Origin of the sequence: Cribrihabitans neustonicus, from assembly GCF_048820895.1 — a bacterium.
Lineage (GTDB): Bacteria > Pseudomonadota > Alphaproteobacteria > Rhodobacterales > Rhodobacteraceae > Cribrihabitans_A > Cribrihabitans_A neustonicus.
Map to the genome: position 1 here is coordinate 446,761 of NZ_JBMERQ010000001.1, position 55,405 is coordinate 502,165.

Here is a 55,405-nt window from a genome sequence, read left to right on the forward strand (position 1 = left end):
TGCGGCCGAGTGCGTGCATGATCACGTCGAAGGTCGCGGGCGGCGCGGCGCCGGTGCCGAGCACGCCGCAGCCGACGATGGCGCGGTAGCTGCCGGGCTTCACCGGGGCCTTGTCGTTGAGATCGAGCAGATCGAGCTTGCGGTAGATGCCCTTGTCCCGGGCGCGGTCCAGCATTTTTGGCGAGGGGTCGAGCCCGTCGATCACCCGATAGCCCGCGGCGCGCAGGGCCAGCCCCGCCAGCCCGGTGCCGCAGCCGTAGTCGAGCACAGGTGCCTCCGGATCGGGCAGATACTTCCAAAGGGCGGCGGCGATGCGGGCAGGGGTGGCATAGCCGCTTTCCCCGATCTCGTCCTCATATGAGGAAGCCCAGCTCTCGTAGAGCTCGCGGATGGTGCCGGGGTCCTTTGCCCCGAAGATGCGGTCGAGAAATTTGTCTCCCATACCCGCATGTTAACCGGGGTGCCGGGGGGGCGTCCATCAAAACTTGGAGAGCCAGCCGGTCCAGGCCTCCTTGGCACGGTCGGTGTAGGCCTTGTAGCGGTCCTTGCGGCCGCGGCGGCCGCCCTTCAGGCCCTCGACCGGGCGGAACAGGCCGAAGTTCACGTTCATCGGCTGGAAGGTCCTGGCCTCGGCGCCGCCGGTAATGTGGTGAATGAGCGCGCCCATGGCGCTGTCCTGCGGTACCTCTGGCAGCTCCTGGCCGAGAATCTCCGCCGCAGCGAGGCGGCCTGCGAGCAGGCCCATGGCGGCGCTTTCCACGTAGCCTTCGACGCCGGTGATCTGGCCGGCAAAGCGGATGTGGGGTTTCGACTTCAGCCGCATCTGCGCATCCAGCAGAGTGGGCGAGTTGATGAACGTATTGCGGTGGATGCCGCCGAGGCGGGCGAAGCTCGCATTTTCCAGCCCCGGGATCATCCGGAACACCTCGGTCTGAGCGCCGTATTTCATCTTGGTCTGGAAGCCCACGATGTTGAACAGCGTCCCCAGCGCGTTGTCGCGGCGCAGCTGGACGACGGCGTGGGCTTTCTCATCCGGCTTGTGCGGGTTGGTGAGGCCCACCGGCTTCATCGGCCCGTGGCGCAGGGTCTCGCGGCCGCGTTCGGCCATTACCTCGATTGGCAGGCAGCCGTCGAAATAGCCGGCGGTTTCGCCCTCGTGGAACTCGGTCTTGTCGGCGGCGAGCAGCGCGTCGATGAAGGCCTCATACTGGTCCTTCGTCATCGGGCAGTTGAGGTAGGCGGTGCGCTCTTCCTCGGTCTCGCCCTTGTCGTAGCGCGACTGCATCCAGGCCTGCGACATGTCGATCGACTCGGCATAGACGATTGGCGCGATCGCGTCGAAGAAGGCGAGCGACTCGGCGCCGGTTTCGGCCTGGATCGCGCGGCCCAGTTCCGGCGAGGTCAGCGGGCCGGTGGCAAAGATCCAGTGGCCGTCATTCGGCAGGCTGGTGATCTCCTCGTAGGAGACCTCGACATTGGGGTGCGCCTTGAGCTTTGCGGTCACGGTTTCGGCAAAAGGCTCGCGGTCGACGGCGAGCGCGCCGCCTGCGGGCAGGCGGTGCTCATCGGCGGTGGCCATAATCAGGCCGCCTGCCTGGCGCATTTCCCAGTGCAGCAGGCCCACCGCGTTCTGCTCGTCATCGTCCGAGCGGAAGGAGTTGGAGCAGACCATTTCGCCCAGGTTGCCGGTCTGGTGGGCGAAGGTTTCCACCTTGGGGCGCATCTCGTGGATGACCACCTTGACGCCCATGTTGGCCGCCTGCCAGGCGGCTTCGGATCCGGCCATGCCGCCGCCGACGATATGCAATGTCTGTGTCATGCGCTGCACATAGGGCAGGGGCGGGCGCGGTGCAATATGCGGCGGGAGGGAGGGGCGTGCGGGAAGGTTGCGGAAACCGCGCGACGCAAGACAGTGGTCTGCCGTATCACGCCATTCTTCGGGCCGGGGGATTTGGGGCCGCCGCTTGCGGAATGCCGCACCGGTGAGAGAGAACCGGCGTTGGAGGGACCTTCGCAAGCAGCGGCCCAAATTGCGCAGGCCGCGGTGAGAGGCGGGCCTTGCCCAATCTTTGCCATCTTTGCGCCTTTATCGAAAGGCGCCGTATGGAAACAATAAATGGCGAAAGGTAAACAAAGGCTAAAATTTTCCAGAAATTCTAACGAGTGTCCGGAGGGCGATTGGGATGTCCCAGCGCGGGACAAGGGCGAAGCCCGCCGCGCATCGCCGGCGCGCCCCCACGCGGCGGCGATGCGTCTATCCGTTCCGGCTTTAGCCGTCCTGCCACTTGGGTGTGCGCTTCTCCAGGAAGGCGGCCATGCCCTCTATGGTGTCGCGGTAGAGCAGGTTCTCCACGATCACATCGCTGGTGTAGGCATAGGCCTCATCCAGCGGCAGCTGCAGCTGCTCGTAGAAGGCCTGCTTGCCCACCTTCACCGCGGCGCCCAGCTTGGCGGCGATGGTTTCGGCCATGCGTGTGGTCTCTGCCTCCAAGTCTTCGGCAGGCACGGCGCGGTTCACCAGGCCCAGCTCGGCGGCGCGGGCGGCGCTGATGAACTCGCCGGTGGTGAGCAGCTCAAACGCCTGCTTGCGCGGGATATTGCGCGAGAGCGCTACCATCGGCGTGGAGCAGAACAGGCCGATGTTGACGCCATTGACGCCGAATTTCGTGCCCTCGGCCGCGACGGCGAGGTCGCAGGAGGCGACAAGCTGGCAGCCAGCGGCGGTGGCGATGCCGTGGACCTGGGCGATTACCGGCTGCGGCAGCTTCTGCAGGCCTGTCATTACGGCTGTGCAGCGGGCGAACAGGTCCTGGAAATAGGCCTTGCCTCCGTCCTCATTCGCGCGGCCTGCGGTCATCTGCTTGATGTCGTGGCCCGCGCAGAAGCCCTTGCCCGCGCCGGAAAGCACCACGGCCTTGATCGTGCTGTCTTCACTCAGCGCGTGGATCTGTTCCTGCAGCGCGGCCAGCATTTCGTCCGAGAGCGCGTTCAGCCGCTCGGGCGCATTCATAGTCAGCCGGGCAATGGCGCCGGTGTCGTGACGTTGCAGAATTGTCATCTTGCTCTCCTCCCGAAGCTTGGGGCAACTCTATGCGCAGGCCGCAGAAAGGAAAAGCATGGCACTTGCATTCGACCGGGAGGGGCTGGGCGCCTACCTCAAGGAGATATTTCCGCAGGTGGCGGAGGATTTTGCCATCGACGCGCTGGACGAAAGCGGCCTCAGGATGCGGCTGCTGACTGCGGAGCGGCATTTGCGCCCGGGCGGCACGGTGTCGGGGCCGTCGATGTTTGCACTGGCGGATTGCGCGGTCTACGCGCTGATTCTGTCGCGGCTGGGGCCGGAGGCGCTGGCGGTGACTACGAACTGTTCGCTCGATTTCATGCGCAAGCCGGTGGCGGGGACCGATGTGATTGCCGAAGCCCGTCTCTTGAAGCTGGGCCGGGTGCTCGCCGTCGCCGATGTGCTGATGTATTCCGAAGGGCATGAGGCGCCGGTGGCGCGGGCCTCGATGACCTATTCAATCCCGCCCAAGCGGTAGGGCAGGCGCGCGGGTATCAGAGCGCCCGGGCAAGCGGCTGGCCCAGCTTCACCAGGGTTTCGCGGCCCTTGGCGCTGTTTGCCACGAGGTCGTCTGCAAAGCGGATGCGGCCCGGCTCGAAGACCACCACCACGGTGGAGCCGCCGAACTTGAAGAAGCCCTTCTCCTCCATCTTCGCGACCGCGCCTTCGGTCCTGGTGTTGACGATGCTGCCAACCCCGAAGGCGCCGACCTCGACAAAGGCGTAAGTGCCGCAGGTCCCGGTCTCCACCAGGGTCCAGCTGCGCTTGTTCTCGCCAAAGACGTCCGGCCCGGCTCCCAGCGCGATCGGGTTCACCGAGTGCAGCGCGCCGCCGATGTCCTGAATGGCCGTGATCCGGCCCGCGGCGGGGAAGTGGTAGCGGTGGTAATCCGCCGGGCACAGCCGCACGATGGCCAGCGCGCCGCCAAGAAAGCGCTCCGCGATCCCCGGCAGCATGCTGCGTACCGACATCGGATGGCCCTTCACCGGCACGAAGGTGTCCCCGTCCAGCTGGGGGAACACCAGCACCCGGCCGTCGGCGGGGGAGACGATGTCTTTCGGATCATCGCTGTAGGGGCGCACCTCGGGCTTCAGGTGGCGGATGAAGAACTCGTTGAAGCTCTTGTAGCTGTCCTGCGGCGCGGCGGCTTCGTCCATGTCGATGCCCAGCTCCGCGACCACCTTTGCAATCTTGCCCTTGGACAGCGGGGAGTCGAACCAGGCCCCCATCAGGCGGCTGACCAGCGCGGAGCGGAACAGCAGCTTTTCCACCGGCCGGGCACTGGCGGACTGGTAGGCCCAGCGGATCCATTTCTCGCCGAGCACGGCTTCCTCGAAGGTTTCGCCGGTCTCGCGGTCAACAACAAGAATGGGGTCGCGCTGCATGTGGTCTGGCTCCGGATTGATCGTGCAGCGCCTAGCAAAACCCGCAGGCCGGGCCAAGAGCGAACAGGCCCGCGGCACCGCGGCGGGCTGCCCGGGGCGGGCGGGCACGAAAAAAGGGGGCCGAAGCCCCCTTGTGCCTCCCGCTTACGGGAACAGCTTTTTGACGTAGTTCGGCAAGGCGAAAGCGGCCTTGTGAACTTCGGGGTTGTAGTACTCCGTCTCGATCCCGGCGGCGGTAAAACGCGCCTGCAGGTCTTCAAGGCTCACGTTGCGGGCCTTGTCCGAGTGGCTGCCCCAGCCGAAGGCCATCGGCCCGCCCGCGTAGGTCGGGATGGTGGCCAGGTAGCAGGAGGCATCGGCAAACAGCGCCTGGAACGCCCGCAGGGTGCCGGTGAGCTCGTCGCCTTGCATGAATGGAACGCCGTTCTGGGTGACGATGATGCCGTCCTCGGTCAGCGAACGCGCGGCGTGGCCATAGAAGGTATCGGTGAACAGCACTTCACCCGGCCCGATCGGGTCGGTCGAATCAACGATGATCACGTCGAACTTCTCGGTGTTCTCTTTCATGAAGAGCGCACCGTCGTTGATCACCAGGTTGAGGCGCGGATCGTCGAAGGCGCCTGCGCTCAGCATCGGCAGGTACTCTTTCGAGAAATCCACCACGCCGCCGTCGATTTCCACCATGGTGACATGCTCGACCGATTTGTGGCGCAGCGCCTCGCGGGCCATGCCGCCGTCGCCGCCGCCGATGATCAGCACGCGCTTTGCGTTGCCATGCGCCAGGATCGGCACATGGGTCAGCATCTCGTGGTAGATGAAGTTGTCGCCTTCGGTGGTCTGCACCACGTCGTCCAGCGTCAGGATGCGGCCGAACTGGCCGTTCTGGAACACTTTCAGGCGCTGGTGCTCGGTGTTGCTGTCATAGAGCATCTCGTCCACGCGCAAACGCTGGGCATAATGCGCATGCAGGCTCTCGGTCACCCACTCATGCTTGACGGCATCAGTCATGCCGCCACCTCTTTGGCGATCAGCTCCTCCCCGCGCAGCAGTTCGCGCACTTCCACCAAGTCGGTGGAGAAGGCTTCTTTCAGCACGCCGACGGCCTTCCACGGCTCGGCATCGCCGCACATGAAGACGTCAAAGGCGCCATAACCGATTTCCGGCCAGGTGTGCACGGAGATGTGGCTTTCGGCCAGCACCGCAACGCCGGAGACGCCTTGCGGCGAGAACTTGTGGGTATGGATGTGCAGCAGCGTCGCGCCGCAGACGTCCACGCAGTCGCGGAAGGCCTTCTGGATGCGCGCTTCGCAGTCCAGGCCGGTGCCCTTCATCACCTCGATGATCAGGTGGGTGCCGGCAAAGACCTTGCCATCCTTGCGGATGAAGTGATCCTCGCGGTCCGACTCCACAATGGCGTCGATGTTCGCAGTCGTTACACCGCGGTCGGTATCTTCCTCATGGGCGCCTGTCTCCAGACCGATCCCCAGTTGGAAGAGGCTGGCGTCTGTCATGGCGCTCCCCTTCGTTCCAGTAGATGACAATCCAGACGGCCCTTAGCGCCCCCCCGGATAAGGGTCCGGGGTTGGGATCGGTGCCGAAAGTGATGGGGCATTTAGGGACGCCCGAAGATTCGATCAACCTTTAATTTCCGCATGGCTGCTACCCGGCTGAAAGGCGGGCAGAAAAACGGGCGCCGGTCCAGCCGTTCCTGCCCCCGGGACAGGCCGCGCGGCCCGGCCTCTCTGCCTGTCCGTCATCGCTTCAACGCTGGCCGTCTGACCTGGGGAATGCGTGCCAGGCCGGGCGGCCGCTATCTGACCGCAAAATACTCCCGCGGGAGGCTCCGGCCGATGCCGGGAAAGGCCCTCTATCTTCTGAAGGGAGGGCCTTAGCCTTGATCTTGTACAAAAAAAGGCCGGGGACGAGCCCCGGCCGTGAAGTGGTTCCTTTGCCCGGGGATCAAGGGCGCCAGAACGGAAGAGTGGCTTCATAATGGGCGTCCATGCGGCTCAGCCCGATGTCCTTCAGTTGCGCGTCGGTCAGCCGGTGCAGCTGTTTGCGCGTGCGGCGGCGCAGGCTCCACTTGGTCACCGATACCGCAAAGACGATGGCGAACTGCGCCAGCGCCGGCAGGGCCGGGCGGCTGCTGAGATAGGCCATATGGGGGTTTGCCGTCTGCGTCATCTGTGCCATGGGAGATATCCTGTTATTGTATCAATACAATCCTATTGCGTCATTGCCATTTTTTGATACAAAGATCGGAACACTTTGTCCAAGGGTGGATTGTAATGGGTACAATTTGGCCGCAGAGCCTGAACGGGGCCAAGGGCCCCAAGTACAAGAAGGTGGCCGACACCATCCGCAGCGCCGTGGAGGCGGGCAGACTGAGTGCCGGTGTAAAATTGCCGCCTGTGCGGGAACTGGCCTATCAATTGAACATCACTCCCGGAACCGTTGCGCGGGCCTATTCCATCCTCACCGACGAAGGCGTGCTGGAAGCCGAGGTCGGGCGCGGGACCTTCGTAGCAGAGAAGAAGACCCCGGTGCCCGATGACGTTTGGTCGCGGCAGCTGCATCTCCTGGAGGTGAAGGATCCCAATTCGGTGAGTCTGTTCAGCCCGCGGATTGCCGACATGGGGCAGGTGGCGGCGGTGCGCGAGGCTTTGCAGAAGGTGGCGGAGGGCGATGCGGCCGGCTTTCTGAACTACCCGACCCGCGATGCCTACCGCCCGGTGCGGCAGGCGGCGGCGGACTGGCTGTCGGCGTCGGCGGTGGGACCGGTGGGGGAGAACGACGTGGTGCTGACCCACGGCGGGCAGAACGGCCTGATCGTCGTTCTGCAGACTCTGCTCAAAGAGCCGCAGCCGGTGGTGATGGTTGAGGATCTTTCCTATGCCGGCTTCCGCCGCGCGGCCGATCTGGTGCGGGCGCAGGTGGCAGAGGTGGCCATGGACCAGCATGGCGTCCGTCCGGATTCGATGGAGCTGGCGATCCGCAAGACCGGAGCTTCCGTGCTTTGCACCAGCGCCGAGGTGCACAATCCCACCGGCCTGTTCACACCGCTCGAACGGCGCAAGGAGATCGTCGCAGTTGCCCGGCGCCACGGGGTTCAGATTATCGAGGACGACTGTTACCGGCTGGGCGAGGCGCGGGCGCCGGGCTACCGGGCGCTGGCGCCAGAGCTTGCGTGGCATCTCTCCTCGCTGTCGAAGATCCTCACGCCCGCGCTGCGCATCGGCTTTGCGCTGGCGCCGGAGGGGCGCGGCGCGGATCTGCGGCGGTCGGCGGAGCATGGTTATTTCGGGCTGGCCCATCCGCTTGCCGAGCTGGCCCGCATCCTGCTCAGCGATCCGCGCCTGCCGGGGCTGATTGCGGCGGTGCGCGCGGAGATGGCGCGCTATGTGCGGGTCGCGGTCAATGCGCTTGGCGGTTTTGATCTGACCTGGAACCCGGAGGTGCCCTTTGTCTGGCTTAAGCTGCCGCAGGGGTGGCGCGCTGCCGCCTTCACCCGCGCCGCCGAGGCGCAGGGGGTGCAGATCCGCTCCGCTGATGAGTTCGCCCTGCGCGACGGCCGCGCGCCCAACGCGGTGCGCATCGCGGTGAACGGCCACGTGCCGCTCAAGCGCTTCGAGGAGGCGATGCTGCGGCTGCGCGCGCTTCTGGACAACCCGCCGGAGCAGATCAGCGTGTGATTAGCTTGGGGTATTATTATACCTAAATTGCAAGTATCTGAAAACGCTTTATTAAATCATCTTGGGGGCTGTTGACGCGGCATTGTGATGGCCTTAAACCCCCTCCATCGCATTCAGGCGGGTCCGCAGCGGATTCTGCCTTCACGACAAACAGGATTGACCTGCCATGAAAACCTTCTCTGCTACTCCGGCAGACATCGAGAAGAAGTGGATCCTGATCGACGCCGAGGGCGTTGTTCTGGGCCGCCTTGCCTCGATCGTCGCCATGCGTCTGCGTGGCAAGCATAAAGCGTCCTTCACTCCGCATATGGACATGGGCGACAACGTCATCATCATCAACGCCGACAAGGTGCAGATGACCGGCAAGAAGCGCGACGAGCACTTCTACTGGCACACCGGCCACCCGGGCGGCATCAAGTCGCGCACCAAGCAGGAGATCCTGGAAGGTGCACACCCGGAGCGCGTCGTGTTCCAGGCTGTGAAGCGCATGCTGCCGGGCAACCGCCTGTCGCGCCAGCAGATGACCAACCTGCGCATCTACGCTGGTGCCGAGCACCCGCATGAAGCCCAGAGCCCCGAAGTTCTGGATGTGAAGTCCATGAACAAGAAAAACACCCGGAGCTGATACCGATGGCTGATCAGATCAACACTCTCGAAGAGCTGGGCGCCGTTGCAGGCGTGGAAGCTGTCGCCGAAGAAACCATCGCGCGTGAGCCGGTTCGTGACGAACTGGGCCGTGCCTATGCCACCGGCAAGCGTAAGGACGCTGTTGCCCGTGTCTGGATCAAGCCGGGCTCCGGCAAGGTCGAGGTGAACGGCAAGGAAATCAGCAAGTACTTCGCCCGTCCGGTGCTGCAGATGATTCTGCGCCAGCCGTTCCAGGTGGCCGGCGTCGAAGACCAGTTCGACGTCTACGCCACCGTCAAAGGCGGCGGCCTCTCCGGCCAGGCCGGCGCGGTCAAGCACGGCATCTCCAAGGCGCTGCAGCTTTACGATCCCGCCCTCCGCGGCGCGCTGAAAGCGGCAGGCTTCCTGACCCGCGACAGCCGCGTGGTGGAACGGAAGAAATACGGCCGCGCCAAGGCCCGCCGTTCCTTCCAGTTCTCCAAGCGCTAAGCTTCGGAGCAGGAATTTCAGGGAAAGGCCGCCCAAGGGGCGGCCTTTTTCTTAGCCTGCGGCGTCCGCAGCGGGGACCGGCACTGGCTTTTGCGCTGTTTTGCCGTATCATGGGGCAGTGCTTCCTGCCGGGGGACGGCCCCCATGGCCCAGACTATTTATGAAAAATACGGCGGTTTCAGCGCCATCAGCCGCGTGGTGATGACCTTCTACGAGCTGGCGCTCGAGTCCGACCAGATCGGCGGCTATTTCGAAGACGTCGACATGCCGCGGCTGATCGATCATCAGACCAAGTTCATCTCCTCCCTGCTGGGCGGCCCCGCAGCCTTCAGCGATGCGCGGCTGGAAACGGTGCACCGGGCGCTGGGGATCAGCCACGCCGATTTCGATGAGATGGGGGCGCTTCTGCGCGAGGCGCTGGAGCAGCATGGCATCTCCGAACCCGATATCCGCCAAACGCTGGCCGCAATCGAATCCAAGCGCGGCATCATCGTTGCCCGGGACGCGGCATGAGCCTCGCGGCGATCAACGAGCAACTCCTGCGGGCCATCGGTGTCGGGGTGGCGGTGGTGCGCGCCGGTGACCTCCGGTTTGTCTTTCACAACCAGCCCTTTGCGGAATGGTTCGGCACGCCTTCTGAAGACGCGGTGCTGACCGCGGTGATCGAGGGGCTTGATTCGGCCCAGCTGGGTCCTCTGTGCAGCGAGGGGCTGCGCTATTCGGCGGAGCTGAAGATCAAACGCAAGCGGCGCACGCTGATCTTTGCGGTGAATATCTCGCTGGCGCGGCAGCTCGAGGAGCCGCTGCTGGTGGTGGAATGCCAGAACATCACCCGCATCCGCGAGCTTGAAAGCATGATCGACAGCTATTCCGCCATGGTGGAACGCAACACCCGGGAGCTGGAGCGGGAGAAGGAAAGAGTGGAGCGGCTGCTGCTCAACCTGATGCCGCGGCAAGTCTACGAAGAGTTCAAGACCTTCGGCGTGGTGACCCCGCAGCTGTATACCGATGTTTCGGTGGTGATGCTGGATTTTGTCGATTTCACCGATTTCGCCTCGCGCACTGACCCCACCGTGACGCTGGGCGAGCTGAACGACATCTTCACTGCCTTCGACCGCATCGTCGAGCAATACGGCTGCGAGCGGATCAAGACCATCGGCGACGCCTACCTGGCGGTGGCAGGAATGCCGGAGCCGGTGCCGGAGCATGCCACTGCGGTCGCCCATTGCGCGATCCGCTTCCTGCGCTACCTCGAGCGGCGCAACGAAAGCCACCAGTACAAGTGGCACGCACGGATCGGGCTGGGCAGCGGCACGGCGGTCGGTTCGGTGGTGGGCATCCAGAAGTATGTCTATGACGTCTTCGGCCCGGCGGTGAATCTGGCCTCTCGCCTGCAGGTCTTTGCCAAGCCGATGAAGATCGTCGCGCCGGAGGCGATGAAAGCGGCGCTGTCGGAGGAGTTCCGCGTTGCCGATCTTGGGCCCGAAGAAATCAAGGGCATCGGCGAGGTGCGGCTGGTCAGTGTCGAGGCCGAACTCGGCACCCCGCAAAGCGCCGCCCGGTTCTAAGCGCCGCCGCCGCCGCGCGCGCGGCGCCAAGGCATTTGCAAACGCCTTGGCGCCTGCCTCAGCTGTCGGGACCGATCAGCCCCAATCCGCGCAGGTAGATGCCGATGCCGCTTTCCAAGAGATCCTCGGGCGGGAAGGGCGAGGTGGCGCCCGGAGTGTTGCGGGCGTAAAGCTCCACCACCCCGTGGCTCATCGCCAGAATATGGGCCGAGAACATCGAGGCGGGCGGGCGTTTCTCCTCCGGGATGTGGCGGCTGAGATCCGCCGCCGCGCGCTCCAGGATGCGGCGGGCGCGGGCGGCGGCGTCGGCCAGTTCCGGCGTGCGGTTGACGGAAACGCCGCTTTCGAACATCGCGATGTAGTGGCCGGGATGCTTGCGGGCAAAGGCGAGATAGGCGCGGCCCGTGGCCTCGAACGCCGCGAGCGCCGAAGGCTGGTACTTGTCGTAGGCGTGCTGCATCAGGTCGGCGAACATCAGGTAGCCCTGGCGCGCGGCCTCGGCGATCAGGTCTTCGCGGCCCTCGAAATGGCGGTAGACAGCGGCGGGTGTGACGCCGGCTTGCTTGGCCGCCTGCGACAGGGTGAAGCCGGTCGGGCCCTTTGCCTCGATCAGCCGCAGCGCCGCCTCCACCAGCGCCTGGCGCAGGTTGCCGTGGTGGTAGCCGCGTTTAGGCATCCCAGATGTCCGGCCCGCCGCAGATGCTGCCGTCGAGCGGCCCGATGGCCTGCGCGTCCTTGCCCGCGTAGTCCACCGCGTGCAGCACCCGGCGGATCGCCGCCAGCCGGGCGCGGCGCTTGTCGTCGGAGCGGATCACCGTCCAGGGCGCTTCCGCGCAATGGCTGCGCGCGAAGGTCTCGGCGATGGCATCGGTGTAGGCGTCCCATTTCTCCAGCCCCTGCACGTCGATCGCGCTGAGCTTCCAGTGTTTCAGCGGATCGCGCTCGCGCGAGAGGAAGCGGCGGAGCTGCTCGGCGCGGCCGACGTTGAGCCAGAGCTTGAAGAGCTGGATGCCGTCCTCTGCCAGAGCCTGCTCGAATCCGGTGACCTGATGGAAGAAACGCTCGCGCTCGGCGTCGGTGCAGAAGCCGAAGACCTTCTCAACCACCGCGCGGTTGTACCAGCTGCGGTCGAAGAAGACGATCTCCCCGGCCGAGGGCAGATGCGCGATGTAGCGCTGGAAGTACCATTGCGTGCGCTCCGTCTCGCTAGGCTTGGCCAGCGCCACGGTGCGGGCGCCGCGCGGGTTGAGGTTTTCGCGGAAGCGTTTGATGGTGCCGCCCTTGCCGGCCGCATCGCGGCCCTCGAACAGGATGGCGATGCGCTGGCCGCCGGCCTTGACGCCTGCCTGCATCTTCACCAGCTCGATCTGCAGCGCCTCCATCGCGCGGTCGTAATCCTTGCGGTCCATCCGCTCCGAATAGGGGTAGCCGGGGCTGGGGATCTCGCCCTTTTCCGTATCGCGCAGAGCGGCGCGGACCGCCTCGGGGGCGCCGCTGGCGGCAAAGGCGCTGATCGCTCCGTCAAATGGCAGCTGCATGTAAAACTCCCCTTGGCTCAATTCCTTATACGGGCGCTGGTGCGGAAGCGCAGTATGGAATGTGAATCCTTTTAACGCAAACCGGCCCGGCACAGGATGGCTCAGTGCAAACTGGCCTCGCGCAGGCCTGCGCGGGCGGCGGCGCGGTGAACGGCGGCGGCGACCTCTTTGGTGGCGGCCTGGTGCGGCATGTGGCCAATGCCATCAAGCAGCGTGAGCCGGGCCGAGGGCACGTCGCGGAGCAGCCTCTCGGCGTGCAGTGACGCGGCTACGGTAGTGTCGGCGCTGCCGTGCACGATTTCCACTGGCAGGGTGAGCTTGGGGTAATGCGGTGCCAGCGCCTTGATCTCGGAGAGCAGATTGGCGCGCTGCAATGCATTGGCGCGCAACGTCTTGCGCCGCAGGGTAAGGCCGGGGCCGAAATGCTCGGCGTAGCCCTTGGGCACCGGCTGCGGGGCAAACACATAGGTCAGCGTCTCGCGGACCTTGGCCTCGGGCACAAAGGCGGTGAGCGCGGGCACGACCAGGGCGCGCCCGAGAGCGGAGGAAGTGACGCGGTAGAAGGTATCGAGCGGCGTGTCCCAAGGGTGCGAGGGGCCTGCGACATTGACCAGCGCGGAGAGGCTCTCCGGATAATGGACTGCCCAGGCCAGCGCCACCGCGCCGCCGTAGCTGTGGCCCAGCACCACCGGCCGCACGGCGCCGAAGCGGGCGGCTGCCTCGCGGAGCAGCGCCGCCTGCTGGCGGATGCTGGCGCCCGTGCGGTTGATGCGGTCGCTGTAGCCCAGCCCGGGGCGGTCCACCACCAGAATGCGGTAGTCCTCGGCCAGCGCCGGCGCCAGGCGGAAGGTCATGTCGCGGGTGTTGCCGCTGGCGCCGTGGATCAGCACCAGGTCGGGCGCGCTGCCGCGGGGCTGTCCGGTCTCCAGCACGTGCACGCGGTGGCCGTCCACCTCCACCAGCTGGCCGCCCGGCGGGTGGCTGGCCTCGGCCCGGGCCTCGCGCTGCTGCGCGCGGATTGTGGTGAAGGCAACAGCTGCCGAAAGCGCCAGCGCCCCGAGGAGCATCGCCCTACGCACCGATCCGGTCCAGCTCGTACGGCGTGGTCTGGTAGATCTCGTTGATCCAGTTGCCGTAGAGCAGGTGCGCATGGCTGCGCCAGCGGTTCAGCGGCTTCCGCGCCGGGTCGTTCTCGGGGTAGTAGTTCACCGGCACGTTGATTGCGGTGCCGCTGGCGATGTCGCGGTCGTACTCCTGCTTCAGGGTGTCACTGTCGTACTCGAAGTGGTTGAAGATGTAGAGCGCGCGGTGCTGCGGATCCTCAATCAGGCAGGGGCCGACCTCGGGGCTGCCAAGGAGGGTGCGCAGAGCGGGCCGTTCGTCGATCTCTTCCTGCTTCATTTCTGTCCAGCGGCTGACCGGGATCACGAAGTCATCAGAGAAGCCGCGCAGGTAGGGCGAGGCCGGCGCGAGGTTCTGGTGCCGGAAGCAGCCAAAGGCCTTATGCTCCAAAATGTATTTCCGGACGCCATGGAAATGGTTAATCATCGCCATGCCGCCCCAGCAGACGCCAAAGGTGGAATGCACGTTGGTCTGGGTCCATTCGAAGACCTCGCGCAGCTCGTCCCAATAGGTGACCTCATCGAACTCCAGGTGCTCGACCGGGGCGCCGGTGATGAGGAGGCCGTCGAACTTCTCGTGCTTCACCTCCTGGAAGGGGCGGTAGAACTCCTCCATGTGCTCAGCCGCGGTGTTCTTGGTCTGGTGCTCGGTCATCCGGATCAGGCTCAGCTCGATCTGCAGGGGCGTCGCGCCTATCAGCCGGGCAAACTGGTTCTCAGTCTGAATTTTCTTGGGCATCAGATTGAGAAGCCCGATGCGCAGCGGCCGGATGTCCTGCCGTGCCGCCTGATCCGGCGACATGACCATCACGCCTTCGTTCGTCAGAACGTTGTAGGCGGGAAGGTCTGCGGGGATCTTGATGGGCATGGCTGTATCCTGATCTGCGGAAGTGCGTGCGGTTTAACGGAAATGGAGAGATAAGCGGGTTAGCTCCGGGCCTCAAGAGCGGAAGCGATCAACTCATTGAAAGTGGCCTCGTCCCTTACGCTGGCGATCTGGTCGGCGGTGACAGTGACGCCCCAGTTGTCGGCCATCGCCTGATAGCGCGGCTGCCGGTGCGCCAGCGCCTGGGCGTAGGTCCAGCGGATAAAGGCATCGGGATCGACTTCGCCCTCGTCCAGCCGGTTCTGGGCCAGGTATTCCTGCCAGACCCGGTCGAGGAACGCGGGCTGGTAGGACATCGGCTTGGGGGCGCGGTCGAAACGGCGGATCAGCTCTTCGGTATGGGCCTCGTCGCCTTTGATCCAGACCATCAGCGTGTGTTTCGAAAGCTCTGTCAGGATCGGGTCGGCGGAGTCCTCCGGTTCGGCCCATTCGCAGATCGACCCGCCGGTGTCGCAGATAAAATGCGGGTAGCCATAAAGCTGCCGTGCGCGGCTGATGAAATACTCGGTGTCCATCAGGGCGCGGATTTCGGCAACGCGGAACTGCTCCTGGCGGCGTTTGTATTCATTGATCGGCAAGCCGCCCTTGGCGACATCGCCCGGCTTGCCCAGATAAGCGGCAACGGGGGTGAGGTTTTCAAACGTGATGTTGGAGCCGATATAGATCGAATCCGTCAGCAGCAGATCGCGCAGGAAGGGCACCTTCATCGCCTCCGCCTTGGCGTTGTCGGCAATGTATTCGCCCATGTACCGGGTGCCGATGCGGTAGTCGACGGAATAGTGGAACCATTGCCCGGCGCCGCGCAGGAGATTGCTGACGTGGGTTTTGCCAAGGCCCGACATGCCGAAAAAGAGCACGCGTTTGGCGGGCGCATCGCGCCAGTCCTGGGCGGAAGAGTAAAGCATGGGCGTATTCTGGTCCTTAGAGATGTTCCGCCTTGCTAGCGGCGCCGGCCGCGCCGGTCAATTCCGCGCGCGCCTGCGCCGCAGCCGTGGCGTGCCGTTCAGGACCAGAAGCCCCGCCGCGAGAAGGGCAAAGCCGGCAAAGGCCTGGGGCCTCAGAGTCTCGCCCAGGACCAGCGCGCCGAGCAGGATCGCCACCGGCGGGATCACCAGCGTGACCAGCATCAGGTTGCCGCTGCCCGCGAGCGCCAGCACCCGGTAATAGAGCAGGTAGGCGCCGGCGGTGGCGATAAGCGAGAAATAGGCCACGGCGCCCCAGGTGCCGGGCGCCAGGGATGGGTCGGGCACCCCGTCGAGGATCAGCGCCGCGGGCAGCAGCACCAGTGTGGAGCCGGTGAGCATCCCCGCCGCCGCAACCTGCGGCGCAAGCCCGCGCAGGGTAGACCGCGCCCAGGCGCTGGCGAAGGCATAGGAGAGCGCACCGCCCAAAACCGCGAGCTGCGCGCTGCTGCGCAGGTCGAAATGGGCAAACTGCTCCAGCCCGATCGCGGTGGCAACACCGAGGAAGCCCAGGGCCACGCCGCCTGCGCGCCTGAGGCTCAGCCGCTCGTCGGCAAAGGCCAGCGCCGCCACGATCACTCCGAAGATCGCGGTGGCGGCGTTGAGGATCGAGGTCAGCCCGGTCTCGATATAGAGCTGCCCCCAGGCCATCAGCGCAAAAGGGATGACGTTGTTCAGAAGCCCCATCACCAGGAAGGCGCCCCAGACCCGCGGCTCCCGCGGCAGCGGCAGGCGCATCATCAGCACCACCAGCCACAAAAGCAGCGCCGCCCAGCCGCAGCGGTGCAGCACCAGCGTCACCACCGGGATCTCGTCCAGCCCGAGCCGGATCGCGAGGAAGGAGCCGCCCCAGATCAGCCCGAGCAGCATCAGTTCGGCCCAGGCGCGGGGGGAGAGGGTCATCTGTGTCATGCCTCAGGGCTAGCGCGAGAGGCGCGCGCAGGCGACCCGTTTCCTGCGGCAAACGAAAAACCCCGCCCGGAAAGGGGCGGGGTTTGAAATTTCCGGCCAGCGGAAGGCTCAGAAGTGGAAGCCGACCTTCAGGCCAAAGCTAACCGCGTCGTTGTCCTGGAAGTTGGCAACCGGATTGCCGCCGGGCGAGGCGACCGCATCGCCGAGATCGGTGTAGCGGACACCGGCGGAGACGGTCACATTGTCCTGCTTGTACTGCACGCCCACACGGATCGCCTCGTAGCCGTGGGTCGGCGCCAGCGGCGAAACCAGATCATCCCCGTCAACGTCGGCATAGATCAGCGCCACCGAGCCGGACCAGTTGTCGTTGAAGGCACGGCCGACACCCAAGGTGTAGGTGACAGAATCGTCCAGGTCGATCAGGTCGACGGAGCGGCCGGCAAGGGTGCTGAGGCCCGGCACGACCAGATCGGTCACGCTGTGCTCGGCCCAGCGGATGTTGGCAAAGGCCAGCGTGTCGGCCGCGATGCCGGTCTGGAAGTCGAGGTTGACCGACTGCGGCGTCTTGGTCTTGGTCGAGGTGTTGGCGGTGGCACCGGTGGCAAAAGTCTCGTTCAGATCGAAATCGTGCTCGATTTCCGAGCTGTAGGTCAGCGCCGCGCGCAGGGCGATCTCGGGGACCTCGTAGGCCGCACCAGCGACCCAGCCGAAAGCGCCCTCCTTGTTTACCATCACGTTGTAGGTGCCGCCGATAGAGGTGTAGGCCGCGCCGGCGAGATTGATTTCCCCGTCGATCTCCTGGTAGCGCAGGCCGCCGTGCACGCTGAAGCGGTCGTTGAACTTGTAGCGCAGCAGTGCGGTCAGAGCGTTTGAATCCGCCTGTGCCCTGGTGCCGCCAAGCAGGGCGGAGCCGCCCACCGGGTAGTTCACGTCCACGCCCCAGGGCTGATCGAAGATCAGCGCGAAGGAAAGCTGCTCATTAATGTCCCGCTTGTAGCCGGCCCCGAACATATTGAAGCGCTCGCCGACGTCTCCGCTGGCCGAGCCGAGCGGGTTCAGCGTTGTGCGGTCGTTGCCCGACAAGTCCACGGAAGTGGTGGCAGCCGAGAACTCCGCGTAGTTGCCTTTTTCGAAGATGATGCCGATAGGCTGGCCGGTGCGGTCCAGGCCGCTGGCCATTGCAGAACCCGATGCCAGCGCCAGGGCCGCTGACGTTGCAAGATAGCGTTTCATTGTTCCTCCCTCAGTTGCGGCCTGGGCGGGCCGCTTTGGGCGAACGTAGTCGGGCAGATTTCCGCAGATCAATATTTACCGAACGGCAACTTGCCGCATACGCACTGCGCCGCTGCGTCATGCAGGCGTTTTCGCAACGGTTCTGGCGGTCAGGTTGAGGTAGTTGCCCAGACAGATCAGCGCCGCGCCGCTCAGCACCCAGATTTCCAGCGCCTCACCGTAGATAAGCATTCCCAAGACCGCGATTAGCGGCAGCCGGGCGAAGTCGACCGGGGCAACCACGCTGGCCGGCGCCATCGACAGGGCCGTGGTGAGGCAGAAATGCGCCGACAGGCCCGCCAGCCCGATCAGCACCAGCCAGGGCAGGGTGGCGGCGGCGGGCAGAGCCATGCTGCCATCCCAGCCTGCCGCGAGAAGGCCCATGCCGAGCTGCATGAGCGTGAGCCAGAACAGGATCGAGCCGGTGCTCTCAAACCGGGTCAGCCGTTTGGTTAGGATTGCAGTCAGCGCGAAGAACACGGCGCAGCCCGCCGCCGCCGCGATGCCGGCATTCAGGGTTTCCGGGCTGGGGCGGGCGACAATCAGGATACCGGCAAAGCCGAGGGCAACCGTCGCCGCCTTGTGCCGGGTCAGCGCCTCACCCAGCAGGAGCGGCGACAGCAGGATCACCCAGAGGGGCGATGTGAATTCCAGCGCAAAAACCTGAGCCAGCGGGATCAGCGTCACCGCAAAGAACCACAGATTCTGGCCGGTGAAATGGCAGATGTTGCGCAGGAGGTGCGCGCCCAGCCGTGCGCGGCTGACCTGGTGCCAGCGGCCGGTGAGGCTGAGTACCGCGCAGACCACGATCAGCCCTGCCAGGCTGCGGTAGGTCATGATCTCGAAAGTGTCGAGGCTGAGCCCGGCTTCCCGTCCGGCAATCGCCATCGCCGAGAAGGAGAAGACCGCTCCCATCATCCATAGAGCGGCCCGGGCCGGGCCGGAAAGCTGCGCGGTCATGTCTGCCTCCTGTCTGCCTCCCCGCAGAGGAGGCGTATTTAGCACCCGCGGGTCAAGCCGGAACTGCCTGCGCCGGGGCAGGCGCGGCACCGGCGGAGCCCCCCAGGCGGCAGCCGGCCTTTAGGTGCCGCTCTGCCTGGGGCTGATCCATCTTGCGTTGCCGCGGGATCTGCAAGTCATTGCCTGATCAAAAGAAAAACCCCGGCCGCGAGGGCCGGGGTTTAGCAGATAAGGGCTCATTCCCACTCGATCGTGCCCGGAGGCTTGGAGGTGATGTCGTAGGTGCAGCGGTTAATGCCCTTCACCTCGTTGATAATGCGGGTGGCGGTTTCGCCCAGGAATTCGTGGCTGAACGGGTAGTAGTCCGCGGTCATGCCGTCCACTGAGGTGACCGCCCGCAGGGCGCAGGCGTAGTCGTAGGTGCGGCCGTCGCCCATCACGCCGACGGTGCGCACCGGCAGGATCGCGACGAAGGCCTGCCAGATCTCGTCATAAAGCCCGTGCTTGCGGATCTGGTCGATGTAGATCGCATCTGCCTCGCGCAGGATCGCCAGCTTGTCGCGGGTGATCTCGCCCGGGCAGCGGATCGCCAGACCGGGCCCCGGGAAGGGGTGGCGGCCGATAAAGCTTGCCGGCAGGCCGAGCTCGTGGCCGAGCGCGCGGACCTCGTCCTTGAACAGCTCGCGCAGCGGTTCCACCAGCTTTAGGCCCATCTTCTCCGGGAGGCCGCCCACGTTGTGGTGCGACTTGATGGTGACCGAAGGGCCGCCCGAGAAGGAGACCGACTCGATCACGTCCGGGTACAGCGTGCCCTGGGCCAGGAACTCGGCGCCGTCGATGGTGTCGGCGTGTTTCTGGAACACGTCGATGAACAGCTTGCCGATGATCTTGCGCTTGGTTTCCGGGTCCGAAACACCTTCCAGCTCGCCGAGGAACAGGTCGCTCTCGTCGGCGTGGATGAGCTGGATGTTGTAGTTGTCGCGGAACATCTTCACGACTTCTTCCGCCTCGTTCTTGCGCAGAAGCCCGTGGTCGACAAAGACGCAGGTGAGCTGGTCGCCGATCGCCTCGTGGATCAGCACCGCCGCGACCGAGGAATCGACGCCGCCGGAGAGGCCGCAGAGCACCTTCTTGTCGCCGACCTGCTCGCGGATCAGGCGGATCGCCTCTTCCTTGTAGGCGCCCATGGTCCAGTCGCCGGTGAAGCCCGCCAGCTTCACGAAGTTCTCATAGAGCGTCTTGCCGTTCGGGGTGTGGTGCACCTCGGGGTGGAACTGCACGGCGAAGAAGTTGCGCTCCAGGTCCGCGGTGATCGCGAAGGGGGCGTTGGGGGAGGTGCCGTAAACCTTGAAACCCGGTGCGATTTCAGAGACATGGTCGCCGTGGCTCATCCAGACCTGCTCGCGCTCCTCCAGGAACCACCCGGTGAGCAGCGGGATGCGCTCCTCGGTCGGGGTCACATAAGCGCGGCCAAACTCGGCGGTGCCGTGGCCCGAGACCACCCGGCCGCCAAGCTGATGCATCATCACCTGCTGGCCGTAACAGATGCCGAGGATTGGCACGCCGTAGTCGAAGATCTCCTGCGGCACCCGCGGGGAGCCCTCGCGGGTCACGCTGTCCGGCCCGCCCGAGAAGATCACTGCTTTCGGCGCCAGTTCGCGCACGAAGTCCATGGTGACATTCTGGTAGGGGTGGATTTCGCAATAGACGTTCAGCTCGCGCAGGCGGCGCGCAATCAGCTGCGTGACCTGGCTGCCAAAGTCGATAATGAGGAGGCGGTCATGGGATGTCTCTGTCATGTGCCGCCAATACGTCGAAGCCGTTGCTGTGACAAGTGCCTATGGCCGGGCGGCCCGCAAAATTGCGGGCCGGGCCGGCTTGATAGGTATCACGGCACAGGCTTGCCCTGGGCCAAGGTGTAAAGTTCAAACCACTCCTCGCGGCTCAGGCTGATGCTCAGCGCGTCGCTGAACCTGCGGATGCGGTCCAGGCTGTTGGTTCCCATGACCGGGAGGATGCGCGCCGGGTGTGCCAGCAGGAAGGCAACCGCAATGGCGGCGCGATCGGCATCATTGGTAGCGGCCAGCTCATCCATTCTCGCTGCGAGGAGGGAGTTGCCGTGCATCAACGCACCGCCGCCGAGCGGAGACCATGCCATTGCCGGCAGTCTGCGCTGCTGCAACGCGGCCAATGTGCCGTCGGTAAAGGCAGAAAGCTCCGCCAGGCTCAATTCGATCTGGTTTGTCACCAGCGGCTGCGACATTGCCGATTGCAGCAGATCCATGTCCCAGGGCCGGAAGTTCGATACGCCCGCGGCACGGATCTTGCCTTCCGCCACCAGGTCGTCCAGGGCGCGGCCGGTTTCTTCGTGATCCATGAAGGGGTCGGGGCGGTGGATGAGGAGCAGGTCCAGGTAGTCTGTGCCGAAGTCGCGCAGGCTCTGTTCGGCGGCTCCAAAAATATGCGCGGCGCTGGTGTTGTAGTGCTTCACTGGGGTGCTGTACCGCTCAGACGGAGCGACGATGCCGCATTTGCTGACGATCTCGATTTTCTGGCGCAGGCCGGGAGCTGCTTTCAGTGCTTCGCCCATGATCGCTTCCGCAAGGTAGCCGCCGTAGATATCGGCCTGGTCCAGCGTGGTGATGCCCTGGTCGAGGCAGGCGCTGATCTTGCTGGTGATATGAGCGGCCGAGCTGTCTTCCCCGTCGGCAATCCGCCACAGGCCATAGGCAATGCGGCTGAACGACAGGCCGTCCGTCAGTGAAATCCGGTCCATGGAGCATTCCCTTTTCCGCCAGGGTACTGGTGTGTGTTAGCGCCAACGATCAATGCCAGTCTTTCCGGGGGAAAGGCAAGCCGTGTCAGCGGAAATCCCGGCCGGCAAGTCCCGGCCAGCAGATCCCGGCCCCGGCAGCCCGGCAAGCCGGGCGGTGCGGGAAAATGCCGCTGATATGTCGCTTTTCAACTTGAATGGCCGCTATCTTTCGGCGCGAGGCTGCGGGAGGGCGGTAAGTACTTCGGCAATGAATGCCCTTGGTGAGGACAAACCATGACAGAAGCAGCACCGCGCCGTCGCGCACGGGGTGGCGGCGGCGCCGCCCGCCGGGCCGAGCGTACCAGCGTCAAGATCGAGACCGCGAAGTACATCGAGCGCAACATCCCCAACTTCGAAGTGCTGAACGAAGAGGCGCTGGAAATCATCGAGCACAACGCCGAGACCATCCTCGAGGAGGTCGGCGTCAATTTCGTGAACAATCCCGGCGCGCTGAAGCTGTGGAAGGATGCCGGTGCCGACATATCGGGCGAGCGCGTGCGCATTCCCCGCGGCCTGGCGCGCAAGCTGTGCGGGACCGCGCCTGCGGAATTCACCCAGCACGCCCGCAACCCCGAGAAATCGGTGGTGATCGGTGGCAGGAACCTGGTGCTGGCGCCGGTCTATGGCCCGCCGTTTGTGCGCGACGCCAAGGGCGGCCGCCGCTACGCGACGATGGAGGACTTCAACAAGTTCGTGAAGCTCGCCTACATGTCGAAGTGGCTGCACCACTCCGGCGGGACGGTGTGCGAGCCCACCGACATTCCGGTGAACAAGCGCCACCTCGACATGCTGATGGCGCATATGACACTGAGCGACAAACCTTTCATGGGGTCGGTCACAGAGCCGGTGCGGGCGCAGGATTCGGTGGAAATGTGCGGCATCCTCTTTGGTGAGGAGTTCGTGCAGAACAACACCGTGATGACCTCGCTCACCAATATCAACTCGCCGATGACCTTCGACGACGTGATGATGGGCGCGCTGGAAGTCTATGCGAAGAACAACCAGGCCTGCATCATCTCCCCCTTCATCGTCGGCGGTGCGATGGCACCGGTGTCGGTGGCGGGCACGCTGACTCAGGTGCTGGCCGAGGTGCTGACCGGCGTCGCTTACAGCCAGCTGGTGCGCCCGGGCGCGCCCGCGATCTTCGGCGCCTTCGTGTCCTCGATCGACATGAACTCCGGCGCGCCGACCTTCGGCACCCCCGAGGCATCGCTGGTCACCTATGGCGCAGGCCAGCTGGCCCGTCGCCTGAACCTGCCGTTCCGCTCGGCCGGTTCCTTCTGCGGCTCCAAGCTGCCGGATGCGCAGGCAGCCTATGAAACCGCCAACTCGCTCAACATGGGCCTCTTGTCCGGCGTGAACTTCATGCTGCACGCCTGCGGCTGGCTGGAAGGCGGGCTGGTTGCCGACTTCGAGAAGTTCGTGATGGATGCCGACCAGCTGGGCGCGCTGCATGGGCTGGCGAAAGGCATTGCCGTGGACGAGAATGGCCAGGCGATGGATGCGATCCGCGAAGTCGGCCCCGGCGGCCATTATCTTGGCTGTGCTCACACCCAGGCCAACTTCAAGTCAGCGTTCTGGAAGTCCAACCTGCTCGATTACAAGCCGTTCGAGACCTGGGAAGAGGAAGGCGCGCGCGACACCTATGCGCTGGCGACGAACCGGGTGGATCACCTGCTGGCGACCTATCAGCAGCCGGAGCTGGATCTCGGAATCAAGCAGGCTCTGGAAGAGTATGTGGTCAACAAAAAGGCTTCGATGCCGGACGCCTTCATGTAACACATCCTGACCTGCCCGGCCGATGCAGACGTCACGCGGCCGGGGGTGCAGATACAGGCGGGCAGGGGGGGAATCCTTCTGCCCGCTCCGCACGGCGGCCCGCTGCGGCCGCCGTTTGCCAGCCGGAGGCGCTGGTAAGGCGTTCCAGATACTCCGCTTCCCCCGCCAGCGCGATCAGCAGCTCGACGTGGCGAATCAGCGAATAGCCGGCCTCGCCGCGCTGGCGGCTCTCCTCCATCCCCTGTTCCAGTTCCATCAGCTGCAGCGCCGCCTCAGCCGGGCGCGGCAGCGGGCCGTAGCCCAGGACGCGCGGCAGATCGCGTTTTCGGCAATAGGACTGTGCACCCAGCCGGGCGCTGCGGCTCAGCAGCCGGGGGCGGCGCAGAGCGGTGAGGCGGCTATAGAGATCCTGCATCGGCTTTCCCTTTCCTGGCTCAGGACGCATCTCATTTAACACAACTTTTAAGGGTGTTGCGGCGGCTAGGATACCGGCGTGCGGTACCTTGTTTGATGATTGGTTTTTTTCGGGAGACAATGGGCGGTAATCTGAAGTTTTGTTCAAAATCAGATGGCTATACGCTGAATTGGCTGTGGGGAACCCTGTGGGCAAATGGTGGATAGCTGCCTGGGAGACTGCCGGGGAACTTGAAACATGCAGATATTGCCACACGCACCCTTGCCTTCCTGGGTGCCCGAGGAAGTGGGCCGCTACCTGGAGCATACCGAAAGCGGCCGGTCGATACGGCAGCTCGCCCGCAAGGCGGGATGCCATGCCTCCACCGTGCTGCGTCAGGTGCGCCGGGTGGAGGCCCGGCGGGACGATCCTCTCATTGACGGCGCACTGGCGCAGCTGGCGGCGCGCTGCTTTGCCCGTTCGGGGGCGCTGCCCGCGCTGGCGGAGGCGCAGAGCGCGGACATGGACTGGTCCGGCGAGGGGTTCGAAAGGAAGGCCGAGGAGGTGCTTGCGCTGCTGAGCCGAAGCGGGGCCGTGCTGGCGGTGGCAGGGGAGATGGAGAAGGCGGTGGTGGTGCGGGACGGAGCGGACAGAGGAGCGGCTCAGAAATCCGCGGTCGGCAAGGCCCTCGCCGGGGCGCTGGCGCTGCTGGACTGGATTGCCTGCACGCGGCCGGGCAGGATCAGCCGGTACCAGATCACGCCCGCCGGCCGCAGTGCCCTGAACCGTATTGTCGCAAGCCGCGAAAACCGCGCCCGCGCGGCGCTGGAGAACGGCTTTGCCGAGGGGCAGGCGCCCTTAATGGGCCAGTCGGCGCTGCCCGGGCGCCTGCGCAAGTCACGCTACGGGCTGGGGGAGACGCCGCTCGACATGCTGGCGCGGCTCACCGACCGGGAGGGCGACCCGTTCCTCACGCCCAGGCTGGTCAGTGCGGGCAGGCGCCTGCGGGAAGACTACGAGCTGGCGCAGATCGGCAGCCACATCTCCCGCGGCGAGCAGCACTTTACCCCCGGCAACTGCGCCCTGCGCAGCTCCGATCAGCCGGTGTGCCAGACCGCCGAGGCGGCGCGTCTGCGGATGACCGAGGCGCTCAACATGCTGGGCCCGGGGCTAAGCGATATCGCGCTGCGCTGCTGCTGCTACCTGGAGGGGCTGGAGACAGCGGAGCGCCAGCTCGGCTGGTCGGCGCGCTCGGGCAAGATCGTTCTGCGCATCGCCCTGCAGCAGCTTGCAAGCCACTATGACGCGTTGCCGGAGCGGGAGGCGGCGATGATCGGCTGAGACCTGGGCCGCGAAGCCGCCAGGCGGTAAGTTGCGCGTCGGCGGCGCGCGCGGTGGCGATCCCTAGGGCAGTGCTTGGCAGTTTATACCCGCCAAGTCCGCACAAATTATCGACGATACCTCAAGCATCTGCCAAATCGCCGCCGCGTGGGGGCGCAACGGCGATGCGCGGCGGCCTTCGGCCTTGTCCCGCGCCGGGGACACAAAGCAAAACGGGCCCGCCGTTGGCGGACCCGCTCTCTGTTCCAAGAGGAAGGCCGGTCAGGCGGCGACTTCGGCCTTGGCTTCTTTCAGGTGCTTCAGCACGGTCTCGGGCGAGGAGACGCCATAGGGGTCTTCCGGGTGGTTATCCGACAGGCCCGGCTCTTCGAACCAGGCTTCGACAACACCATCGTTGACGATAGCCGCGTAGCGCCAGGAACGCGCGCCGAAGCCGAGGTTGTCCTTTGCGACCAGCATGCCCATCTTGCGGGTGAACTCGCCGGAGCCATCGGGGATTACGCCGACGTTCTTCAGGCCATGCGCTTCGGCCCATTTGTTCATCACGAAGCTATCGTTCACCGACATGCAGTAGATCGCGTCGATGCCTTCGGCCTTGAAGTCTTCAAAGCCCTTCTCGAAGCCCGGCAGCTGGTAGGTCGAGCAGGTCGGGGTAAAGGCGCCGGGCAGCGAGAACAGCACGACGCGCTTGCCCGCGAAATAGTCCGCGGTGGTCTTGTCTTCCCAGCGGAAGGGGTTCGGGCCTTCGATCGACTCGTCACGGACACGGGTCTTGAAGGTCACGTCGGGCAGTTTCACGCCTGCTTTCATCTCAACATGCTCCTTGAGTTTAATATTCTGGTTCGCGCGCACGGTTATAACGATTCTAATCCTGCATCAACCGGGCTGCGTGCCGCGGGTGCCGCGGATGCAAAGCGCCGTTGCCGCGCTGCAGCGATGAAGCCGGGATATAGGCGGTTCTGCCGGGAATTCCAGACCCCGGGCCCGCCCCCCCTGCGCGCAAGAAGCCATGACTGCGGCACAGGGCTGCCTTGCCGATCTGGCCGTGCCATCCGCGGCAGGCTATGTTACAAGCCGGAAAACTTCAGTTGCCGGAAGGGACGTTCCAAGTGCGAGACCTGAAAATCCCCGAGCAGCGCCACCCCGAGAAGGCGCACCGCCCGGATAATGCTCAGCCGAAGAAGCCAAGCTGGATCCGGGTGAAGGCGCCGGGCGGCAAGGGCTATGCCGAAACGCACAAGATCATGCGGGAAAACAACCTGGTCACGGTCTGCGAAGAGGCGGGCTGCCCGAACGTGGGCGAATGCTGGAGCCAGGGCCACGCCACCATGATGATCATGGGCGAGATCTGCACCCGCGGCTGCACCTTCTGCAACATCGCAACCGGCCGCCCCGACGCGCTGGATGTGTTCGAGCCGGGCCGCGTCGCGCATGCCGTTGAAAAGCTGGGGCTGAACCATGTGGTAATTACCTCTGTGGACCGCGACGATCTGGAAGACGGGGGCGCCGATCACTTCGCCCAGACCATCCGCGCCGTGCGCCACCGCAGCCCCAAGACTACGATCGAAATCCTGACCCCGGATTTCATCAAATGCGGCGACCGCGCGCTGGAGGTGGTGGCCGAGGCGAAGCCGGATGTGTTCAACCACAATCTGGAGACCGTGCCCGGCCTCTACCCGGAAGTCCGTCCCGGCGCGCGCTACTTCCATTCGCTGCGCCTCTTGCAGCGGGTCAAGGAGCTGGACCCGTCGATCTTTACCAAGTCCGGCATCATGGTGGGCCTGGGCGAGGACTCTCAGGCGGTGCGCCAGGTGATGGACGACATGCGCGCGGCGGATGTCGATTTCCTCACCATCGGCCAGTACCTGCAGCCGACGCCAAAGCACCACGCGGTGGACCGCTTCGTGACGCCGGAGGAGTTCAAGTCCTACGAGAAGGCGGCTTATGGCAAGGGCTTCCTGATGGTTTCCGCGACGCCGCTGACGCGCTCGTCCTACCACGCGGGCGACGATTTCGCGCGCCTGCGCGAGGCCCGCAACAAGAAGCTTGGCCTGGCATGACGCCAGAGCGGCTGGCGCAGCTCACTTCGCTGCGCCACAGCTTGCACCAGATCCCTGAAGTATCCGGCGCGGAAGAGAAGACCGCGGCGCTGATCACTAAGTATTTGCGCGGGTTCAAACCCGACGCGCTGCTCACTGCGCTGGGCGGGCATGGCGTCGCTGCGGTCTTCGGCGGCACTGCGGAGGGGCCAACGGTGCTGTTCCGCTGCGAGCTTGATGGCCTGCCGATCGAAGAGCTCTCCGCTCAGCCCTACCGCTCGACCCATGCGGGCCGCGGCCATCTCTGCGGCCATGACGGCCACATGGTGATGGTGGCCGCATTGGCGGCGCAACTGGCAGATCAGCGGCCAAGGCGCGGACGGGTCGTGCTACTGTTCCAGCCGGCCGAGGAGACCGGCAAGGGTGCCGCCGCCGTCATTGCAGATCCGCAGTTCGAGCGGATCAAACCTGACTATGCTTTTGCATTGCACAACTACCCCGGGTTGGCGCTGGGCCGGGTTGCGCTGTGCGCCGGGCCTGCTAACTGCGCCTCGCGCGGGATGCGCATCCGGCTGACCGGCAAGACCTCACACGCTGCCGCGCCGCAGGATGGCATCTCACCTGCCGCTGCGATGACGCAGCTGATGCCGGAACTTGCCGCGCTGGGGCCGGGCGGCGCGCTGGGCGCGGACTTTGCGCTTACGACGCTGACTCATGCGCGGCTCGGGGAGGCCACATTTGGCATCGCGCCGGGTGAGGCGGAGATCTGGATCACCCTGCGCACGGTGAACGACAGGCGCATGGCAGAGCTGGCTGGCGCGGCAGAGGCACTGGCGCGGCGGGTGGCGGCCGAAGAAGGACTCGCCTGCGCCATTGCCTATGACGACATTTTTGACGCCTGCACCAACCACCCCGAGGCAACGGCGATACTCGATGCAGCGGCTGCCGCCGCAGGCCGCCCGGCGGAGGTTTGGAAGGCGCCGCAGCGCTGGTCAGAGGATTTTGGCCAATTCGCCCAGGTGGCCAAATCCGCGATGTTCTGGCTCGGCGCCGGGGAGGATCAGCCGCAGCTGCACAACCCGGACTACGACTTCCCCGATGCGCTGATCCCGGTGGGCGCGGGCGTCTTCTCGGCCGTCGTCGACGCGCTGCTCAATGGTGAGACGGGCGGCAACCGCTAGGGTGCCGCCCGCCTGAATTACTGCTGGTTTCCAGGGCGGGGCCCCTTATTCCTCGTCGGTAAAGCGCACCTTGCCGATGTGCGGCAGGTTGCGGTTGCGCTGCGCGTAGTCGATTCCGTAACCCACAACAAATTCGTCCGGGATTTCGAAGCCGATCCAATCGGCGCGGAAATCCACCTCGCGCCGGGACGGCTTGTCGAGGAGCGCAATCGACTTCAGCCGCGCGGGCTTGCGGCTTTTCAGCAGGTGGACGACATGGTTCAGCGTGTGCCCGGTGTCGACGATATCTTCGACCACCAGCACGTCGCGGCCTTCAATGGCGCCGCGCAAGTCCTTGAGAATACGGACTTCCCGGCTGCTCTCCATAGAATCTCCATACGAAGATGCCTCCAGGAAGTCGACTTCGATGGGCAGGTCCAGCTCGCGCACCAGATCGGCGATAAAGACGAAGCTGCCGCGCAATAGCCCGACAACCACCAGCTTGTCGGTGCCTTCGAACTCCCGCTGAATCTCGCCGCAAAGCTCCTCGATCCGCGCTGCGATGGTCTTGGCAGAGATCATCACATCAATGACATATGGACGCTGTGACATGGGTGCCCCCTTGAAATTTCCGCGCGTTCATATGACATCACGCGCCACAATAGTAGCAGGAAATTCAGAGAAGCGATGCCCATCCATTCGGAAACCCGCCAGCTGCCTTACAGCGCCCAGCAGATGTACGATTTGGTTGCGGATGTCGCGGAGTACCCAAAGTTCCTGCCCTGGTGCGCGGCCGCACGCATCCGCAGCCGCACCCCGTTTGGCACCGCCGAGATAATGGAGGCGGATCTGGTGATCTCTTTCAAGGTGTTCCGCGAACGCTTCGGCAGCCGGGTCACGCTCTACCCCGAAGAATACAAAATCGACACCGAGTATCTGGACGGGCCGTTCCGCTATATGAAGTCCAACTGGGCTTTCGCCCCGCGCGGGGACGGCAGCTGCGATGTCTCCTTCTTCGTCGACTTCGAGTTTAAAAACGCGGTGCTGCAGGGGATTATCGGTGTGGTCTTTAACGAGGCGATGCAGCGCATCGTGCGCGCCTTCGAGCGCCGCGCGGCGGAGCTTTATGGGCCTGCCGCCCGCTGAACAGGCCGGCTGTTTCTGTCCTGCGAAGCGCGCGCTCGCGTTAACTTTCTGGTAACCAGTGTTACCAAATCCCTGTCCTGTGCCGGGTGCTGCCATGTTTTGGCCCTTTTTCAGGGGCTATTAAAATGCAGCTAAAATGCGAACAGGTGTTAAAGATGGATATTGGAATTCTCGTCCCCGGAACCTCCGGTCCCAGCAGCGCGCAAAGCAGCCAAAACTCTGGCGCCCAGAACGATGAGGCCCAGGAAAGCGGCACAGGCGGAGCAGTCCAGCCCGCCGCAGAGAGCAAAGCCTCAAACGGCGGTACCTCCGCTGACAGCGGCAGCAGCGACAGCCAGGCGGGTCAGCAGGCCGCGATAGAAATGGCAGACGCGGCCAGCGCCGCCAAGGCCCGCGCCCAGGCTGCTCTGGACGATGCCCGCGCCGCGGCGCTGATTGACAGCGTGAAAGAGGCCGCAGAGGCCAGCAGCACCGCCGCCGTCCTGATCGCGCCCGAGCAGGATTCTGCGGCCAATACCAATGCGGCTGCCTCGGGCTATGAGGCAGGCGCAGCAGCGGCCGCGCTCGCGGAGCCGGCCAAACAGGAGCTTACTGCCGCGGCCTGAGACCCGGCGTAACAAAAAGCGGCCCCGCAAGAGGGGGCCGCCTGCGCCCGGCCATCGCGCCGGGCTGTCCGTTTGCAGCTGGGTCAGCTGTTCATGTCGTAGGCGCGCTCACCATGCACCGAGACGTCGAGCCCGTTGGTCTCGCTCTCTAAGTCCACCCGCAGGGAGGTGAGCGCGGCGGTGAGTTTCACCAGCGCGATGGTGACCACCACGGTGAAGATGCCGACTACGGCCAGCCCGCCCAGTTGCGCAGCCCAGGTGCCGGCGCCGAAGACCGCAATCATGATGGTTCCGAAGATGCCGCCCACGCCATGCACCGCGAAAACATCCAGCGTGTCGTCGATCTGCATCCGGTTGCGCACGAGGTTCACCGCCTCCTGGCACAGGATGCCTGCCACCGCGCCGATGACCAGCGCTTCCACGGGGCCGGTAAAGCCGGAGGCCGGGGTGATCGAGGCAAGGCCCGCGATGGTGCCGGTCACCAGGCCGACGAGCGACGCGCGGCCGTGCTTGATCTTCTCCCACAAGACCCAGCTGAGCGAGGCGGTGGCGGCGGAGATATGGGTGACGGTAAGCGCCATCGCAGCACCGCCGTCCGCGGCCAGCTGCGAGCCGCCGTTGAAGCCGAACCAGCCGACCCAGAGCATCGCCGCACCGATCATCACATAGCCCGGGTTGTGCGGCGGGATGGTGCGGTTTTTGCGGGGGCCGAGGAAGAAGGCGATGATCAGCGCCGCGATCCCCGCGGTCTCATGCACCACGATGCCGCCCGCAAAGTCGCGCACGCCGGTTTCTCCGAAGATGCCGCCGTCGGCCAGGAAGCCGCCGCCCCAGATCCAATGCACCACCGGCGCGTAGCACAGCAGCATCCAGAGGCCGGAGAACAGCAGCACGAAGCCGAAGCCGACACGCTCCACATAGGCGCCGACGATCAGCGCGGGCGTGATAATGGCAAAGGTCATTTGGAAGGCGAAGAAAAGAACCTCGGGCAGGGTGCCGGAGAGGCTCTCGGCGGTGATGCCCTCAAGGAACATCTTGTCCAGCCCGCCCCATAGGCCGGAGGTGCCGCTGCCGAAGGCGATGGAATAGCCAAGCGCCAGCCACAGAACGCTCATCAGACAGGCAATTGCATAGCAGTGCATGAATACGCTGAGCACATTGCGGGCGCGCACCAGCCCGCCGTAGAACAGGGCAAGCCCCGGCAATGTCATGAAGAGGACCAGGGCCGTGGCCACAATGATCCATGCTGTATCGGCTGCATTCATCCGGTTGCTCCTTCCCGTGCAAATCCCTTGAGCAGAGGTGAAAGCCCAAGCCGGGCGCGGGAAAAAGCGGCAGGTTGCGCCGGGGCGCACAAAATGAGGGCTTTTGCAGAAGTGCCGGTTTTTTGGGCCGGTATCAGGCCCCGGTGCTCAATTCGCGTTCGATTTGCGAAACCGCCTGCAAGATCAGCATCAGCGCGTGGTCGCGGGCAGCCGCGCGCACCTCGGCCCGTCCCGGCGCGCCGAACTCCACGGTTTCGGTCATCACATTGCGGCCTTTGCGGGCGAGGCCGAAGCAGACCCGGCCCACGGGCTTGAATTCCGACCCGCCCGGCCCGGCGATGCCGGTGACCGAGACCGCAAGGGTGGTGCCCGCGGCCTTGAGCGCACCTGCGGCCATCTCCGCCGCGGTTTCCTCGCTCACCGCGCCGGTGGCTTGCAGGGTCTCGGCCGTGACACCCAGCATCTGCATCTTGGCAGCATTGGAGTAGGTGATAAATCCGCGGTCGACCACGGCGGAGGAGCCCGCGATATCGGTAAGCGCGGCCGCGATCATGCCGCCGGTGCAGCTTTCGGCCGTGGCGATGGTGATGCCTGCAGCGGCGGCGCGCGCGATCAGCTCTTCCGCGACGCCGCTCACAGCCCCAGCACCCCGTGCGAGAGGCCCGCGAGCAGCACCACGCCGATGGCGGCGAGGATGCCTGCGATGATGTCGTCCATCATCACGCCAGTTGCGCCCTTCTGCCGGTCGGCCCAGCCGACGGGGCCGACTTTCCACATATCGAAGATGCGGAACAGCACGAAAGCGGCGATCCAGCCGGGCCAGAGTTCGGTGATCTCGATGCCCTTGGACCAGGCCGGGTAGGAGATCGCCCAGAGCGCCACGAACTGGCCCGCGACCTCGTCGATGACAAATTCCGAAGGGTCAAGGTCCTCCTTGCCGCGGGTCATCACCTCGGCGGCCCAGACTCCGGCGGCAAAACAGATGAGCGTCGCCGCAGCCAGGAGCAGGAAGCCGCCCAGCTGGTGCAGCCCGTAGGCCATCGGCAGCGCCGCGAGCGAGCCCCAGGTGCCCGGCGCCGGGCGCAGGTAGCCGACCCCGAAGACGGTGCCGATGAGCGTTGCGGCCCTCATGCCTTCACCAGCGCGGCGGTGGCAAGCGCGGCGATGCCTTCGCCGCGGCCGGTGAAGCCCAGCCGCTCTGATGTGGTTGCCTTGATCGACACGCGTGTTGCATCTATGCCAAGGATTCCGGCCATCACGGCGGTCATTTTTGCAGAATGCGGGGTAATCTTGGGGTATTCGCAGACCAGCGTGCAATCGACGTTGGAAATAGTGAAGCCGCGCTCGCGCACGAGGTTCGCGGCGTGGCGCAGGAAGATTTCGCTCGCAGCACCTTTCCACTGCGGATCGGAGGGCGGAAAGTGGCGGCCGATGTCGCCCTCGGCCAGCGCGCCATAAAGCGCATCGGTGACGGCGTGCATGCCGACGTCGGCGTCGGAATGGCCCTGCAACCCTTTTTCGTGGGCGATCTCCACCCCGCAGAGCGTGACGCTGCCGCCCGGTCCGAACCGGTGCACATCATAGCCATTGCCAAGCCTGATATCCATTTCTGCTCCCAGAATGCGTTCGGCCCGGGCGAAGTCCCCGGGCTGGGTAATCTTTATGTTGTCGGGCTCGCCCGGAACGATGGCGACGTCAAGCCCTGCGGCGCGGGCGGTCTCCACATCGTCCGCTGCGCCGCCGGGATGGGAGCGGTGCGCGGCGAGGATCGCGTCAAAGCGGAAGCCCTGCGGCGTCTGCGCCGCAAAGAGCCCGTTGCGGTCCTGCGTCCCGGTGACCTTTCTGTCGGCCCCGGTCCAGAGCGCGTCGGTAACGGCGAGCGCCGGCGCCGCTGCAAGATGTTCGTCCAAGGCGCTGATAACGCTGCGGATCAGACGCGGGCTCACGCAGGGGCGGGCGGCGTCATGGATCAGGACTTTGTCGATGCCTGCGCCTTCGAGTACTGCTAGCCCGTTCAGCACCGAGGCCGCGCGCTCAGGCCCGCCTTCTGCCGGGATCAGTCCGGGTCTTGCGGAGAACTCCTCCCAAGCCTGCGCGTCCTCCGCCGAGAGAACAAGAACAATGCGCTCCACACCCGCCTTTTCAAAGGCGTCCAGCGTCCAGTCGATCACCCGGCGGCCCTTCAGCGGGCGCCATTGCTTGGGCAGCCCGCCGCCGGCACGGGTGCCGCGGCCCGCGGCAACGATCAGGGCAGCTGTGGTCATGAAAACCTCTTGGAAATGCTGGCCATTGTTTAGGAGGTGGCGCAGGAAGAGGCAATCACCGGTGTCCGGCTGCTTAAAAATTAGGCAAATGCGGTTTGCCCCTGCCTTGCATTGCGCCGCTTCGTTGTAGCATAGCGGTGCCCTCGGATAGAAACCCTGCAGATGCACAAGGATTAGGCAATTGTCCTTCACGCTTGGAACCACCTCCATGACCCCGCCCATTGCGCTGGCGCCGATGGCCGGAATCACAGACCGCCCGTTCCGTGACCTGGTGCGCTCTTTCGGGGCGGGGCTGATGGTGAGCGAGATGGTGGCGAGCCAGGAGATGGTGCAGGCCAAGCCCGGCGTGCGCGAGCGGGCCGAGCTCAGCGCCGATGTGGAGAACACCGCGGTGCAGCTTGCGGGGCGCGAGGAGTACTGGATTGCCGAGGCCGCAAAGCAGGTCGCAGGGCAGGGCGCGCGGATCATCGACATCAACATGGGCTGCCCGGCCAAGAAGGTGACCAACGGCTATTCCGGCTCTGCGCTGTTGAAGACGCCGGACCACGCCCTGCGCCTGATAGAGGCGGTGGTGGGCGCGGTGGATGTGCCGGTGACGCTGAAAACCCGGCTGGGCTGGGATGATAACTGCCTCAATGCGCCGGACGTGGCGCGCCGCGCGGCGGAGGCCGGGGTGCAGATGGTGACCATTCATGGCCGCACCCGCTGCCAGTTCTACAAGGGCTCGGCCGACTGGGCCGCGATCCGGGCCGTGAAAGAGGCGGTCGATGTGCCGGTGCTCGCCAATGGAGATATCGTCGATACCGCCACCGCGCGGCAGGCGCTGGAACTGTCTGGCGCCGATGGCGTGATGATCGGCCGCGGCACCGGGGGCAAGCCTTGGCTCTTGGCGGAGGTGGCGCATCACCTCTGGGGCACCCCGATGCCGGAGATCCCGGAGGGCGATGCGCTGGTGGAAATGGTTTCAGGGCATTACGAGGCGATGTTGAGATTCTATGGCGCGGAACTCGGCTTGCGCGTCGCCCGCAAGCACCTGGGCTGGTACATGGATGAGGCGGGCACAGGGGCAGCATTGCGCCGGAGGGTTCTGACCGCGAAGCAGCCCGCCGAGGTGCTGGCGCTTCTGCCCGAGGCGCTGGCGCCCCAGCACGGGGAGGCCGCTGCATGAGCGACAGCGCCGCCCTCTGGGCCTCCCTGCCGGTGCCTGCCTTCCTGATCGACGCGCATGACCGCATTGCCGATGTGAACGGGCCCGGAGAGGGCTTCCTCAATGCTTCCCGCAAGGCGCTCATCGGCCAGCCGGTCTGGGACACGCTGGCGATCGACGCGCCGGTGGAGGAAGCCTTTGCCCGCGCCCGGGTGCAGGGCACGCCGCTGTTCGTGAACGATATCGACGTGGGCTCCGGCAGCCGCGCGCCCCTTCAATGCGCGGTGCAGGTAGCGCCGTTGCAGGGGCAGGACGGCGTGATGCTGATGATGGTGAGCCCGCGCGAGCTGGCTGGCCGGATGACGCAGACACATAGCGCCAAGTCCGCGGCTGCGTCAGCGATCGGCATGGCGGAGATGCTGGCGCATGAGATCAAGAATCCGCTGGCAGGCATCACCGGGGCGGCGCAGCTTCTGAGCATGAACCTGTCGCAAGACGACCTGGAGCTTACCGACCTCATCGTGAGCGAGAGCCGCCGGATCGTGAAGCTTCTGGAGCAGGTGGAGCAGTTCGGCAACCTCTCGGAGCCGGACTTCCAGCCGGTGAACCTGCACGACCTGCTGGACCGCGCGCGCCGCTCCGCGCTTCTGGGATTTGGCGCGCACATGCGCATCACCGAGGAATACGACCCATCGCTGCCGCTTGCCTGGGGCGATCAGGACCAGCTGCTGCAGGTGGTCCTGAACCTCCTGAAGAACGCTTCGGAAGCGGCTGGCAGGGACGGCGGGCATATTCACATCCGCACCTACTACGAGCACTCCTTCCGCCTGCGCCGCAGTGACGGTACCGGCAAGCTGCTGCCCTTGCAGATCGAGATCCGCGACGACGGGCCGGGGCTGCCGGAGGCGATTAGGGATGACATCTTCGACCCGTTTGTATCGGGCCGGGAAAACGGGACCGGGCTGGGGCTTGCTCTGGTGAGCAAGATCATCTCGGACCACAATGGCTGGATTTCGGTCAGTTCCGTTCCGGGCAAGACCGTGTTCCGGCTGTCGCTGTCGCGGGTTCCGCGCGGCCGCGGCCAGCAAGAGGACTGATGCCATGGACGGCACCGTACTGGTCGCTGACGACGACCGCACCATCCGCACTGTTTTGACCCAGGCGCTGACCCGCGCGGGCTGCAAGGTGCATGCCACTTCCTCGCTCACCACGCTGATGCGCTGGGTTGCGGAAGGAAAGGGCGACGTGGTTATCTCCGACGTGATGATGCCGGATGGGAACGGGCTGGAGATGCTGCCCAAGATCCAGGCGGACCGGCCCGGGCTGCCGGTGATCGTGATTTCGGCGCAGAATACCATCATGACGGCGATCAAGGCCGAGGCGGCTGAGGCCTACGACTACCTGCCGAAGCCCTTCGACCTGCCGGAGCTGATGAAGCGTACCGCCAAGGCGCTGGCAGAGAAGCGCACGGTCCAGGCAGCGCCCCGGTCCGATGCCCCGGAAGAAACCGAGGAACTGCCCCTGATCGGGCGCAGTGAGGTAATGCAGGCGCTTTACCGGCTGATCGCGCGGGTGATGAATACCGATCTGCCGATCCTGATCACCGGCGAGAGCGGCGCGGGCAAGTCGCTGATTGCACGTTCGATCCATGATTTCTCCGACCGGCGCACCATGCCCTTTGTGCATGCAGGGGCGGCGGGCCTGGCTGAGCTGGAAGGCCCCGCGCGGCTGCTCGCGCAGGCGCGCGGCGGCACCCTGATGTTCGACGAGCTCGCCGATTTGCCCGAAGAGGCGCAGGCGCGGCTGGTGCGGATGATGGACAGCCCTGGCGATCACGCGCCGCGCTTCATGGCGTCCAGCCAGCAGGACCTGGCGGCGGCGATGGAGGAGGGGCGGCTGCGCCAGGATCTCTACTACCGGATCTGCGGCACCGTGCTGCATGTGCCCCCGCTGCGCGACCGGGTGGAGGACATCCCGCTGCTGGCAGAGCATTTTCTGGTGCGCGCTGAGAACGAGGGCGCGCCGCACCGGACGTTGAGCCAGAAGGCGCGCGAGGCGCTGCGCCATTGCCGCTGGCCGGGCAACGTGCGCCAGCTGGAGAATCTGATCCGCCGGCTCGCATTCACCGCCCGGAACGAAGAGATCAGCGAGGAGGAAACCCTCACGGCGCTGGGCCCGCAGGCCGGGCCGGAGCCCGCGGCGGGGGTCACGAACGAGAAGCTCTCGGAATCGGTGCGCCGCCATCTGCAGCGTTATTTTGACTTGCATGGCGACCTGCTGCCGCCGCCCGGGCTCTACATGCGGCTCCTGCGCGAAGTGGAAACGCCGCTTATCGAAATCGCCCTTGCTGCAACCGGCGGAAACCAGGCGCGCTGCGCGGAGCTGCTCGGGATCAACCGGAATACCTTGCGTAAGAAGATCACCGATCTGGATATTGAGGTGACACGGCGCCGCAAACTGATGTAATCTCGCCACATAACAGTGGCCGAAACGCGATTTGCCGTGTGCTGGCCACGAGATATGGCGGTGACCCGGAAGTGGTCACACATCAGGATGAGGGCAGTCGGTGGCGCAGAAGTCACATCTCCGCTCGGCATACGGGCCATTCACAGCCTTGGACCGCTGGCGGAAGACCCGCAAGGCGCGCAACATCGGCACTCTGGGGCTGGTGCTGCTGGGGCCGTTGCTGACGCTGCTGACCTATCTGGTGATCGGTCCGCTGGGCCATGGTGCTTCCTCCAAACCGCTCCGGCTGATTCTGCTGGCGGACCTCGTCTACATCCTGTCGATCGCGGTGCTGGTGCTGACCCAGACCGTGCGGCTGTTTGCGGCGCGGCGGTCAAAATCGGCGGGCTCCCGGCTGCACCTGCGGCTGATCGGCGCCTTCGGCTTCCTGACGCTGGTGCCCACCGTGATCGTGGCGGTTTTTGCCGTACTCACCGTGAACGTGGGCCTGGAGGGCTGGTTCTCCCAGCGGGTGCGGCAGGTGATCGGCAGCTCGCTCGCCGCGGCGGAGGCATATCAGACGCAGCAGAAGGACGATCTGAGCGAAGACGCCCGGGCGCTCGCGCGCTACCTCGACAACAGCCGGTCGCGCAGCTTCTTCATCAACGACGCCGAACTGCGCCAGGTGCTGACTCAAGGCCAGCTGCAGATCCAGCGGGGTCTGCGCGAGGCTTATATCATCGACGGCGCGGGCGAGATCCGCGCCCGCGGCGAGCGGTCCTACGAGTTCGACTACGAGGAGCCCAGCCCGAGTCAGATCGGCGCCGCGCAAGCGCAGGGCTTTACCCTGATCGAGGATTGGGACAACAGCGAATTCCGCGCCCTGGTGCCGCTCGACGCCTTTGTGGACCGCTATCTTTACATCAGCCGCGACGTGGACGGCGAGCTTCTGAACCTCCTGGACGAAACCCAGGAGACGGCGCACCTTTACCAGCAGCTGGAAAGCGAGCGCGGCCGGGTGCTGTTTGAATTTGCACTGCTCTACCTCGGCTTTGCGGTGATCTTGATCCTCGCGGCTATGTGGCTCGGCATGTGGTTTGCCGAGCGGCTCTCGCGCCCCGTCGGGCGGCTCACCGTTGCGGCACAGCGTGTCGGGGCCGGCAATCTGGACGTGCAGGTGCCGGAAGAGGGCGACAGCGGCGACGAAATTGCTCAGTTGGGTCAGTATTTCAACCAGATGACCCGCGAGCTTAAGGCGCAGCACGGCCGCTTGATCGAGAACAACCGGCAGATCGAACGCCGCCGCCGCCTGTTCGACTCGGTGCTGTCTTCGGTGACCTCCGGGGTGGTCGGGCTTGATCCGGACGGGCGCATCGCCTTCGTCAACCGTTCGGCCGAACGGCTGCTGGACTGGCAGGAGGACCAGCAGTCGCTGGCACTGGCCGTTGCCGTGCCCGAGTTCGGCCCCTTATTCGATGAGCTCTCCGCGAGCGGCGCCGACGTGGTGCAGGAGGAGATCAAGGTGACCCGCCAGGGCCGCCTGGAGAACCTGCTGGTGCGGATGGCGCCGCGGCGCTCGGGGGAGGGGCGGCTGGAAGGTTATGTGGTGGCCTTCGACGATGTGACCGACCTGGTCAGCGCTCAGCGGATGGCGGCCTGGGGCGACGTCGCGCGGCGCATTGCGCATGAGATTAAGAACCCGCTCACCCCGATCCAGCTCAGCGCCGAGCGCATCAAGCGCAAGTTCGGCCCCAAGCTGGAAAACGAAAGCGATGCCGACCAGATGCGTTCGATGACCGATGTGATCGTGCGCCAGACCAACGACCTGCGCCGGATCGTGGACGAGTTCTCCAAGTTCGCCCGCATGCCGGAGCCGGAGCGGCGCGAAGAGGACCTTGCCCAGCTGGTGCGCGATGCGGTGATCCTGCAGCAGACCGGCCAGCCGGAAGTGAAAATCACCGCCGAGCTGCCAGAGGCGCAGATGCCCGCTGATCTGGACGCCACCATGATTGGCCAAGCGCTCACCAACCTTATCAAGAATGCTGGCGAAGCGATTGAAAGCCTGAAGAAAAAAGGCGCGCCAGAAGGGCATGCGCCGGAGATCCGTGTGACCGCCGGGCGCGCTGCCAATGGCTATGAAATCCGCATTGCCGACAATGGTATCGGCCTGCCCGAAGACCGGGCACGGCTGTTTGAGCCCTATGTGACGACCCGCGACGCGGGGACCGGGCTGGGGCTTCCGATCGTCAAGAAGATCATCGAAGAGCACGGGGGCACGCTCACGCTGGAAGATGCCCCAACCTTTGACGGGCAGGCGCACTTCGGTGCCATGGCCGTCATCCGCCTGCCCGCAGCAGCACGGGCCGGTGCGCACAACAAAGCGACAGTGAAAGCAGGTCTGACATGAGTGACATTCTGATTGTGGACGACGAGCGGGACATCCGCGAACTGATCTCCGACATTCTGGAAGATGAGGGTTATGCCACCCGGAAAGCGGGCAGCTCGGACGAATGCATGGCGCAGCTGGAGGAGGCGGCGCCGGCGCTGCTGATCCTCGATATCTGGCTGAAGGACAGCCAGATGGACGGCATCGACATCCTGAAGACGGTGAAGCGCGAAAGCCCGGAGATCCCGGTGGTGATCATTTCAGGCCACGGCAACATCGAGATCGCGGTAGCGGCGATCAAGCAGGGGGCCTATGATTTTATCGAGAAACCTTTCAACATCGATCAGCTGATGGTGGTGATCCGGCGCGCGATGGAAGCTTCGCAGCTGCGCCGCGAGAACACCGACCTGAAGCGCAAGGACAACGGCACGGCCGAAATGATCGGCGCCTCGGCAGCCTTCCGCACCCTCGCTGGCCAGCTTGACAAGGTGACCAAATCAAACGGCCGGGTGATGCTCACCGGCCCCGCGGGCAGCGGCAAGGAGATCGCAGCGCGCTACATCCACGCCAATTCGGCCCGCGCCGCGGCGCCCTTCGTCACCGTGAACTGCGCCAGCATTGAGCCCGAGCGCATGGAGGAAGTGCTGTTCGGCCGCGAAAGCCCCGAACGCGGGGTAGAGCAGGGCCTCCTGGAACAGGCGCATGGCGGCGTGGTGTTCTTCGACGAGGTCGCGGACATGCCGCTGGGCACTCAGTCCAAGATCTTGCGGGTGCTGGTCGACCAGCAGTTCCAGCGCGCGGGCGGTACCGAGAAGATCCGCGTTGACCTGCGGGTGATCTCCGCCACCAACAAGGATCTCGACGCCGAGATCGAGGCGGGCCGCTTCCGCCAGGAGCTGTTCCACCGGCTGAACGTGGTGCCGGTGGCGGTGCCCTCGCTCGCCGACCGGCGCGAGGATATCCCGCTCCTGGCCGGCCACTTCATCCGCCAGTTTAACGAGGCCCAGGGCCTGCCGCTGCGCGAGCTGACCGAGGAAGCGGTGGCGCTGATGCAGACAATGACCTGGCCAGGCAACGTGCGCCAGCTGAAGAATCTGGTGGAGCGGGTACTGATCCTTGGCGACGGCAGCGGCCCGATCGAGGCAAAGGATCTGCCGCGCGATGAGGAGAAGCCGCAGGGCGACGGTCGGGTTGTGCTGTCGGGGGCACTGGCAACGCTGCCCCTGCGCGAGGCACGGGAAGCGTTCGAGCGGGAATATCTGCTCACCCAGATCAACCGTTTTGGCGGCAACATCAGCCGTACCGCATCTTTTGTCGGGATGGAGCGCTCGGCGCTGCACCGCAAGCTGAAGTCGCTGGGAGTTGTGACCTCGAGCAAGGCGGGCGCTCGGGTGGCGCGGGTCGAGGCGGATGCGGAGGCGGCAGACGCGGTCTGAAACCGGCAAGCAAGGCCGCCGGGCCGGGACGTTCCCGGCCGACCGTCTGCCTACCCGCCGGTGGCAGTCCCCATCAGCGTGGTGCCGTCGCGGGTTCTCAGCGCGCAGTTGTCCGCGGTGAGCGGCGGCAGCGCGGGCCCGGCCGCGCGGGCCTGGCCCTGCGGGCAGCGTGCGAGACTTAGCTGCTGGTAGCCCTTGCCAGCCATGCAGGCGCGCTCCAGCCGCAGCCGCAGGGGTCGGTTCACGTCCACCGAGTAGTAGCTGCCTTCCACCCAGATGCTTGAGTGGTAGTGGCAATCGCCATGGTGGCAGAAGCGGCCGCCGGGGCGGTAGATGGGCGGGCGCTGGCGGATCTGGCTGGCGACCGGGGCCTGCTGCAGCGCTTGCGCCTGACAGGCCAGCTCATCCGCTTGCAGGCGCGCCACCATCGCGCCCTCCTTGTAGTAGACCGGCAGCGGCCCGCAGGCGGCGAGGCCCAGCATCGCCAGGGCAGCGGCAGATATCACGCGCATGTCGGGCATGGGCAAAGAATGCCTGCAAACTGAGGGCCTTACAATTAAATTGACCGTGATGGCCCCATCTGTCATTCAAACCGGGCAAAAAGGCGCCCAAAGGACAGGCTCATGAAGGTTATCATCTGCGGCGCGGGCCAGGTCGGCTGGCAGATTGCCCGCCACCTTTCCGGCGAGCACAATGATGTCACCGTGGTCGACAACAACCCCGACCTGGTGCGCCGCGCCACCGATACACTGGACGTGCAAGGGGTTGCGGGCTTTGCCTCCTACCCGGACGTGCTGGAGCGGGCGGGCGCGCGCGATGCCGACATGATCATTGCCGCCACCCATTCCGACGAGGTCAACATGGTGACCTGCCAGGTGGCGCATTCGGTGTTTTCAGTGCAGCGAAAGATCGCGCGGCTGCGGGCCAAGAGCTACCTGACTGCGATCTACTCCGACCTTTACCGCCGCGAGCACCTGCCCATCGACGTGGTGATCAGCCCCGAGCGCGAGGTTGCCGCGGCCGCGATGCTGCGGCTGTCGGCGCCGGCCGCCTTTGACATCGAAACCTTCATGGGCGGCAAGGCGCAGCTTCTGGGGATCCAGATCGACGAGCAGTGCCCGGTGGTGAACACGCCGCTGCGGCAGCTGACCGACCTGTTCTCCACCCTGCGCGCCATTGTCGTGGGCGTGCGCCGGGAGGGCACGCTGTTTGCGCCGGAGCCGGGCGATCAGCTGTTTGTGGGCGACAGCTGCTATGTCTTTGCCCATGCCGAGGACGTGACCCGCACGGTGGAGGTTTTCGGCAAGACCGAGAAACGCCAGGATCGCGTGGTGGTGGTGGGCGGCGGCAATGTCGGGCTGGAGGTCGCGAAGGCGCTGGAGGCGCGCACCAGCCGCATCCGCGCCAAGGTGATCGAGCGCGACCGCAAGAGCGCCGAGCGCGCCGCCGAGGAGCTGGAGCGCACCATCGTGCTGAACGGCGACGGTTTGGACCGGGCGCTGATGATCGAGGCGGGGATCGAAAAGGCCGACGCCATGCTGGCGGTCACAGATGACGACCGCACCAACATGCTCGCTGCGGTGCGCGCCAAGGCCGAGGGCTGCCCTTTTGCCATTGCGCTGATCAACGATCCGACACTGGTGGCGCTGCTGCCGCATCTCGGCATCGACGCCTACATCAACCCGCGCTCCACCACGGTGAGCTCCATCCTGCGCCATATCCGGTATGGCCGGGTGCGGCAGGTCTACTCGCTGGGCGACGCCGAGGCGGAGATGATCGAAGCCGAGGTGCTGTCTACCTCGCCGATCGCGGGCCAGATGATCCGCGAGACTGATTTTCCCGAAGGCGTGCTGGTTGGCGGTGTTCTGAAAAACGGCGAGATGCTGCGCCCCACCGGGCAAACGCGGATCGAGGAGGGTGATGTGATCGCGCTCTTTGCCATGGCCGACGATGTGCCCGAGGTGGAGCGCCTGCTGCAGGTCTCGATCGATTACTTCTGACATGGCACGCAAGGTCAAAGCCTCCTACGGCATCCTGCGGCTGCCCTTATTCCTGCTTCTCTGGGGCGCCGCCTCTCTGGCGATGTGGGTGCCCGCCACCCATGCGCTGGTGCAGGACGACCACCACGCCGCGCAGAGCTTCTTCTTCGCCGGCCTCGGCGGGCTGGTGCTGGTGGGGCTGACCGGCCTCTCGCTTGGAAATCGTGTCCCGCGCTACGGTATGCCAGGGCAGCTGCTGTCGCTCCTCGCGGCCTTTGCGGTGCTGCCGCTGTTTCTTGCGGTGCCGGTGTACGAGGCGATGGTGAACACCCGGTTCCTGAATGCCTATTTTGACATGGTGAGCGCTATCACCACCACCGGCGCGGATGTGTTCAACGACCCCGCCCGCCTGTCGCCCAGCGTGCACCTGTGGCGGGCGATGGTGGGCTGGATGGGCGGCCTGCTGATGTGGATCGCCGCCTCCGCGGTGCTGGCGCCGATGTCGCTGGGCGGCTTTGAGGTCACCGCAAAGGGGGTGCCGGGTGGCGGCACGGGCCTGCCCGCTGAGATGCAGAAGGCGGATCCGCGCCGGCAGCTGGTGCTGGTGTTCCGGACCCTGGCGCCGGTCTACTGCGGGCTGACGCTGGTGCTGTGGCTCCTCCTGATGATGACGGGCGAGCGGGCGCTGGCAGGGCTGGGCCACGCGATGTCAGTCATGGCGACCTCGGGAATTTCCGCCACCGGCGGGGTGCAGAACGCCGCAAGCGGCATCCCGGGCGAGATGGTGATGTTCCTGTTCATGTTCTTCGCGCTGTCACGGCTCACCTTCTCCAGCGATACCGTGACCTCCGGACATGGCCGCCTGGACCGCGACCCGGAGTTCCGCACCGGGGTGCTGATCATCCTCAGCGTGCCCGTCGTCCTATTCCTGCGCCATTGGGTTGCCGCCTTCGAGGTCGCGGCCACCGCGGACCCCCTTCAGGCGCTGGCGGCATTTTGGGGGGCGCTGTTCACGGTGATGTCTTTCTTGTCGACCACCGGCTTCGAAAGTTCGGAATGGGCCGCGGCGCAAGAATGGTCCGGGCTGCAGACGCCCGGCATGATCCTTCTGGGGCTTGCGGTCTTTGGCGGCGGTGTGGCCACCACGGCGGGCGGCGTGAAGCTGCTCAGGGTCTATGCGCTCTACCTCAATGGGCTGCGCGAATTGGAGCGGCTGGTGCATCCGCATTCGGTGAGCGGCGAGGGCGACCGCGCCCGCCGCCTGCAGAAGAACGGCGCCTATGTGGCGTGGGTCTTCTTTATGCTGTTTGCGCTGTCGCTTGCCGTCATCAGCATTGCGCTGGCGGCGGTGGGCACCAATTTCGAGCAGTCGATGATCCTCGCTATCGCGGCGCTGTCCACCACCGGGCCCCTGACCGAGGCCGCAGCCAGCGCACCGATCGTGCTCAATCAGCTCACCGATCCGGCCAAGCTGATCCTCTGCGTCGCGATGGTCGTCGGGCGGCTGGAGACGCTGGCCTTCATCGCGCTCCTGTCGCCCAACCTGTGGCGCAGCTGATCGGGCGGATGCCGCTTCTTCGCAATGTTTTTCGGGTGGAATCTGGTTTCAAGTGCGTCCATACTCAAAGGAATCCGGCGCGCTCGCGCATCGCGCGCAGCAAGAAAAAAGGCGAGATAACAAAAATGGCTTCGGACAGACAGAATCTTCAGGATGCCTTCCTGAATCACGTTCGCAAAACCAAGGTTCCAGTCACAATTTTTCTGATCAACGGGGTCAAGCTGCAGGGTGTGATCACCTGGTTCGACAATTTCTGCGTGCTGCTGCGCCGCGACGGACAGTCGCAGCTGGTCTACAAGCATGCGATTTCGACCATCATGCCGGCCCAGCCGATCAGCCTTTATGAAGGTGAAGACGCCTCTTGATGGAGCATGACAGGAAGCAGACCCGGGCCTGGGTTCTGCATCCGGAAATCAAATCGGACAGCGACCGGCGCGACCCCGGCTTCGCGCTTGAAGAGGCCGTGGCCCTGGCCGCGGCCCTGCCGGATCTGGAGGTCGCGGGCTCGAACGTGGTGCGCTTGCCCAAGGCCCATCCCGGCATGCTGTTCGGCTCGGGCAAGATCGAAGAGCTAAGCAATATCTTCAAGGCCGAAGAGGTCGAGCTGGTGCTGATCGACGGGCCGGTTTCGCCGGTGCAGCAGCGCAACCTGGAGAAGGCCTGGAAGGTCAAGATCCTCGACCGGACCGGGCTGATCCTGGAGATCTTCTCGGACCGCGCGGCCACCCGTGAAGGCGTGCTGCAGGTCGAGATGGCGGCGCTCAGCTACCAGCGCACCCGGCTGGTGCGGGCCTGGACCCACCTGGAGCGCCAGCGCGGCGGTCTTGGCTTTGTCGGCGGCCCCGGCGAAACCCAGATCGAGGCCGACCGGCGGGCCATCGACGACCAGCTGGTGCGCCTGCGCCGCCAGCTCGACAAGGTGGTGAAGACCCGCGCGCTGCACCGTGCGTCGCGCGCTAAGGTCCCGTACCCGATTGTCGCGCTGGTGGGTTATACCAACGCCGGCAAGTCGACCCTGTTCAACCGGCTCACCGGGGCCGAGGTAGTGGCCAAGGACATGCTCTTCGCCACGCTCGACCCGACCATGCGCCGGGTTGAGCTGCCGGACGGGCCGGAGATCATTCTCTCCGACACGGTGGGCTTTATCTCGGACCTGCCGACCGAACTGGTCGCCGCCTTCCGCGCCACGCTGGAGGAGGTGCTGGCCGCCGATGTGGTGCTGCACGTGCGCGACATCAGCCACCCGCAAACCCGCGAGCAAGCCGCCGATGTGGAAGCGATCCTTGCCTCGCTCGGGGTGGAGGAGGAGCGCGCCCGGATCGAGGTCTGGAACAAGCTGGACCTGTTGCCGGAGGAAGAGGCCGCCGCCCGCCGCGACCGCGCCGAGCGGGAGGAAGGCATCCACGCGATCTCGGCTCTCACAGGTGAGGGGCTCGATGCGCTTCTGGCCGACGTGGCGGAGAAACTGCAAGGCGTGCGCCACGAAGAGGTGCTGAGTCTCGCGTTTTCGCAAGGCAAGCAGCGCGCCTGGCTGTTCCAGCAGGACCTGGTGCAGAGCGAAACCCAGACCGAGGATGGCTTCGAACTCACTGTGCTCTGGACCGAACGGCAGAAGGCGCAGTACAGGAAGCTGTGAACGCTGCACCATTCGGCTCGTGAAATAAGAAAGCCCTCCGTTTATGGAGGGTTTTTTTGTTCGGGCGCGCACGGTTTCGGAGCCTTGATGGTTGCTTTCTATGTTATCAGGGAAAGGAGATAAGCCGCGCATTGCCGGCGCGCGCGGGGGCGATCCGGACGGGTATGGCTGGCAGTTTATGTAGGCCAAGTCCGTAGAACCCATCAAGGGAGTCCCGATCCTCAGCCAAATCGCCGCCGCGTGGGCGCGCGCCGGCGATGCGCGGCGGCCTGCGGCCTTGTTCCGCGCTTTGTGTCGCTGCGACGGCTCAATCCCGCGGGCTGATCCGTGTCACCCCCACGGCTGCGGCGCGGGCCAGTTCTTCGTCGAGCGACATCGGGATATATTCGCCGCGCCGCCAGAGCTGGGCCATGTCGTCGTAATGGCGGGACAGGAAGTGGCCGGACTGGCCGGTCGACAGGATGAAGACCGAGCTGTCGGGATCGGCGAAGTCGTAGACCCCGCGGTAGCCCGCCGCGTGCACGTTCTGGAACGGCGCCGGGTCCTTGCCCGAACTGAGGCCGCGCTGAAGCGTATTGTCGCCGCCGCTGGTGGACTGGCGGATGTTCACGAAAAAGCGCAGAAGCGGCACTTCGCCCAGCACCGGGTGGTCGTGTGTGGCCTCATGCGCGTCGCCCCAGCGCAGTGATTCCAAGGTGCCGCCATGGTGCTCGGAGATCCAGATCAGCGCATCGTCGAGTGCCAGCCGGGCCATCTCGGCGCAGGTCTCGACCGGCGTGCTCTGGCGCACGTCGCACCAGGCGGAGGCGCCATCGACGTCCCGGTAGACGCGCTCGATAAACAGCGGCTCGACATGGGTGAATTCCTTCGCGAGCGGCCCCAGCTCATCCGTGATCAGCCGGCTTTGCAAGGCGCGCAGCCAGGCCGCGTAGATCAGCGGCTCCGGCAGATGCTCGTTCATCTCGCCATTCCACTCCGACAGCAGGGTGAGCGCCTTCTGCCGCCGCCGTTCGGGCGTGCCCTCGGGCGCGGCCTCGCCGGTGAACCAGAGGTCGGCGCCGATCAGCGGCAGGAGCGCACGGGCGGTAAAGGACACGGTGTCGAGCTGCGCCTCGATAAAGCTGTCGCGGGTATGCACTTCGCGGTCCTGCATCAGCTTTTTCCAGCGGTGAATGCGCTGGGTGTCGCCCCAGTCATAGGAGACGTGATCGGGGAAGGGCCGGTCCAGCAGCTTATTGTTGGTATTGCCGAGGATGCCCCCGGCAGGGCTCATGAACTCCGGGTTTTCCTCATATGGCGCGCGGCCCTGCCAACGGTTTTCTTGGCGCCAGCCCTGGCTCGGCATCCTGCCTTTGCTGTTGTGGCGGGCGTCGCGCTGGGGGAAAGCGCCGACCGTCTTCATCGCGATGGTGGTGCGGTCTGCAAGGGTGAGGTTTTGCGAGGGTGCAATGAAGTCCTCTCCGGCAGCGATGGCTTCTTGCACCGTTGCACTGCGCATCAGATTCAGCGCCGCGGTCATCGAAGTGTCATCGGGGCTGAGCGCAGTCCAGCCTAGCGCCACCACATGGCCGGGCGGAGTAATGGTCGAGAGGTTGAACAATGAGCCGGGCAGCACCGGGCCGTTGCGGGTCCAGCGCAGGGTGAGGGTGACGGGTGCTGCGCCCTTGATTTCGATAATAGAAGGACGGGAAATGAAATCCTCCCAGCCGTCTTCGGTTTTGTACTGCTTGGGGTTTTCCGGATTCAGCTGTTCGATGAACAGGTCCATGTCGTCCAAATAGGAGGAGGTGACGCCCCAGCCGAGTCTTTCTGAGCGGCCGGTAATCACCGCGGGAATACCGGGGATGGTGCCGCCGATCACCCCGCCGGTGCCGAGTTCCAGCCGCGCCAGATACCAGATCGCGGGTGCGCTGAGGCCGAGGTGCGGGTCGTTGGCCAGAAGCGTGCCGCCCGCAGCGGAGCGGTCCGGTGCGGCGGCCCAGGCGTTAGAGGCCCCGCCGAGCCCGCGGGGGGCAAGCGGGAACAGCAGGCTGTTATCTTCGACCGGTGCGGCGCCGGCAACCTGCGTGATGCCGGGAACCAGGCTGGCGTATTCCGGCAGCGCCGCGACACCTTCGCCCGGTGCATCGGGCAGGATATCCCTGAGCCGGGCCTCATCCTCCAGCGCGAGGGAAACACGGGCACGCAGGATCTCCCCGTGCATGTGGCCGGAGAGCTGCAGCGCCATCAGCTTCATCACCGCGATGCTGTCGGCGGGCTGCCAGGGGGCGACAGGCATGTTGAACAGGAACATTTCCGGCGCGCCCCGTCCAAGCGCATCTTCGTTGATCTCGGTCAGGCGGGCGTTCACTCCTGCGGCATAAGCCTTGAGCGCGGCGAGCGTCTCGGGCGACTGGTCCTCCACCGATTGCTGCGCCAGCCGGTAGAGCCCGAGGCGGCGCAGGAAGACGTCGGTCTCCACCGTGCGGGGCCCGAAGATCTCCGACAGGCGGCCTTGGGCGGTGCGGCGCAGGACCGCCATCTGCCACAGCCGGTCCTGGGCGTGGGCATAGCCGAGGCCAAAGTAGACATCCTCGTCACTGGCGCCGTAGCTGCCGAAGACGTGCGGCACATTGGCATTGTCGCGCACGATCTCCAGCGGCGCCGCGGGGCCGGGCAGGGCGATTTCCTTGTCATACCCGGGCAGTGATTGCGCGGCGAGGAAATAGGCCAGCGCAAGCGCCAGAACCGAAAGCAGGGTAAGCCCTGCGGCGATGCGCAGGAGCCAGCGGAAAAGACGTCCCATCAGCGGCAGAAGTCCTCAGGTAATGGTTGCGGTCCGTTGCAGGGTGATTGCGCCCGGCGGCGCGGCTGCTAGGGTTGGCCGCAACATATGCGAAGACGGAACAGGGGAAAAGCAAATGGCGAAACTGGCGTTTCTGGGGCTGGGGGTGATGGGCTATCCGATGGCCGGGCATCTCGCGGCGGCGGGCCATGAGGTCACCGTCTACAACCGCACTGAATCCAAGGCGCGCAAATGGGTCGGGGAGCACAAGGGCGGCTTTGCGGCAACGCCGCGGGCAGCAGCCTCGGGTGTGGAGATAGTGATGGCCTGTGTCGGCAATGACGATGATTTGCGCGCGGTCTGCCTTGGCCCGGACGGGGCCTTTGCCGGCATGGCAAGGGGCAGTATATTCGTCGATCACACCACGGTGTCGGCCAAGGTTACACGCGAGCTTTATGCGGCGGCCGCAGAGCGCGGAATCGCTTTTGTCGACGCGCCGGTCTCGGGCGGCCAGGCGGGGGCGGAAAATGGTGTTCTGTCCGTGATGTGCGGCGGCGATGAGGAAGCCTTTGAAGCGGTGTCGCCCGTGATCGATGCCTATGCCAAAATTTGCCGCCGCCTCGGCGGGAGCGGCGCCGGGCAGCTGGCCAAGATGTGCAACCAGATTGCAATTGCAGGCCTTGTGCAGGGGCTGAGCGAAGCGCTGCATTTCGGTGAGAAGGCGGGTCTGGACGGGCGCGCGGTGGTCGAGGTGATCAGCCAGGGCGCGGCGGGCAGCTGGCAGATGGTGAACCGGCACGAATCCATGCTGGATGACCAGTTTGAACACGGTTTCGCAGTCGATTGGATGCGCAAGGATCTTGGCATCTGCCTGGCGGCGGCGGATGAGGCCGGCGCCAGCCTGCCGGTCACTGCGCTGGTTGATCAGTTTTATAAGGACGTGCAGCGCATGGGCGGCGGGCGCTGGGATACTTCATCCCTGATCAAGCGGCTCCGCGACCTTGGTTAAGGTGCGCCGGATAACGTTCTGAAAGAAATGGCCTTTCCTTCGGGAAAGGCCATGCTTCCGGCAGGGATGTTTTGGCCGAGAGGAAACGAGGACGCGCCTGCTTCCGTCCGCCGTCAGGGGATGATGCGGGTGTATTTGGTGCCTTCCAGCGTGGCGCCGACCCGGAGGCCGGCCTGGCCGAAGACTACTGCCAGCACCGGCGAGGTGAGCGTGTTGGTGTCGGCGGTAAGTGCATTGCCTTCGTCGCGCACCACATACTCTACGTCGGCGCCAGCCGCCCAGCCGGAGGACCGGCGGAAACCCGCGAGTGCGTCCTCTGTCATGAAGAACAGCACGTGGGCATATTGCTGGGCACCGATTTGCAGCCCTGCGTTGCCCTTCACCGTGGAGTAATAGTCCACGGTCACGCCATTGATGCGCAGCGCGCCGCGGCCGTAGGCGCCGCCGAAGACAAAGCCTGCTTCGGTCACCAGCGGCATCACCAGCATGGCAGTGGCTTTTTCAGCCAGCGTCACGGTATTGGGGTAGCGGCTGTACATCTGGTTCAGAGTGGCATCGACCCGGGCGTCGATGGTGGCGGCGTTGTTGTTGCCTACGCCATTGCCGCAGGCGGCGGTGACGCCGGCACCGGCCAGCGCGCCAAGCGCAAAGCTGCGCCGGGTCAAACGGGAAGAGGAAATTCTGCTCATGTCTCAGGGGCCTGTAATGAGTTGCGGACGGGGCCGGTTTGCTCCGGCTCTGGCGGTGGTATACGCGGAAAACCGCTGCCTGTCATCCGCCGTGACGGGCGCGCGGCGGCTTCCCGCTGAAAAACCCTTGCGTCTGTGCAAAGTCGGCTTCAGCCGTTCAGCAGTCGCGCCGCCTCCGGTGCAAAGTAGCTGAGCACGCCGTTGCAGCCCGCCCGTTTGAAGGCCATCAAGCTTTCCATCATCACCTTTTCGCCATCAATCCAGCCGTTCTGCGCCGCGGCCTGGATCATCGCGTATTCGCCCGAGACCTGGTAGGCATAGGTCGGCACGCCGAAGCTGGACTTCACCCGGTGGCAGATGTCGAGATAGGCGATGCCGGGCTTCACCATGACCATGTCCGCGCCCTCCATCAGGTCGCGCTCAATCAGCCGCAGCGCCTCGTCGCTGTTTCCGGGGTCCATTTGGTAGGTCTTCTTATCGCCCTTGAGAGCGCCGGAGGCGCCTACCGCATCGCGGAACGGGCCGTAGTAGGCGGAGGCATATTTGGCGGAGTAGGACAGGATCGCAACGTTGTGGTGGCCCGCTTGCTCCAGCGCCCGGCGCATCGCGCCGATACGGCCGTCCATCATGTCGGAAGGGCCGATGATGTCAGCGCCGGCCTCGGCCTGGGCGAGGGTCATCTTGACCAGCGCTTCCACCGTGGCGTCGTTGACGATCTCGCCCTCCACCACATAGCCATCATGTCCATTGATGTTGTAGGGATCCAGAGCCACGTCGGTCATCACCGCAAGACCGGGCGCGGCGGCTTTGATCGCGCGGATCGCGCGGTTGGTGAGGTTTTCGGGGTTCCAGGCCTCGGCGCAGTCTTCCGTCTTGAGGCTCGGGTCAGTGTAGGGAAACAGGCAGACCGCCGGGATGCCGAGTGCCTGGGCCTGCAGCGCGGCCTCGACGGCCTTGTCGACCGAGCGGCGCAGCACGCCGGGCATCGAAGTGATGGGCTCCTCCACACCGTCGCCTGCGCGGATGAACATTGGCCATATCAGATCGCCCGGGGTGAGCGCGGTCTCCCGCACGAGATCGCGGATCGCGGCGCTGCTGCGGGTACGGCGCAGGCGGGCGGCGGGAAAGGGGGCTACGGTGGGCTTCATGGCGTACTCTCGTTTTTGCTTGCCCTTGGGTGGCACGGAAGGGGCGGCAAGAACAAGAGCCACATTCGCCGCGTTTGGCAAGCCGCAGGTTTTGCGGGCTTGCCTGCGCCGCGCGTGCAGTTGATATAGGAGCCTCAGGCAAGATCGGGCCGAAGGGCCGGCAGCGGAAGGATGGGGCTCGGGTGGATCTGTTTAACATTCTTTATGAACTGATTGACCTGCGGTCCTTTTCCAACCTTTGGTACTGGATATCGCTGGCGGTGATGTGGTCTTCGGCCAGCCATTGGGTGCTGGGGGTGCCGTTTGACATGGTTTACCGCGCGCGCCGCAATGGCGGGCAGGCGGCGCAGGACTTGGAGGACATCGTCCGGATCAACGTGAACCGGCTCCTGTATGTGGCCGAGGTTTCCGGCCCCTGGCTGCTGGCGCTCGGCTGCTTTGTTCTCACCATGCTGGGGCTTCTGGGGTTTCTTTACCTGGTGGAGTTTGCCCAGGCGGTGTTTCTGCTTATGTTCCCGATGGCAGTGGTGAGCCTGATCAGCCTCGCCACCGCGCGCCGCATCGCGCAGGAACAGGCGACGGGTGAGGCGCTTCGGCGGCGGTTGGCAACCTGCCGGCTCATCATTCAGTTCGTAGGGCTGGTGTCGATCTTCGTCACCGCGCTGTGGGGCATGTATCAGAATCTGACCATCGGGGTCTTTTGAGGGACCCGGCGTTGCGCCGGGGACAAGTCGGGAAAGGGCAGGCATGGCACGGCAGGCAATCACCATGGGCGGCGCGCCGGAGGGTTATGATGCGCGGCTGATCCTGAAGGAAGTGAAGAAATCCGGCGGCCCCGTCCTGCATGTGGCGCGCGACGACAAGCGGATGGAGGCGATGCGCGCGGCGCTGGCCTTCTTTGCTCCCGATATGCCGGTCTTCATATTTCCGGGCTGGGACTGCCTGCCGTATGACCGGGTATCGCCGAACGCCGATATCTCGGCCGCGCGGATGGCCACGCTGGCGGCGCTTGTGCACCAGATGCCGGAGCACTTTGTGCTGCTCACCACGCTCAACGCTGCCAGCCAGCGGGTGCCTGCGCGCGAGGTGCTGCGCGAGGCCGCTTTCACGGCGCGGGTGGATCATCGGGTGGATGAGGATGCCCTCCGCAAGTTCCTGGTGCGCATGGGGTTCACCCAGAGCCCGACGGTGATGGAGCCGGGCGATTACGCGATCCGCGGCGGCATTATCGACATCTTCCCGCCGGGCGAAAGCGGCCCGGTGCGGCTGGATCTGTTCGGTGACGTTCTGGACGGCGCCCGCAGGTTCGATCCGGCCACCCAGCGCACTACGGAAAAGCTGGAGATGGTGGAACTGGCACCGGTTAGCGAAGTGATCCTGGATGAGGCGGCGATTACCCGTTTCCGGCAGAACTACCGCATAGAGTTCGGTGCTGCGGGCACCGATGACCCGCTGTACGAGGCAGTGAGCGCGGGGCGCAAGCACCAGGGCATCGAGCATTGGCTGCCTTTCTTCCACGAAAAGCTTGAGACGCTGTTTGATTACCTGCCGGAGGCGACGGTCACGCTCGACGATCAGGTAACCCCGGCGCGGCTCGCGCGGTGGGAGACGATTGCAGACCAGTACGAGACTCGCAAGCAGGCAATGACCCAGAAGGGGCGGATGGGCACCGTCTACAAGCCCGCGCCGCCGGGTCTGCTGTATCTTGACGATACCGCATGGGAGCAGGCCACCGCGGCGCACCGGATGGTGCAGTTCCATCCGCTGCCGCAGGCCTCCGGCCCCGGAGTCGTGGATGCGGGCGGCCGCATCGGGCGCAATTTCGCGCCCGAGCGTCAGCAGGAAAACATCAGCCTTTTCGGAGCTTTGGCCGAGCATCTGAAAGCGAGGATGCAGGAGGGCCCGGTGCTCATCGCCTCCTATTCCGAGGGCGCGCGCGAGCGTCTCACGGGCCTCATCGAGGACGAGGGCCTGGCGGAAGCGATCCCGGTGCGCGACGGCACCCGCATCGGCAAGTCCGGCCTGCACCTTGCGGTCTGGGCGCTGGAGCACGGGTTCGAGGCGCCGGATATGACGGTGATTTCGGAGCAGGACGTGCTGGGCGACCGGCTGATCCGCGCGCCGAAGAAGCGCCGCAAGGCGGAGAACTTCCTGACCGAGGCGCAATCGCTCTCGCCCGGCGATCTGGTCGTGCATGTGGATCACGGCATCGGCCGCTACCAGGGGCTGGAGGTGGTCACCGCCGCCGGCGCCGCGCATGAGTGCCTGCTTCTGGAATATGCTGAAGAGACAAAGCTTTACCTGCCGGTCGAAAACATCGAGCTACTGTCGAAATACGGCCACGAGGAAGGGCTCCTGGACAAGCTTGGCGGCGGCGCCTGGCAGGCCAAGAAGGCCAAGCTGAAAGAGCGCATCCGCGAGATGGCCGACCGGCTGATCCGCATCGCCGCCGAGCGCGCCTTGCGCAAGGCGCCGGTGATGGATCCGCCGCCGCACGCCTGGGAGGAGTTTTCGGCCCGCTTCCCCTATCAGGAGACCGACGACCAGCTCCGCGCGATCGAGGACGTGATGGCGGATCTGCATTCGGGCCAGCCGATGGACCGGCTGGTCTGCGGCGATGTCGGCTTCGGAAAGACGGAGGTGGCGATGCGGGCGGCCTTCGTGGCCGCCATGTCCGGCCTTCAGGTTGCGGTGGTGGCGCCGACCACGCTGCTGGCCCGCCAGCACGCCGCCTCTTTTAAGGCGCGGTTCAGGGGCTTTCCCCTGGAAGTCAGGCAGTTGTCGCGCTTTGTGTCTTCCAAGGAAGCGAGCCAGACCCGCGAGGGCCTCGCCAAGGGAACAGTCGACATCGTGATCGGCACCCATGCCCTTCTGGCCAAGAACGTCCGGTTCCAGAACCTCGGCCTGCTGGTTATCGACGAGGAGCAGCACTTCGGCGTCGGCCACAAGGAACGGCTGAAACAGCTCCGCTCCGACATTCATGTGCTTACGCTCACGGCGACGCCTATCCCGCGTACTTTGCAGCTTAGCCTCACCGGCGTGCGGGATCTCTCGATCATTGGCACGCCGCCGGTGGACCGTCTTGCCATCCGAACCTATGTCAGCGAGTTCGACCCCGTCACCGTGCGCGAGGCGCTGTTGCGCGAGCATTACCGCGGCGGGCAGAGCTTTTACGTGGTGCCCCGCATTACCGACTTGCCGGAGATCGAGGAGTTCCTCAAAGAGCAGCTTCCGGAGCTCACTTATGTAATCGCGCACGGGCAGATGGCGGCGGGAGAGCTGGATGACCGGATGAATGCCTTCTACGACGGCAAGTTCGACATCCTGCTCGCAACGACCATCGTGGAATCCGGGCTCGACATTCCGACCGCGAACACGATGGTGGTGCACCGCGCCGACATGTTCGGCCTCGCCCAGCTCTACCAGATCCGCGGCCGGGTGGGCCGCTCGAAAACCCGGGCCTATGCCTACCTCACCACCAAGCCGCGCCAGCGCCTGACCGCCACTGCGGAGAAGCGGCTGCGGGTGCTCGGTTCGCTCGACACTTTGGGTGCGGGGTTCACGCTGGCCAGCCAGGACCTCGATATCCGCGGTGCAGGCAATCTTTTGGGCGAGGAGCAGTCGGGGCAGATGCGCGACGTGGGCTACGAGCTTTACCAGTCGATGCTGGAGGAGGCGATTGCCAAGATTCGCACGGGCGAGATGGAGGGTCTGTCGGACGCCGACGAGCAATGGGCGCCGCAGATCAACCTTGGCGTGCCGGTGCTGATCCCCGAGGACTATGTTCCGGATCTCGACGTGCGCCTGGGGCTTTACCGGCGATTGTCCTCGCTCACCACCAAGGTGGAGCTGGAAGGCTTTGCCGCGGAGCTGATCGACCGCTTCGGCAAACTGCCGAAGGAGGTGAACACGCTGCTCCTGGTGGTG

52 protein-coding genes (2 of these 52 running past the window's edge) are annotated in these 55,405 nt (G+C 65.2%); 24 read left to right on the forward strand and 28 right to left on the reverse strand.

Annotated features, from left to right (window positions below; translation table 11 throughout):
• The 3 genes from ACOHWE_RS02130 to ACOHWE_RS02140 form a co-directional block, all read right to left on the reverse strand.
• Positions 1–442, reverse strand: the 5' portion of a protein-coding gene (locus ACOHWE_RS02130; protein ID WP_420663753.1) for a class I SAM-dependent DNA methyltransferase. The gene continues 173 nt to the left of window position 1, outside the view; 442 of the gene's 615 nt are visible here — the first part of the coding sequence; the start codon lies at positions 440–442; its stop codon lies beyond the left edge, outside the window.
• 36 nt (positions 443–478) lie between these two features.
• Positions 479–1,819 (reverse strand): methylenetetrahydrofolate--tRNA-(uracil(54)-C(5))-methyltransferase (FADH(2)-oxidizing) TrmFO, encoded by a 1,341-nt coding sequence (gene trmFO, locus ACOHWE_RS02135; RefSeq protein WP_420663754.1) that lies wholly within the window; start codon positions 1,817–1,819, stop codon positions 479–481.
• A 450-nt stretch (positions 1,820–2,269) separates the two neighbouring features.
• Positions 2,270–3,058 (reverse strand): enoyl-CoA hydratase, encoded by a 789-nt coding sequence (locus ACOHWE_RS02140; protein WP_420663756.1) that lies wholly within the window; start codon positions 3,056–3,058, stop codon positions 2,270–2,272.
• Between the two features lie 58 nt (positions 3,059–3,116).
• On the opposite strand from ACOHWE_RS02140, the gene ACOHWE_RS02145 reads away from it, so the two are divergent.
• Positions 3,117–3,539, forward strand: coding sequence for a PaaI family thioesterase (locus ACOHWE_RS02145; protein WP_420663758.1), 423 nt, complete (start codon positions 3,117–3,119; stop codon positions 3,537–3,539).
• Positions 3,540–3,555: 16 nt separating this feature from the next.
• Here the strand turns inward: ACOHWE_RS02145 and asd are convergent, their stop codons facing one another.
• The 4 genes from asd to ACOHWE_RS02165 all read right to left on the reverse strand — a co-directional run bounded on the left by asd (position 3,556) and on the right by ACOHWE_RS02165 (position 6,639).
• A complete protein-coding gene (asd, locus tag ACOHWE_RS02150; RefSeq protein WP_420663760.1) occupies positions 3,556–4,446 on the reverse strand; it encodes an archaetidylserine decarboxylase in 891 nt (296 codons plus the stop codon).
• Between the two features lie 144 nt (positions 4,447–4,590).
• Positions 4,591–5,454, reverse strand: a complete 864-nt coding sequence (gene speE, locus ACOHWE_RS02155; protein WP_420663761.1) for a polyamine aminopropyltransferase — start codon at positions 5,452–5,454, stop codon at positions 4,591–4,593.
• Entirely contained in the window at positions 5,451–5,957 is a 507-nt protein-coding gene (gene speD, locus ACOHWE_RS02160) for an adenosylmethionine decarboxylase (RefSeq protein WP_420663763.1), read from the reverse strand. Before speD ends, speE begins: the two co-directional genes overlap by 4 nt.
• A 448-nt stretch (positions 5,958–6,405) precedes the next feature.
• Positions 6,406–6,639, reverse strand: coding sequence for a DUF1127 domain-containing protein (locus ACOHWE_RS02165; RefSeq protein ID WP_420663764.1), 234 nt, complete (start codon positions 6,637–6,639; stop codon positions 6,406–6,408).
• 95 nt (positions 6,640–6,734) lie between these two features.
• Between ACOHWE_RS02165 and ACOHWE_RS02170 the strand changes: the two genes are divergently transcribed.
• The 5 genes from ACOHWE_RS02170 to ACOHWE_RS02190 all read left to right on the forward strand — a co-directional run bounded on the left by ACOHWE_RS02170 (position 6,735) and on the right by ACOHWE_RS02190 (position 10,822).
• A complete protein-coding gene (locus tag ACOHWE_RS02170) occupies positions 6,735–8,138 on the forward strand; it encodes an aminotransferase-like domain-containing protein (RefSeq protein ID WP_420663765.1) in 1,404 nt (467 codons plus the stop codon).
• A gap of 166 nt (positions 8,139–8,304) precedes the next feature.
• Entirely contained in the window at positions 8,305–8,763 is a 459-nt protein-coding gene (gene rplM, locus ACOHWE_RS02175; protein WP_420663766.1) for a 50S ribosomal protein L13, read from the forward strand.
• Between the two features lie 5 nt (positions 8,764–8,768).
• Positions 8,769–9,254: a 30S ribosomal protein S9 gene (gene rpsI / locus ACOHWE_RS02180; protein WP_420663768.1), complete on the forward strand. Its 486-nt coding sequence runs from the start codon at positions 8,769–8,771 to the stop codon at positions 9,252–9,254.
• Positions 9,255–9,398: 144 nt separating this feature from the next.
• Positions 9,399–9,767 carry a group I truncated hemoglobin gene (locus ACOHWE_RS02185; protein ID WP_420663769.1) on the forward strand — a complete coding sequence of 123 codons (369 nt, stop codon included), beginning with the start codon at positions 9,399–9,401 and terminating at the stop codon, positions 9,765–9,767.
• Positions 9,764–10,822: an adenylate/guanylate cyclase domain-containing protein gene (locus ACOHWE_RS02190; RefSeq protein ID WP_420663771.1), complete on the forward strand. Its 1,059-nt coding sequence runs from the start codon at positions 9,764–9,766 to the stop codon at positions 10,820–10,822. The genes ACOHWE_RS02185 and ACOHWE_RS02190 overlap by 4 nt, the downstream gene beginning before the upstream one ends.
• Positions 10,823–10,880: 58 nt before the next feature.
• Here ACOHWE_RS02190 and ACOHWE_RS02195 read toward each other — a convergent pair whose 3' ends face one another.
• The 10 genes from ACOHWE_RS02195 to ACOHWE_RS02240 form a co-directional block, all read right to left on the reverse strand.
• Positions 10,881–11,498 (reverse strand): TetR/AcrR family transcriptional regulator, encoded by a 618-nt coding sequence (locus ACOHWE_RS02195; RefSeq protein ID WP_420663773.1) that lies wholly within the window; start codon positions 11,496–11,498, stop codon positions 10,881–10,883.
• Complete coding sequence (ppk2, locus tag ACOHWE_RS02200) at positions 11,491–12,360, reverse strand: polyphosphate kinase 2 (protein ID WP_420663774.1); 870 nt, start codon at positions 12,358–12,360, stop codon at positions 11,491–11,493. The genes ACOHWE_RS02195 and ppk2 overlap by 8 nt, the downstream gene beginning before the upstream one ends.
• Positions 12,361–12,461: 101 nt before the next feature.
• Positions 12,462–13,427 (reverse strand): alpha/beta fold hydrolase, encoded by a 966-nt coding sequence (locus ACOHWE_RS02205; protein ID WP_420664662.1) that lies wholly within the window; start codon positions 13,425–13,427, stop codon positions 12,462–12,464.
• Between the two features lie 4 nt (positions 13,428–13,431).
• Complete coding sequence (gene metA, locus ACOHWE_RS02210; protein WP_420663775.1) at positions 13,432–14,349, reverse strand: homoserine O-acetyltransferase MetA; 918 nt, start codon at positions 14,347–14,349, stop codon at positions 13,432–13,434.
• 59 nt (positions 14,350–14,408) lie between these two features.
• Complete coding sequence (locus tag ACOHWE_RS02215) at positions 14,409–15,272, reverse strand: ATPase (protein WP_420663777.1); 864 nt, start codon at positions 15,270–15,272, stop codon at positions 14,409–14,411.
• A 57-nt stretch (positions 15,273–15,329) separates the two neighbouring features.
• On the reverse strand, positions 15,330–16,241 hold the full coding sequence (locus tag ACOHWE_RS02220; RefSeq protein WP_420663778.1) for a DMT family transporter: 912 nt from the start codon (positions 16,239–16,241) through the stop codon (positions 15,330–15,332).
• 108 nt (positions 16,242–16,349) lie between these two features.
• The gene (locus ACOHWE_RS02225) at positions 16,350–17,474 is read right to left on the reverse strand and encodes an outer membrane protein transport protein (RefSeq protein ID WP_420663780.1); all 1,125 of its coding nucleotides are present in this window, start codon (positions 17,472–17,474) and stop codon (positions 16,350–16,352) included.
• 117 nt (positions 17,475–17,591) lie between these two features.
• Entirely contained in the window at positions 17,592–18,473 is an 882-nt protein-coding gene (locus ACOHWE_RS02230) for a DMT family transporter (protein ID WP_420663782.1), read from the reverse strand.
• Positions 18,474–18,709: 236 nt separating this feature from the next.
• Positions 18,710–20,272, reverse strand: a complete 1,563-nt coding sequence (gene guaA, locus ACOHWE_RS02235) for a glutamine-hydrolyzing GMP synthase (protein ID WP_420663783.1) — start codon at positions 20,270–20,272, stop codon at positions 18,710–18,712.
• Positions 20,273–20,361: 89 nt separating this feature from the next.
• Complete coding sequence (locus ACOHWE_RS02240) at positions 20,362–21,249, reverse strand: aldo/keto reductase (RefSeq protein ID WP_420663784.1); 888 nt, start codon at positions 21,247–21,249, stop codon at positions 20,362–20,364.
• 273 nt (positions 21,250–21,522) lie between these two features.
• Between ACOHWE_RS02240 and ACOHWE_RS02245 the strand changes: the two genes are divergently transcribed.
• Positions 21,523–23,067 carry a trimethylamine methyltransferase family protein gene (locus ACOHWE_RS02245; protein WP_420663786.1) on the forward strand — a complete coding sequence of 515 codons (1,545 nt, stop codon included), beginning with the start codon at positions 21,523–21,525 and terminating at the stop codon, positions 23,065–23,067.
• A gap of 31 nt (positions 23,068–23,098) precedes the next feature.
• Here ACOHWE_RS02245 and ACOHWE_RS02250 read toward each other — a convergent pair whose 3' ends face one another.
• Complete coding sequence (locus ACOHWE_RS02250) at positions 23,099–23,482, reverse strand: DUF6477 family protein (protein WP_420663787.1); 384 nt, start codon at positions 23,480–23,482, stop codon at positions 23,099–23,101.
• Between the two features lie 237 nt (positions 23,483–23,719).
• Between ACOHWE_RS02250 and ACOHWE_RS02255 the strand changes: the two genes are divergently transcribed.
• Positions 23,720–24,802 (forward strand): DUF6456 domain-containing protein, encoded by a 1,083-nt coding sequence (locus tag ACOHWE_RS02255; RefSeq protein ID WP_420663789.1) that lies wholly within the window; start codon positions 23,720–23,722, stop codon positions 24,800–24,802.
• A gap of 261 nt (positions 24,803–25,063) precedes the next feature.
• Here the strand turns inward: ACOHWE_RS02255 and ACOHWE_RS02260 are convergent, their stop codons facing one another.
• Positions 25,064–25,612 (reverse strand): peroxiredoxin, encoded by a 549-nt coding sequence (locus tag ACOHWE_RS02260; protein ID WP_420663790.1) that lies wholly within the window; start codon positions 25,610–25,612, stop codon positions 25,064–25,066.
• Between the two features lie 299 nt (positions 25,613–25,911).
• Here ACOHWE_RS02260 and lipA point away from each other — a divergent pair, with 299 nt between their 5' ends.
• Positions 25,912–26,862, forward strand: a complete 951-nt coding sequence (gene lipA / locus ACOHWE_RS02265) for a lipoyl synthase (protein WP_420663791.1) — start codon at positions 25,912–25,914, stop codon at positions 26,860–26,862.
• Positions 26,859–28,022, forward strand: a complete 1,164-nt coding sequence (locus ACOHWE_RS02270) for an amidohydrolase (protein WP_420663792.1) — start codon at positions 26,859–26,861, stop codon at positions 28,020–28,022. Before lipA ends, ACOHWE_RS02270 begins: the two co-directional genes overlap by 4 nt.
• A gap of 45 nt (positions 28,023–28,067) precedes the next feature.
• Here the strand turns inward: ACOHWE_RS02270 and hpt are convergent, their stop codons facing one another.
• Complete coding sequence (hpt, locus tag ACOHWE_RS02275) at positions 28,068–28,613, reverse strand: hypoxanthine phosphoribosyltransferase (RefSeq protein ID WP_420663794.1); 546 nt, start codon at positions 28,611–28,613, stop codon at positions 28,068–28,070.
• Between the two features lie 75 nt (positions 28,614–28,688).
• Between hpt and ACOHWE_RS02280 the strand changes: the two genes are divergently transcribed.
• Both ACOHWE_RS02280 and ACOHWE_RS02285 read left to right on the forward strand, forming a co-directional pair.
• Entirely contained in the window at positions 28,689–29,147 is a 459-nt protein-coding gene (locus tag ACOHWE_RS02280; RefSeq protein WP_420663796.1) for a type II toxin-antitoxin system RatA family toxin, read from the forward strand.
• Positions 29,148–29,302: 155 nt separating this feature from the next.
• Positions 29,303–29,752 carry a hypothetical protein gene (locus tag ACOHWE_RS02285; protein ID WP_420663797.1) on the forward strand — a complete coding sequence of 150 codons (450 nt, stop codon included), beginning with the start codon at positions 29,303–29,305 and terminating at the stop codon, positions 29,750–29,752.
• Positions 29,753–29,835: 83 nt separating this feature from the next.
• On the opposite strand, the gene ACOHWE_RS02290 is transcribed toward ACOHWE_RS02285, so the two are convergent.
• From ACOHWE_RS02290 to ACOHWE_RS02305, 4 genes are all read right to left on the reverse strand, one after another.
• Positions 29,836–31,017 (reverse strand): ammonium transporter, encoded by a 1,182-nt coding sequence (locus ACOHWE_RS02290; protein WP_420663799.1) that lies wholly within the window; start codon positions 31,015–31,017, stop codon positions 29,836–29,838.
• A gap of 133 nt (positions 31,018–31,150) precedes the next feature.
• A complete protein-coding gene (locus ACOHWE_RS02295) occupies positions 31,151–31,654 on the reverse strand; it encodes a CinA family protein (protein ID WP_420663801.1) in 504 nt (167 codons plus the stop codon).
• Complete coding sequence (locus ACOHWE_RS02300) at positions 31,651–32,148, reverse strand: phosphatidylglycerophosphatase A family protein (RefSeq protein WP_420663803.1); 498 nt, start codon at positions 32,146–32,148, stop codon at positions 31,651–31,653. Before ACOHWE_RS02300 ends, ACOHWE_RS02295 begins: the two co-directional genes overlap by 4 nt.
• Positions 32,145–33,281 (reverse strand): bifunctional 2-C-methyl-D-erythritol 4-phosphate cytidylyltransferase/2-C-methyl-D-erythritol 2,4-cyclodiphosphate synthase, encoded by a 1,137-nt coding sequence (locus tag ACOHWE_RS02305; RefSeq protein WP_420663804.1) that lies wholly within the window; start codon positions 33,279–33,281, stop codon positions 32,145–32,147. The genes ACOHWE_RS02300 and ACOHWE_RS02305 overlap by 4 nt, the downstream gene beginning before the upstream one ends.
• A gap of 181 nt (positions 33,282–33,462) precedes the next feature.
• Here ACOHWE_RS02305 and dusB point away from each other — a divergent pair, with 181 nt between their 5' ends.
• The 5 genes from dusB (at position 33,463) to ntrX (ending at position 40,695) form a co-directional block, all read left to right on the forward strand.
• The gene (dusB, locus tag ACOHWE_RS02310; RefSeq protein ID WP_420663806.1) at positions 33,463–34,449 is read left to right on the forward strand and encodes a tRNA dihydrouridine synthase DusB; all 987 of its coding nucleotides are present in this window, start codon (positions 33,463–33,465) and stop codon (positions 34,447–34,449) included.
• Positions 34,446–35,525 (forward strand): two-component system sensor histidine kinase NtrB, encoded by a 1,080-nt coding sequence (locus ACOHWE_RS02315; RefSeq protein ID WP_420663807.1) that lies wholly within the window; start codon positions 34,446–34,448, stop codon positions 35,523–35,525. Before dusB ends, ACOHWE_RS02315 begins: the two co-directional genes overlap by 4 nt.
• Before the next feature lie 4 nt (positions 35,526–35,529).
• Positions 35,530–36,894 (forward strand): response regulator, encoded by a 1,365-nt coding sequence (locus ACOHWE_RS02320; protein ID WP_420663808.1) that lies wholly within the window; start codon positions 35,530–35,532, stop codon positions 36,892–36,894.
• Between the two features lie 100 nt (positions 36,895–36,994).
• Entirely contained in the window at positions 36,995–39,280 is a 2,286-nt protein-coding gene (locus ACOHWE_RS02325) for a sensor histidine kinase NtrY-like (protein WP_420663810.1), read from the forward strand.
• Positions 39,277–40,695 carry a nitrogen assimilation response regulator NtrX gene (gene ntrX, locus ACOHWE_RS02330; protein ID WP_420663811.1) on the forward strand — a complete coding sequence of 473 codons (1,419 nt, stop codon included), beginning with the start codon at positions 39,277–39,279 and terminating at the stop codon, positions 40,693–40,695. Before ACOHWE_RS02325 ends, ntrX begins: the two co-directional genes overlap by 4 nt.
• A gap of 50 nt (positions 40,696–40,745) precedes the next feature.
• Here the strand turns inward: ntrX and ACOHWE_RS02335 are convergent, their stop codons facing one another.
• Positions 40,746–41,216, reverse strand: coding sequence for a hypothetical protein (locus tag ACOHWE_RS02335; RefSeq protein WP_420663813.1), 471 nt, complete (start codon positions 41,214–41,216; stop codon positions 40,746–40,748).
• Positions 41,217–41,318: 102 nt separating this feature from the next.
• On the opposite strand from ACOHWE_RS02335, the gene trkA reads away from it, so the two are divergent.
• The 4 genes from trkA (at position 41,319) to hflX (ending at position 45,868) form a co-directional block, all read left to right on the forward strand.
• The gene (gene trkA, locus ACOHWE_RS02340; protein WP_420663814.1) at positions 41,319–42,695 is read left to right on the forward strand and encodes a Trk system potassium transporter TrkA; all 1,377 of its coding nucleotides are present in this window, start codon (positions 41,319–41,321) and stop codon (positions 42,693–42,695) included.
• Position 42,696: 1 nt separating this feature from the next.
• Positions 42,697–44,232 (forward strand): TrkH family potassium uptake protein, encoded by a 1,536-nt coding sequence (locus tag ACOHWE_RS02345; RefSeq protein WP_420663816.1) that lies wholly within the window; start codon positions 42,697–42,699, stop codon positions 44,230–44,232.
• Between the two features lie 125 nt (positions 44,233–44,357).
• A complete protein-coding gene (gene hfq / locus ACOHWE_RS02350) occupies positions 44,358–44,597 on the forward strand; it encodes an RNA chaperone Hfq (protein WP_008204623.1) in 240 nt (79 codons plus the stop codon).
• Positions 44,597–45,868 carry a GTPase HflX gene (hflX, locus tag ACOHWE_RS02355; protein WP_420663817.1) on the forward strand — a complete coding sequence of 424 codons (1,272 nt, stop codon included), beginning with the start codon at positions 44,597–44,599 and terminating at the stop codon, positions 45,866–45,868. Before hfq ends, hflX begins: the two co-directional genes overlap by 1 nt.
• A 307-nt stretch (positions 45,869–46,175) precedes the next feature.
• On the opposite strand, the gene ACOHWE_RS02360 is transcribed toward hflX, so the two are convergent.
• Entirely contained in the window at positions 46,176–48,653 is a 2,478-nt protein-coding gene (locus tag ACOHWE_RS02360; RefSeq protein ID WP_420663818.1) for a penicillin acylase family protein, read from the reverse strand.
• Positions 48,654–48,768: 115 nt separating this feature from the next.
• On the opposite strand from ACOHWE_RS02360, the gene ACOHWE_RS02365 reads away from it, so the two are divergent.
• Complete coding sequence (locus ACOHWE_RS02365; RefSeq protein ID WP_420663820.1) at positions 48,769–49,641, forward strand: NAD(P)-dependent oxidoreductase; 873 nt, start codon at positions 48,769–48,771, stop codon at positions 49,639–49,641.
• Positions 49,642–49,754: 113 nt separating this feature from the next.
• Here ACOHWE_RS02365 and ACOHWE_RS02370 read toward each other — a convergent pair whose 3' ends face one another.
• Together ACOHWE_RS02370 and hemB are read right to left on the reverse strand one after the other, a co-directional pair.
• On the reverse strand, positions 49,755–50,330 hold the full coding sequence (locus ACOHWE_RS02370) for a lipid-binding SYLF domain-containing protein (RefSeq protein WP_420663821.1): 576 nt from the start codon (positions 50,328–50,330) through the stop codon (positions 49,755–49,757).
• Positions 50,331–50,479: 149 nt separating this feature from the next.
• Positions 50,480–51,478, reverse strand: coding sequence for a porphobilinogen synthase (gene hemB / locus ACOHWE_RS02375; protein WP_420663822.1), 999 nt, complete (start codon positions 51,476–51,478; stop codon positions 50,480–50,482).
• A gap of 182 nt (positions 51,479–51,660) precedes the next feature.
• Here hemB and ACOHWE_RS02380 point away from each other — a divergent pair, with 182 nt between their 5' ends.
• A complete protein-coding gene (locus tag ACOHWE_RS02380; protein ID WP_420663823.1) occupies positions 51,661–52,182 on the forward strand; it encodes a component of SufBCD complex in 522 nt (173 codons plus the stop codon).
• A 43-nt stretch (positions 52,183–52,225) separates the two neighbouring features.
• Positions 52,226–55,405 carry the 5' portion of a transcription-repair coupling factor gene (mfd, locus tag ACOHWE_RS02385; protein ID WP_420663825.1) on the forward strand. Its footprint extends 276 nt past the window's final position, so the window shows 3,180 of its 3,456 coding nt (coding positions 1–3,180); it begins with the start codon at positions 52,226–52,228; its stop codon lies beyond the right edge, outside the window.

Bases quoted from the DNA above. Each gene is read 5' to 3' on its own strand.
- ACOHWE_RS02195 (WP_420663773.1), bottom strand. From the start codon at position 11,498: ATGCCTAAACGCGGCTACCACCACGGCAACCTGCGCCAGGCGCTGGTG.
- ACOHWE_RS02140 (WP_420663756.1), bottom strand. From the start codon at position 3,058: ATGACAATTCTGCAACGTCACGACACCGGCGCCATTGCCCGGCTGACT.
- ACOHWE_RS02220 (WP_420663778.1), bottom strand. From the start codon at position 16,241: ATGACACAGATGACCCTCTCCCCCCGCGCCTGGGCCGAACTGATGCTG.
- rplM (WP_420663766.1), top strand. From the start codon at position 8,305: ATGAAAACCTTCTCTGCTACTCCGGCAGACATCGAGAAGAAGTGGATC.
- ACOHWE_RS02215 (WP_420663777.1), bottom strand. From the start codon at position 15,272: ATGCTTTACTCTTCCGCCCAGGACTGGCGCGATGCGCCCGCCAAACGC.
- metA (WP_420663775.1), bottom strand. From the start codon at position 14,349: ATGCCCATCAAGATCCCCGCAGACCTTCCCGCCTACAACGTTCTGACG.
- asd (WP_420663760.1), bottom strand. From the start codon at position 4,446: ATGCAGCGCGACCCCATTCTTGTTGTTGACCGCGAGACCGGCGAAACC.
- hpt (WP_420663794.1), bottom strand. From the start codon at position 28,613: ATGTCACAGCGTCCATATGTCATTGATGTGATGATCTCTGCCAAGACC.
- ACOHWE_RS02245 (WP_420663786.1), top strand. From the start codon at position 21,523: ATGACAGAAGCAGCACCGCGCCGTCGCGCACGGGGTGGCGGCGGCGCC.
- ACOHWE_RS02280 (WP_420663796.1), top strand. From the start codon at position 28,689: ATGCCCATCCATTCGGAAACCCGCCAGCTGCCTTACAGCGCCCAGCAG.
- rpsI (WP_420663768.1), top strand. From the start codon at position 8,769: ATGGCTGATCAGATCAACACTCTCGAAGAGCTGGGCGCCGTTGCAGGC.
- ACOHWE_RS02290 (WP_420663799.1), bottom strand. From the start codon at position 31,017: ATGAATGCAGCCGATACAGCATGGATCATTGTGGCCACGGCCCTGGTC.
- ACOHWE_RS02170 (WP_420663765.1), top strand. From the start codon at position 6,735: ATGGGTACAATTTGGCCGCAGAGCCTGAACGGGGCCAAGGGCCCCAAG.
- ppk2 (WP_420663774.1), bottom strand. From the start codon at position 12,360: ATGCAGCTGCCATTTGACGGAGCGATCAGCGCCTTTGCCGCCAGCGGC.
- ACOHWE_RS02370 (WP_420663821.1), bottom strand. From the start codon at position 50,330: ATGAGCAGAATTTCCTCTTCCCGTTTGACCCGGCGCAGCTTTGCGCTT.
- ACOHWE_RS02345 (WP_420663816.1), top strand. From the start codon at position 42,697: ATGGCACGCAAGGTCAAAGCCTCCTACGGCATCCTGCGGCTGCCCTTA.
- ACOHWE_RS02300 (WP_420663803.1), bottom strand. From the start codon at position 32,148: ATGAGGGCCGCAACGCTCATCGGCACCGTCTTCGGGGTCGGCTACCTG.
- ACOHWE_RS02205 (WP_420664662.1), bottom strand. From the start codon at position 13,427: ATGCTCCTCGGGGCGCTGGCGCTTTCGGCAGCTGTTGCCTTCACCACA.
- ACOHWE_RS02365 (WP_420663820.1), top strand. From the start codon at position 48,769: ATGGCGAAACTGGCGTTTCTGGGGCTGGGGGTGATGGGCTATCCGATG.
- ACOHWE_RS02260 (WP_420663790.1), bottom strand. From the start codon at position 25,612: ATGAAAGCAGGCGTGAAACTGCCCGACGTGACCTTCAAGACCCGTGTC.
- ACOHWE_RS02190 (WP_420663771.1), top strand. From the start codon at position 9,764: ATGAGCCTCGCGGCGATCAACGAGCAACTCCTGCGGGCCATCGGTGTC.
- ACOHWE_RS02305 (WP_420663804.1), bottom strand. From the start codon at position 33,281: ATGACCACAGCTGCCCTGATCGTTGCCGCGGGCCGCGGCACCCGTGCC.
- ntrX (WP_420663811.1), top strand. From the start codon at position 39,277: ATGAGTGACATTCTGATTGTGGACGACGAGCGGGACATCCGCGAACTG.
- speD (WP_420663763.1), bottom strand. From the start codon at position 5,957: ATGACAGACGCCAGCCTCTTCCAACTGGGGATCGGTCTGGAGACAGGC.
- ACOHWE_RS02360 (WP_420663818.1), bottom strand. From the start codon at position 48,653: ATGGGACGTCTTTTCCGCTGGCTCCTGCGCATCGCCGCAGGGCTTACC.
- ACOHWE_RS02240 (WP_420663784.1), bottom strand. From the start codon at position 21,249: ATGGACCGGATTTCACTGACGGACGGCCTGTCGTTCAGCCGCATTGCC.
- trmFO (WP_420663754.1), bottom strand. From the start codon at position 1,819: ATGACACAGACATTGCATATCGTCGGCGGCGGCATGGCCGGATCCGAA.
- ACOHWE_RS02185 (WP_420663769.1), top strand. From the start codon at position 9,399: ATGGCCCAGACTATTTATGAAAAATACGGCGGTTTCAGCGCCATCAGC.
- ACOHWE_RS02145 (WP_420663758.1), top strand. From the start codon at position 3,117: ATGGCACTTGCATTCGACCGGGAGGGGCTGGGCGCCTACCTCAAGGAG.
- ACOHWE_RS02230 (WP_420663782.1), bottom strand. From the start codon at position 18,473: ATGACCGCGCAGCTTTCCGGCCCGGCCCGGGCCGCTCTATGGATGATG.
- ACOHWE_RS02285 (WP_420663797.1), top strand. From the start codon at position 29,303: ATGGATATTGGAATTCTCGTCCCCGGAACCTCCGGTCCCAGCAGCGCG.
- ACOHWE_RS02335 (WP_420663813.1), bottom strand. From the start codon at position 41,216: ATGCCCGACATGCGCGTGATATCTGCCGCTGCCCTGGCGATGCTGGGC.
- trkA (WP_420663814.1), top strand. From the start codon at position 41,319: ATGAAGGTTATCATCTGCGGCGCGGGCCAGGTCGGCTGGCAGATTGCC.
- hemB (WP_420663822.1), bottom strand. From the start codon at position 51,478: ATGAAGCCCACCGTAGCCCCCTTTCCCGCCGCCCGCCTGCGCCGTACC.
- ACOHWE_RS02320 (WP_420663808.1), top strand. From the start codon at position 35,530: ATGGACGGCACCGTACTGGTCGCTGACGACGACCGCACCATCCGCACT.
- ACOHWE_RS02250 (WP_420663787.1), bottom strand. From the start codon at position 23,482: ATGCAGGATCTCTATAGCCGCCTCACCGCTCTGCGCCGCCCCCGGCTG.
- ACOHWE_RS02165 (WP_420663764.1), bottom strand. From the start codon at position 6,639: ATGGCACAGATGACGCAGACGGCAAACCCCCATATGGCCTATCTCAGC.
- ACOHWE_RS02315 (WP_420663807.1), top strand. From the start codon at position 34,446: ATGAGCGACAGCGCCGCCCTCTGGGCCTCCCTGCCGGTGCCTGCCTTC.
- ACOHWE_RS02255 (WP_420663789.1), top strand. From the start codon at position 23,720: ATGCAGATATTGCCACACGCACCCTTGCCTTCCTGGGTGCCCGAGGAA.
- hflX (WP_420663817.1), top strand. From the start codon at position 44,597: ATGGAGCATGACAGGAAGCAGACCCGGGCCTGGGTTCTGCATCCGGAA.
- hfq (WP_008204623.1), top strand. From the start codon at position 44,358: ATGGCTTCGGACAGACAGAATCTTCAGGATGCCTTCCTGAATCACGTT.
- ACOHWE_RS02225 (WP_420663780.1), bottom strand. From the start codon at position 17,474: ATGAAACGCTATCTTGCAACGTCAGCGGCCCTGGCGCTGGCATCGGGT.
- speE (WP_420663761.1), bottom strand. From the start codon at position 5,454: ATGACTGATGCCGTCAAGCATGAGTGGGTGACCGAGAGCCTGCATGCG.
- guaA (WP_420663783.1), bottom strand. From the start codon at position 20,272: ATGACAGAGACATCCCATGACCGCCTCCTCATTATCGACTTTGGCAGC.
- ACOHWE_RS02270 (WP_420663792.1), top strand. From the start codon at position 26,859: ATGACGCCAGAGCGGCTGGCGCAGCTCACTTCGCTGCGCCACAGCTTG.